The sequence below is a fragment of the Curtobacterium sp. NPDC086286 genome (assembly GCF_044746255.1).
Classification (GTDB): Bacteria; Actinomycetota; Actinomycetes; order Actinomycetales; family Microbacteriaceae; genus Curtobacterium.
The window spans coordinates 272964-319337 of record NZ_JBIVBW010000006.1; the positions used below are offsets into that span (position 1 = coordinate 272964).

Below are 46374 nucleotides of genomic sequence, written 5' to 3' on the forward strand. Positions count from 1 at the left end.
ACCGCCCCCCCGGAGGGGCCCTGCCCGGGGGGCGCGCGGCCCCGGCACCGCCCGGGGGGGCGCCGGGGGGGGGGGCGCCGGGCCCGGGGGGGGGGGGGGGGGCCCCCGGGGCCCCCGCGCCTCCCGTCCGTCGTGTGCGCGCGTCCCGCGCGTGCCGGGTCAGCCGGCGTCGAGCGGCAGGCCCTCCGGGTTGAGCTCGGACTGCTTCACGGCCTCGTTCGACAGGTTGTAGGCCGTGAGCCACTTGGCGTACGTGCCGTCGTCGATGAGCTCGTCGATGGCCTCCTGGACCGGCTTCGCGAGCCCGTCGCCCTTCTTGGTGGTCGCCGCGATGAGCCCCTGCAGGTCGGCGCCGGCACCCGAGTACGTGCCCGCGGTCGTCGTCGCCTTCGCCGTCCCCGCGTTCTGCTTGTTCTGGTAGGCGATCGTCGGGTTCGGGCCGAGGTAGCCGTCGACCTTGCCGGACTGCACGGCGAGGAGCTTCGCGTTCGCGTCCGGGTAGTACTTCACCGTGATGGTCTTGCCCTGCTTCGCGAGGTCGGCCTTCCACCCGAGCAGGATCTTCTCCTGGTTCGTGCCGGAGTCGGTGGCGATCGTCTTGCCGGCGAGCACGGAGGGATCACCGTCGAACCGCAGGGAGCTGCCCTCCTTCACCTGCAGCGCGAGGTTGTCCTGGCGGTACGAGGCGAAGTCGTACTTCTCCTTGCGCTGCTCCGTCACGGTGATGTTCGACAGGCCGACGTCGACCGACCCGCCGTCGATGCCGACGAACAGGTTGTCCCACGTGGCGTTCTTCACCTGGGGCTCGAGGCCGAGCTTCGCCGCGACGAGACGGCCGAGGTCGGGCTCGGAACCGGTCAGCGTCTTCTGGTCGTCGCCGGTGAAGGCGAGGGGCGGGTACCCGGACGGCAGGGCCCCGATGCCGATGACGAGCTTGCCGGACTGCTTGACGTCGGCGGGGAGCTCGTCGTGGAGCTTCGAGTCTTCCTGCACGGAGACCTTCGTCTCGGTCGCGGCGCCGTTCGAGGCGGCGCCGATCGTGACGGTGCCGTCGTCCGAGCCGGTGCCGGCGCTGGCGTTCGCGGCGCAGCCGGCGAGGGCGACGACGACGCCGGTGGCGAGGACGAGGGCGCCGGCGCGGTGCCGCCAGCGGGAGGGGGTGATCGGGGACATGGTTCTCCAGGGGTCGGGTCGGAACGGGTGGGGAGTTCAGCGGACGCGGGACAGGAAGTCGCGCGTGCGGGGGTGCTGCGGGTCGTCGATGAGCTGCGCCGGTGGGCCCTGCTCGACGATGCGGCCGTGGTCGAGGAAGACGACGTGGTCGGCGACCTCGCGGGCGAAGGCGACCTCGTGCGTGACGATGACGAGCGTCGTGCCGGACTCGGCGAGGTCCGTGATCACGCCGAGCACCTCGCCGACCAGTTCCGGGTCGAGCGCCGAGGTCGGTTCGTCCAGCAGGACCACCGAGGGCTCGAGCGCCAGCGCCCGGGCGATCGCCACGCGCTGCTGCTGCCCGCCGGAGAGCTGGCGCGGGCGGGTGGCTCCGCGGTCGCCGAGGCCGACGCGTTCGAGCAGCGTCTGGGCCCGGGCCTTCGCGGTGGCGGCGGGGACACCGGAGGCGATCGGGCCCTCGGCCACGTTCTCGAGCGCGGTGAGGTGCGGGAACAGGTTGAAGTGCTGGAACACGAACCCGATCCGGGAGCGCTGCCGCAGGATCAGGCGCTCGGGCAGCTCCTTGTAGCGCGGGACCCCGTCGCGGCCGGTCCGCACCCGGACGCCGATGGTCTCGCCGCCGACGGTGACGACACCGCGGTCGAGGGGTTCGAGGTGGTTGATCGCCCGCAGCAGCGTGGACTTGCCGGACCCGGACGGGCCGAGGATCACGGTGACGCTCCCGGACGGCAGCGACAGGTCGACGCCGTCGATGACGACGTTCTCGCCGAAGGCCTTCCCGGCGCCGTGGATGCCGATGGTGGCGCTCATCAGATGGCCTTCCCGTCGTTCTGGCCGGACGCGACCACGCGGTCGGCGGCGACCGCCTGTGCAGCGCGTGCCGACGAGGAGGGGCGATCCGCGCCTCCTGGGCCTCCCCGGCCGCGCCCGGGACCGCGGCGCACCGCGGACCGGAGCCGCTGGAACGGCGTCGGCGGGAGCGCGCGGACCGAGCCGCGCGCCGTCCATCGCTCGACGTAGTACTGGACGATCGACACCGCACTCGTGAGCGCGAGGTACCAGATCGTCGCCACGACGAGCAGCGGGATGATGTCCGTCGGGTACGTGCTCGACAGGTTCTGCACCACGCCGAACAGGTCGAGGAGCGACACGTAGAACAGCAGCGAGGACGCCTTGAGCAGGCCGACGATCTGGTTGACGAAGGCCGGCACGATCGAGCGGAGCGCCTGCGGCAGGATGACCCGCACGAACTGGCGGCGGCGGGGGAGCCCGAGGGCCTGCGCGGCCTCGTGCTGGCCGTGGTCGACGGCGAGCACGCCGGCGCGGACGATCTCCGACGCGTAGGCGATCTCGCTGAGGCTCAGCCCGATGACGCCGATCGCCAGGTCGCCGAGGACGTTCGCGGTCGGGACCTCGAACTGCGGTCCGAACGGGACGCCGATGCCGATGGTCGGGTACAGCGACCCGAGGTTGTAGAGGAAGACGAGCACCAGGATGAGCGGCACCGAACGGAACAGCCACACGTAGCCCCAGGCGAGCCCGGACAGCACCGGGTTGCGCGAGAGCCGGCCGATCGCCACGACGATGCCGCCGGCGAAGCTGATCACCGCGCTCAGTGCCGTCGCGACGAGGGTGAGCTGCAGGCCGGTCAGGATCGCCGGGCTGAACAGCCACCTGCCGACCGCCGGCCAGCCCCACTGCTCGTTGGTGAAGAGCGTCTCGACGAAGTTCAGGAGGACCACGAGGACGACCGCCGCGGCGATCCACCGCAGCGGGTGGCGCAGCGGGACGACGGGGCGGTCGAGCGCTGCGCGGCCGGCGGCGTCGATGGTCGCGTCGGCCGTGCTTCCGGCCGTGCTTCCGGTCGGAGTTCCGGCGGGGCTTCCGGTCGGGCGCTCCGTGTCGGTGGTCTGGGTCATGTCGCGACCGTAGGAGGTGCTCCGAGGCGCGACAACGCCGCGCGAAACACATCGGCACGGGAGGGAACCCGGCGTCACACGCGGGGATCGGATGACGCTCTGTGACGCGGGACGGCGGCTATCGTGACCCCCATGACCGCACACCGCGTGACCGCACCGGAGCCCCCGGCCGACGGCAGCAAGCCGAAGGGACCGGCGTCGTACTTCCCGAGCATCGAGAAGACCTACGGGCGTCCGGTGCAGGAGTGGCTCGACCTCGTCGCGGACCGGCTCGACGGCCAGAAACACATGGAGGTCGTCGCCTGGCTCAAGACCGAGCACGGCATGGGACACGGGCACGCGAACGCCCTCGTCGGCTACGTGCGGAACGCCCTCGCGGACTGATCCCCGTCGCCGTGGCGGTTGTCGGTGGTGCTGCCTAGCGTGGCAGCGTGGCCGAACCCGTCGACGCGTGGTGGCGCCGCCGACAGTGGTCGCGCGGCGTGGCGGTGCCGTACGCCGTGGGGGAGTTCCGTGCCGAGTGGTCCTCGTACCCGGTGCTCGTCCGGCAGTACCACCCGGAGTGGAACCACGGCGTCGTCCTCAGCCAGGTACCACCCGCTGCCGAGGTCCTGCTGACGTGGGAGTGCGACGTCGGGCACGTGTTCGTCGCGACCCCGGGTGAGCAGCGCTCCCGTCCGGGGCGGGAACGACGCCGGTCGGTGTGGTGCCCCGAGTGCGCCGTCCAGGCCCAGCCGCAGCGCTGGCCCGTGCTGCCGTCCGACTGGCCGGCCGCGGTGCCGGTCCCGCAGCGGGTCGTGCGCGTCACCGGTCGGCAGACGCTGCCCGCGGCTCCTGCTCGAGGGACTCCGGCCGGTGCTGTGGCATCGACGCGGTCCCGTCCTCGTCGCCCGGAACCCGGTGCACCCCGCCGGCCCCGGCCCCCGGCCGTCCCGCGGTCGATCTGCCCGAAGACGCCGCGGCTGCCCTCGGGGGAGTCGTTCACGAGCGTGTGCGCCCCGGCGACGGCCTCCGCGGTCGAGGCCGAGCTCCGTGCCGCCCTCGCCGAGCGGTTCGCCTTCACGTTCGACCATTCCGCGATCCGCCTCGACCGACCGTTCTTCGACCACGTCGAGGTCTGGCCGGACATCATCCTGCCGGAGCTCCGCGTCGCGATCGAGTACGACTCCACCGGACGTCACGGCCTCGAGCACGTCGGACCCCGGCAGGAGACGGACCGCCGGAAGGACCGTGCCGTGCGCGGTGTCGGGTGGGAGGTCGTCCGCATCCGGACCGGGCGGCTGCAGGCGCTGGGGCCGTACGACCTCGAGGTCTCCGGGATCTCCGGCCGGACGATCGCGCGCCTGGCCGACACGCTGCGCGAGGTCCGCGGCGCCCTCTTCGTCGACGCGTACGCGCGCTGACGCCTGGGCGGCCGGGCGTCGGCGCCGCACAACCACAGTGCGCCGGAACCGCGGTTCCCCGCGGTTCGGCGTGACTTGTGTTGTGCGCAGCACCCACCGCCCGCCGGCGGCGCCGCCTCGAACCACAGAAACGACGTCGAACCGCGTGCGACGGCTGGTGCGACGTCGCTTTCGTGGTTCGACGCGCGCGGGCGCCCGCTGGCGGCGTGCGCTCACCCGCCGCGCAACCGAAGTGCGCCTCAACCGCGGTTCCCCGCGGTTCGGCGTGACTTGCGTTGTGCGCAGCACCCACCGCCCGCCGGCGCCGCCGTGTCGAACCACGGAAGCGACATGGAACCGGCCGCGATGGCTGGTGCGACGTCGCTTTCGTGGTTCGACGCGCGCGGGCGCCCGCTGGCGGCGCGCGCCCGCCCGCCGCACAACCACAGTGCGCCGGAACCGCGGTTCCCCGCGGTTCGGCGTGCCTTGCGTTGTGCGCAGCACCCGCCGCCGGCCGCGGGCGCCCGCTGGCGGCGTGCACCCGCCGCGCCGCCGCGCCGCCGCGCCGCGCCGCGCCTCACCCGCGCAGCGCCAGCGCCTCGCTCCGCCACCGGGCGTGCAGCTCCCACGGGTCACTCACGCCCGCGGCCACGACCGCGACGTGCTCGAGCAACTCCGGCGTCACCCGGAACCACTCCGTACCGGGGTACCGCGACCCGGCGAACTGCGCGTGCCGCCGCCGCTCGAGCGTCCGGTCGCCGCGCTCGAACCCGAGGAGGTCCTGGTGCGGGATCGCCGCGAGCCGCTGCCGCGGGTTCGCCGTCGTCCCGATCTTGATCCGGTCGCCGAAGTCGTCCCGCATCCGCAGGTAGTACACGACGTCGACCCGCGGGGGAGCGAGGTCCCCGTCCGGCACGTCGCCCCAGCGCCACTCGCACGCCGCACACACCGCACCCGACGGGAAGCGCACCCCGACCCGCGACCCGCACACCGGGCACGGGCCGGGCAGCACGTCCTCGACGCCGACGTGCTCGGCGGCGGCGTCGACCACGAGGGCGACGTGTCCGGCGCACAGCGGCACCGCGGGCACCGCCGACCCGGCGACCGCACCGGCGTCGCAACCGGGCGCGCAGCACGAGAGGGCGACCATGCCGGGAACGCTAGCCCGACCCACCGACGTCAGCCGCGCCTCCAGGCCCGAGCGCTACTCGGTGAAGATGACGCCGATCGGTTCGCGCTTCTCCTCCTGGAACCGGTCCTCGGCGCGCCCGAGCGCCCAGTACGCGGACAGCGACATCTCGGACTTCTCGAGTCCCCAGTCGTCCTGCAGCAGTCGACGGATCGCCTTCATCGCGGTCCGCTCGCCGTGCGCGAACACCTGCACGGGCCTGGAGGCGCGCTCCAGCGAGCGAGCCGCCTCCAGCAGCAGCGTGCCCGGCTCGGCGCCGGTGGCGTCGCGGTGCAGCCACCGCAGGTCGACCCCGGCCGGGTGCGCGACGTCCTGCTCGTCGGCCGGACCCGCCACCTCGACGAGGGCGACGCCCGTGGCGGTGTCGGCCATGCCCTCGAGGGCGGCGGAGATCGCGGGGAGCGCGCTGTCGTCGCCGAGCAGCACGTGGGTGACGGCGGGGTCGGTGGACGGGGCGTACCCGCCGCCGGGACCGGAGAGCGCGAGGAGGTCGCCGGGCTGCGCCGAGGCCGCCCAGGGACCCGCGAGGCCGTCGTCGCCGTGCACGACGAAGTCGACGGCGATGGTCTTCGCCTCGTGGTCGACGGCGCGCACGGTGTAGGTGCGGCGCGCCGGCCGGTCGTGCTTCGGGAGCGACTCGCGCAGCGACTCGAGGTCGTACGGCGGCGTGAGCCCGAGCGACGGCTTCGCGAGCAGGAGCTTGACGTACTTGTCCGTGGCGGCGAGCCGCTCCGGGTCCGCTGCCGCGACGAACTCGTCGAAGGCGGGACCGCCGAGGTGGACGCGGACCATGTGCGGCGAGAGACGCTCCGTGCGGTCGACGACGAAGACGTGCTGGGGGCGTTTGGGTTTCGAGCTCATCGGTGCGAGCTTCCTCTCTCGACTTCTGGGTGCGCTGTGCTTGACGTACCGCTCAGTAAGGTTAGCCTTACCTCCATGGACACAGTCATCCCGTTCTCCGAGCTGCTGCGTCGGCGCACGCGTCGCTCGCAGGGGTCGGGCGGCGACGGGTTCATGCAGGACCTGCTCGCCGGGCGGTGCGACGTCGGCGAGTACGCGGCCCTGCTCGGACAGTACGCGTTCGTGTACGCCGCCCTCGAGCGCGCGGCCGAGCGGATGGCGGACCACCCCGTGGCTTCCCCCTTCGTCACGTCGCAGTTGACGCGGATGCCGGCGATCCGGGCGGACCTCGAGTACCTCATCGGTCCGGACTGGTCCGAGCTCGTGTGCCCGCTGCCCGAGACCACCGCGTACGTCCGACGACTGAACGAGGTCGCGGCGACGTGGCCCGGCGGGTTCGTCGCCCACCACTACACGCGGTCCCTCGGCGACCTGTCCGGCGGGCGTCTCATCGGACGACTGCTCGCGGAGCAGTTCGGCTTCGAGACGAACGGCGTCCTGTTCTACATCTTCGACCAGGTCGCCGATCCGAGTGCGTTCGAGCAGACCTACCGGGCGCAGCTCGACGCGGCTCCGTGGTCGGCCGAGGAACGCGAACGGGTGATCGCCGAGGTCGAGCTGGCGCACCGGCTCGACAGCGGGCTGCTCGCGGGGCTCGACGCGACACGGGGACCGGTGCTCGGCCGTGCCGCGGCGTGGTCCGACGATGACGGGCCGCACGGCGCGGGCGACGACGTGGCCGTGATCGCGTGACCGAGCCGAGTTGACCCGAGCGGCCACGTGCCGCCCACCAGACCCGCCGGGATCGCGGAGCGCGTCGCTTCGCAGGGGTGCTTCCGCCACGCGCCGCGATCCCGGCGCTCCCTCGTTCGTGCCGCGCCGCGGGGCCCGCGCGCCGTGCCGCCCGTGCCGCCCGCGCCGCGCCGAGCGGCGGGCGCTTGGTGAGCAGAAACTGTCGGGTGCGGGCAGCCCAGGCGACCATTTCTGCTCACGAAGCGCGCCCGCCGCCCCGCCCCCGCCTCAGTGCCGCATGCGGCGCGCGAGCTTCTGGATCGGGCCGGTCTTCGGCGCGCGCTCCGCGGGTTCGACGACCTCCTGCTGGTAGAAGTCCGCGAGGTCCGCCATCAACGCCCGACGCTCCGCCCGCGCGTACGCCCGACGCTCCCGCGTGAAGGCGATCACCGTCGACCAGCACATCAGCACCATCACGACGCTGAACGGGAGCGCCGTCGTGATCGCCGCGGTCTTCAGCGCGTTCAGCCCGCCCGCGAGCAGGAGCGCCACCGCGACGAGTGCCGTGACCCCGGCGAAGAACACCCGGATCCAGTTCTTCGGCTCGATCTGCCCGCCGGTCGCGATCATGCCCATCACGAGCGCACCCGAGTCCGCCGAGGTCACGAAGAACACCCCGATCAGGATGATCGCCCCGATCACGAGCACCGATCCGGCGGGCATCCCGCCGAGCAGCTGGAACAGGACCTGCTCGACGGACACGCTGCCGTCCGCCCCGACGAGGTCGCCGGTGCCGTGCAGCTGGTCGTACAGCGCGGTCCCGCCCATGATCGCGAACCAGAGGAAGGTCAGCAGCGTCGGGACGAACAGCACGCCGAGCACGAACTGCCGGACGGTCCGTCCGCGGGAGATCCGCGCGATGAAGATGCCGACGAACGGCGCCCACGACATCCACCAGCCCCAGTAGAACGTCGTCCACGCGCCCTGCCACTCCTGCCCGGCCTGACCCGCGAAGGCGCTCGTGTCGAACGCCAGCCCGACGAACCCCTGCACGTACTGCCCGATCGACTGCACGAACTCGCCGAGCAGGAACTGCGTCGGCCCGACGAGCAGGACGAAGACGAGCAGCACGGCCGCCAGCACGAGGTTGATGTTCGACAGGATCTTCATGCCCTTGCCGACACCGCTCAGCAGCGACCCGACGGCGATCAGCGTGACGACGACGATCAGTCCGATCTGCAGGCCCCGGGTGTTCTCCGCCGCCCCGGTGTACTCGAGCCCCGACCCGATCTGGAGCACGCCGAGCCCGAGCGACGTCGCGACGCCGAACAGTGTGCCGATCAGCGCGAGGACGTCGATGAGGTTGCCCCACCCGCCCACCACGCGCTTGCCCAGCAGCGGTTCGAGCGCCCAGCGGATCGACACCGGTCGCGACCGTCGGTGGATCGCGTACGCCAGGGCGAGCCCGACCACGACGTAGATCGCCCACGCGTGCAGGCCCCAGTGCAGGAACGTCTGCGTGAGCGCCTGCTGCGCGAGGGCGTCGTCGTCGCCCGTCACCCCCGGCCGTGGTGAGGCGAAGTGACTGAGGGGCTCGGCAACGCCGTAGAACACGAGCCCGATGCCCATGCCCGCGGCGAACAGCAGCGAGAGCCACGAGAGCGTCGAGAACTCGGGCGCCTCGTCGTCCTGGCCGAGCACGATGTCGCCGAACCGGCTGAACCCGATCCAGATCGCGAAGACGACGAACGCGGCCGCGGCGATCACGTAGTACCAGCCGAAGTCCCGCACGATCCACCCCTGGACGGCCGAGAAGACGTCCTCGGTGGCACGAGGCGCGGCGAGCGCGACGGCGACGAACGCGAGCACGATCCCCGCGGCCGGCCAGAAGACCCAGCGCTCGACGGGCGGCTTCCGGACCGCCGTGTCGGCCGGCGGGCCAGGAGCCGCGGATCCCGTCCCCACGTCGTCCTGCGTCCGCCCCGTGGCGGGTTCGCGGTCTGCCGGCTCGGCCGTCTCGTCCATGGCGTCCCTCCACCCACGGATGCGGAGCATCCCTGGCCGGATTCTACGAACGCTCGCCGTGGTCCGTCCGGGTGCGATGGGAACGGGCGCCGCGCCCGAGGCACTTCGTGAGCAGGAACGGTCGGGTCCCCTTGGCCGCGACGACCTCTTCTGCTCACGAAGCGAGGCCGCGCACCCGCCCGCCGCGGTCCGTCCGGACGGTTGTCGTCACCGGTCCCGACGGGCCGATACGCTGCTGGGATACCGGGACGACCTTCCCGGCTGAGACCCGGAGAGGACCACATGACGATCGACGGTCAGACGCGCCACGGACGCGCGCGGGACGACGTCAGTGGCGCGGTCGACAGCGACCTGCGCTCCGACGTGCGGTACCTCGGCAAGCTGCTCGGACGCGTCCTGCGGGAGACCGGCGGCGAGGACCTCCTGCACGACGTGGAGAGCCTCCGCGCCGCGGTCATCGACGCGTACGAGGGCGGCGAGGCCGAGGGGGCCGCGCGTGCCGAGGCCATCGTCGCGGACCTGTCCGCCGAGCGTGCCGAAGCCGTGGCACAGGCGTTCACCACGTACTTCCACCTCACGAACCTCGCCGAGGAGCACCACCGCGTGCGCGTGCTCCGGCACCGCGGCGACGACGGCGGACTCGCGGGGGACTCCTTCCCGGCGACGTACGCCTCGCTCGTCGAGCAGGTCGGCGACGAGGCCGCTGCGGCCCGGCTGCGCGAACTCCGGTTCCACCCGGTCCTCACGGCGCACCCGACCGAGGCCCGCCGACGCGCGGTGACCACGGCCGTGCGGCGCATCACCGACCTCATCGACGAGCGCGACCGGACGACGAACACCACGGCCCTCGCCGAGAACGAGCGCCGGCTGCTCGAGGAGATCACGACCCTCCTGCGCACCTCGCCGCTCCGCACGACCCGCCCGACCCCGCTCGACGAGGTCCGCACGGCGATGAGCGTGTTCGACCAGACGCTGTTCGAGATCGTCCCGCAGGTCTACCGCCTGCTCGACGACCGGCTGCTCGGTGACGACGCCGGCCGCGTGCCGGTCACCGCACCGGCGTTCGTGCGCTTCGGCACCTGGATCGGCGGCGACCGCGACGGCAACCCGCACGTCACGGCGGACGTCACCCGCCAGGCGGCGGAGATCGCGGCCGAGCACATCCTGCTCGGGCTCTCCCGCGCCGCCACCCGCATCGGCAGCACCCTCACCCTCGACGCGAGCGAGACCCCGGCGGACGCCGGTCTCACCGCGCTCGTCGCCGCGCAGGAGTCCCTCGACCCCGGGATCGCCGAGCGCATCGGGGTCCGTGCGCCGAACGAGACGCACCGTCGGGCGCTCCTGTTCGTCGCCGCCCGCATCGACGCCACGCGCCGGGGCGAGGCCGAGCTCGCCTACCCCGGGCCGGACGCGCTCCTGGCCGACCTCCGCACGATCCAGACCTCGCTCGTCGCGGCCGGGGCCACCCGTCCCGCGAACGGCGAGCTGCAGAACCTCGTCTGGCAGGTCGAGACCTTCGGGTTCCACCTCGCCGAGCTCGAGGTCCGGCAGCACTCGCAGGTGCACCGGAACGCCCTCGCCGAGATCCGCGCCGGTGGAGAGCTGAGCGAGACCACGGAAGAGGTCCTCGCCGTGTTCCGTACGATCGCCGCGCTGCAGGCCCGCTACGGCGTCCGCGCCGCCAGCCGCTACATCGTGTCGTTCACGCAGTCGGCAGCCGACCTCGCGAACGTCCACGAGCTCGCGGTCGCCGCACTCGGGTCGCCCGAGGCCGCCCCGGTGCTCGACGTCATCCCGCTGTTCGAGACCTTCGCGGACCTGCACGCCAGTGTCGACATCCTCGACGAGGCCGTCCGCACCGAGCCGTTCCAGCGTCGCCTCGCAGCGACCGGTCGCCGCCTCGAGGTCATGCTCGGCTACTCCGACTCCTCCAAGGACGTCGGTCCGGTGTCGGCGAACCTCGCGCTCTACGACGCACAGGCCCGGATCGCCGACTGGGCGAAGCACAACGACGTCGAGCTCACGCTGTTCCACGGCCGCGGCGGCTCGCTCGGCCGCGGTGGTGGCCCGGCGAACGAGGCCGTCCTGGCCCAGCCCCGCGGTTCCATCGACGGACGCCTCAAGCTCACCGAGCAGGGCGAGGTCATCTTCGCCCAGTACGGCGACAAGGACATCGCCGCGCGGCACCTCGAGCAGATGGCCTCGGCCACGCTGTTCGCGTCCTCGCCGTCGAACGAGGACCGCACGGCCGTCGCCGCCACGCGCTTCGCCGACCTCGCGCAGCAGCTCGACGACGTCTCGCGCGAGGCGTTCTACGGCCTCGTGAAGGCGGACGGCTTCGCGCCGTGGTTCGCGCGCGTGACCCCGATGGAGGAGATCGGTCTGCTCCCGCTCGGCTCCCGTCCGGCCCGCCGCGGTCTGAGCGTCGAGTCGCTCGAGGACCTCCGGGCGATCCCGTGGGTGTTCTCGTGGACGCAGGCGCGCATCAACCTCGCCGGGTGGTACGGCCTCGGTTCCGCGCTCGAGGCCGTCGGCGACGTGGAGCTCCTCCGCACCGCGTACGCCGAGTGGCCCCTCTTCGGCGCGATGATCAAGAACGTCGAGATGTCGCTCGCGAAGACCGACGAGCACATCGCCCGCCGGTACCTCGAGCTCGCGGACCGCGACGACCTCGCCGCGAAGGTCCTCGACGAGATGCTCCGCACGCGCGAGTGGGTGTTGCGCGTCTCGGGCGGGAGCGACGTCCTCGAGGACCGTCCCGTCCTCGCACGCGCCGTCCGGCTCCGCAGCCCGTACGTCGACGCGCTCTCGCACCTGCAGCTCCGGGCGCTCCGCGCGATCCGCACCTCGGGCAGCACGGACCCGACGGACGGTGACCACCGGCTGCTCCTCCTCACCGTGAACGGCATCGCGGCCGGCCTGCAGAACACGGGCTGATCCGCGCGGACCGGCCGTCGGTCGTCGACGCGACCATCTCGGGCCCAGGAGGCGCGGTGCCAGCTGGCACCGTCCCTCCAGGCCGTCTCGGTGTAGGCAACGCGACACCACCGCCCTTGTCGAATCGATTCGGGGGCGCGTAGCGTGGCCGACGTGACGACGGAGCGCACAGGACCGACCAGCCGGACGAGCGCCCTCCCACCGATCCTGCCGCTCGCCCTGATCGTCGGCGTCTCGCCGTTCGCGACCGACATGTACATCCCGGCCCTGCCGGCGATCGCACGCGACCTCGGCACGACGCCCGGTGCCGTGCAGCTGTCCCTGACGGCGTTCCTCGTCGCGTTCGCCGTCGGGCAGCTGCTCGCCGGACCGGTGAGCGACGGCATCGGGCGGCGTCCGCTGATGCTCGTCGGCACGGCGGTCTTCGCCGTCGCCTCCGTCGGGTGCGCGATCGCGCCGGACGTCGTGACGCTCGTCGTGGCGCGGGTGTTCCAGGGGCTGGCGGGTGCGGCCGGGGCGGTCGCCGGGCGGGCGATGGTCTCGGACGTGGTCGACGGGCCGCGGATGGCGAAGGTGTTCGGGACCCTCGCGGCCATCAACGCGATCGGCCCGGTCGTCGCCCCGCTGGCCGGGGGAGCGGTGCTGACGGTCGGCACCTGGCGACTCATGTTCGTCGTCCTCGCGGTGCTCGGTGCGGTGTTCTTCGTCGCCGTGGTCGTCCGGTTCCACGAGACCCTGCCGCGGGCGTTCCGCGGCGGGGTGGGCCTCGGTGCGAACTGGGGGCGCATCCGCGAGCTCATGGGCATCCCGCGGTTCCGTGCGTACGTGCTGACCGGGGTGCTCTCGACCATCGGGTTCTTCGCGTACATCGCCACGAGCTCGTTCGTGTTCCAGACCGGCTTCGGGTTCTCGGAGGGGATGTACACCCTCGTGTTCGCCACGAACGCCTCGATGATGATCGTCACGACGCTCGTGTTCCGCCGCGTGGTCGGTCGGTTCTCGGAGGACGCACTGCTGTCGTTCGGCCTGGCGCTCGGGACCCTCGGCGCGACGGGCGTCCTCGTGTCCGCGTTGCTCGGAGCCGGCGCGGTGCCGGTCTGGGTCTCGCTCGCCGTCGTGACCGCGGCGTGGGGGTTCGTCCTGCCGGCGGCGATGACCCGCACGCAGCACGTCGGTGCCGCGCACCCGGGGACCGCAGCGGCACTGCAGGGCGGGCTGACGTTCGGGCTCGGCGGCCTCGGCACGCCGCTCGCGGGAGCGCTCGGCGGGACGGCCGTCGCGATGGGGTCGGTGATGGCGGTGCTCATGGCGGCCGCCGTGGTCGTGCAGCTGCTGGCGACGCGACGGACCGGACGCGCCTCGACGGGTTCGTGACCCGGACCCGGTAGGTTGCAGGGTGCACCCCGCACCGATCCCAGGAGGCACCGACATGGACATCGTCGTACACGAAGCGGACGCCGGCGCCGCCGTGCTCGAGTGCAGCGGCCGACTCAACATGGTGTCGGCCCCGACGTTCCGCGAGACCGTCGCGAAGGTCGTCGGCGACGGACGGCCCCGCGTGGTCGTCGAGCTGTCCGGGGTGGAGTTCATGGACTCCTCCGGTCTCGGCGCGCTCGTCGGGTCGCTCAAGGCCGCGCGGCAGGCCGGCGGGGACCTCCGCATCGCGGCGCCGTCCGACCAGGTCGAGATGGTGCTGAAGCTCTCCAACATGGACAAGATCCTCCGCACGTACCCGGACGGGGACGCCGCGGTGACCGACTGGGCATGAACGCCGCGGTGGGTGGGCACAGCCTCGACCTGGCGTGCCCGCCGGACGACGTCACGGCGGTGCACGCGTTCCTCGCGACGGTGTGGGACACCGAGCCCACCGTCTCGGCCGAGGACCGGATGGCCCTCGAGCTCGCGCTGGTCGAACTCACCTCGAACGTGATCGAGCACGGGGCGGCCGGTCGCGGCGTCTCGTGCTCGCTCCACCTCGACGTCGGTTCGGACGCGGTCGAGGCGCAGCTGACCGACGACGGTGTGCCGGTGCCGGTCGACCCGTCCGCCGCGCAGCTGCCCGACGCGCTGGCCGAGAGCGGGCGAGGGCTGGCGCTCGTGCAGATGGTGGTCGACGACCTTCGCTACGAACGGGTCGCGGACCGGAACCTGTGGACGGTCCGGCGCGGGCGCCACTGAGTGCCGCTCGTGTCTGACGGACCGGTTCGTCCGCTTCGCGCAGCCCGTGGGCCGGTATCCGCAATGCGTGCGCATACATCCGGTGGGTTCCGTGCCGCCGTGTCACGATCCAGTCGATGAACGTCGAGCCCGACCCCAGGATCAGCTTCGAGACGTCCGGGGCCGACCTCGAGGCGGCGATCCAGATGTACGAGGACGCGTACGAGAGCGTGGGCTTCCAGGCGGAGCGCACGGAACGCCCGTTCGGCTACCGCTTCCGGGTCACGGGCGACGAGACGATGTCCTTCCGCTCCACCCGGTTCGACGCCCGGATGCAGGGCGAGCTCGAGTCCGGCGACGAGTACGTCGTGATGTGGCTCGCCGACGGTGGGGGCACCGTCGACGTCGGGCGGCAGGAGGTCGCCTTCACGCCCGGCACGCCGATGATGTTCCCGACCGGTCGACCGTTCGCCTTCGACCTGCAGGACCTCCGGCAGAGCCTGGTCCAGTTCGATCGCACGTTCCTCGAGGGCGTGGCGGCCGAGGAGCACGGCACGCAGCCGGCCCCGCTCGTGTTCGACCACACCCAGCCGCCGCGGCGCGAGGACCTCCGCGGGTGGAACGCCCAGGTCCGCCGGGCCGCCGAGACCGTGCTCGGCGAGGCACCGGTGTCGCAGCTGGTCCTCGCGGAGACCGCCCGGGACACCGCCCTCGCGCTCCTCCGCACCTTCCCGCACACCGTGCTCGCGCCGGACATCACCCTGCCGCAGGGCGCCACCGGCCGGGTCCGCGAGGCCGTCGAGTACATGCACGCGTTCGCCCACACCCCGATCAGCACGACCGACGTCGCCGAACACGTCGGGCTCAGCGTGCGCGGGCTCCAGCAGGCGTTCCAGCGGCAGGTCGGTACGGCGCCCAACGCGATGCTGCGCGGCATCCGGCTCGACCGCGTCCGCGAGGAACTCCGCCGCTCGTCGCCCGGTGACGTCACGGTCGCCGCGATCGCCGTGCGGTGGGGTTTCGCCCACCTCGGACGGTTCTCCGGGGCGTACGCCGCCCGGTTCGGCGAGTACCCGCGCGACACGCTGCACGGCTGATCCGACCCCCACTACGCTTCGAGGGTGCGCAGACCTCGACCGTGGGTGATCGTCCCCGGGATCTGGAACTCCGACCCCGACCACTGGCAGTCGCTGTGGCAGGACGACCGGTCGGCCGAGGACCCGGGCGCGGTCGTCCGGATCGCACCGGCGTCGTGGAGCGAGCCCGACCCGGACGACTGGTCCCGCGCGATCACCAGCGCCGTGGCCGCCGTCGACGAACCGCCGGTGCTCATCGCGCACAGCCTGGGCGTCCTCGCCGTCGCCGCGTGGCTCGGTCAGCGCGGACACGCCGAGGTCGCGGGTGCCTTCCTCGTGGCGCCGCCGGACCCGCTCGCGCCGGGGTTCCCCGCCGCAGCGGCCGGGTTCGTCGAGCCGGTGGCCCAGGCGGCCCCTGCGGTCCCGACGCGTCTGGTGGTCAGCGACGACGACCCGTACTGCACGCTCGACCGGGCCCTGGGGTTCGCGGACGTCCTCGGTGCCGGAGTCGTCCGGGTCGGCGCGCTCGGCCACGTGAACGTCGCCAGTGGTGTCGGTGCCTGGCCGGACGGCCGTGCACTCGTGGACGACCTCGAGCGCACGCTCTGACACCGTCCGCGACACGCCGTTCACCTTCGAGGCGATATGGCAGGGACTCCGGCGACACACCGGGGATGTCCGCCGAGATGAGCGTTGCGATATTTATCCTTCGATCATGGAAACGCAGTCCGGTGCACGCACCCCCCTCGTCGACCCGTTCGGTCGCGAGCTCGAGGAGTGGCTCCGTGACGCCCCGGCGACGCGCGCCCCGTACCTGTCGGACCTCGTGGTCCCGCCGGTCACCGGGCCCGTGCAGCGTCCGGACGCAGCGTCGGACGCCCCCGTCGAGCCCGCCACGACCAGCGGCGCCGCGGCCGTCGTCGACGCCGGTGTGCCGGTCGACGACTCCGCCTTCCGTCGCCCCCGCGACCGTGCTCGGCACGCCGCGGTCTGCGCGCCGTCCTTCCCCGAACCACCGGAGCGCCTCGCCCTCCGCATCGAGGACCTCGCCGTCGAGGTGTCCTCGGCCAGCGGGCGCACCACGATCGAGCGCATCGTGATCCTCGAGGACGAGGTCCGTCGTCGTGACGAGGACCTCGCTCGCCTCGCCGCGTGGGAGGCCACCGTCGCCGGACAGCGCGACCCCGAGGTCGAAGCCGCTCGGGCGTTCGCCCACGCCGTCTTCGCGGACCTGCTGGCCGATGCCGCGCTCGAGGCCGATCGTCGTGACCGTGCCGCGGCGCGGCGTGCGGCGACGGGCAGCGTGCCGGTCGCCGGCGTGCCTGCGTCGGCCGCCGTCCCGGCGTCCGCCGTCGTCACCGCCGTCGTCACCGCGACGGGCTCCGCACCGGCTCCCGCACTCGTGGACGCGACCGAGGTCGTGGACGCGATCGACGCCCCCGAGGCGACCACGCCGGGACGCGACGAGCCCGCTCGACCGGTGCTGTCCCTCCCGGTCGTCTCACCGGTGTCCGCGAACACGCGACCCACGCCGCTCGTCCAGCCCGCGACCGGGCCGACCGTGATCGACCGTGCCGCGTTCGCCGCCGCGCTGACGGCGCACGCCGGCGCGACGGCCAGCACGCCTGTCGTGCTCCCGGAGGCCGTCGTCCCGACGACCGCCGAGACGGCCGCCCACGCGCCCGCCGCGCACACGCCCGCTGGGCACCCCGCCCACGCAGCCGACGTCGCGTCCGAGGACCGTGCCTCCGCCGGGTGGTGGACGCGCTTCGTCGCCGTCGTCATGCGCGCGTTCGGTCGCCGCTGATCCACCGGGCAGCCGCGCGTCGCCCGTCGTCCACAGTGCTGCTCGGTCCCGTGGTCGTCCACAGGGCGCCCGGACCGACCCGGGCGGCTCGGTAGACTGACGGGATGCCGACGCTCCGCGAACTCCAGGCCGTGATCGAAGACCTGTGGCCCGCCGCCGGCGCCGAGTCCTGGGACTCCGTCGGGCTCGTGGCGGGGGACCCCGACCAGACGGTCGAGCACGTGCACCTCGCGGTCGACGCCGTCCCGGCCACCGCCCGCGAGACGGTCGAGCTCGGCGCTGACCTGCTGCTCACCCACCACCCGTTGCTGCTCCGCGGCGTCACCACGATCGCCGAGTCGACCTACAAGGGCAGCGTGCTCGCCACCCTCGTGCGCGGCGGGGCAGCCCTCGTCGCCGCGCACACCAACGCCGACGTCGTGACGACGGGCACCTCGGCCGTGCTCGCCGACCGGCTCGGCCTGACCGACCAGCGCCCGCTCGAGGCCGGTGCGGACCCGTCGACGGGCATCGGCCGCGTCGGGGTGCTCGCCGAACCGACCACGCTCGGCGCGCTCGCCCGGGCGCTGGTGGACCTCCTGCCCGGCACCGCGACCGGCGTCCGGGTCTCGGGGGAGTTCGACCGGCCCGTCCGTTCCGTCGCGCTCTGCGCCGGCGCCGGTGACGCGTACCTCGGCCACCCCGACGTGCTCGGTGCCGACGTCTACGTCACGAGCGACCTCCGGCACCACCCGGCGTCCGAGTTCCGCGAGCAGGCGATGCTCGTCGGCGGACCCGCCCTCATCGACACCTCGCACTGGGCCACCGAGTGGCTCTGGCTCGACGTCGCCGCCGAGCAACTCCGCCGCGCCGCGGGCGTCCGCGTCACCGTGAGCGACCTCCGCACCGACCCGTGGGACTTCGCCGTCCTGCCGGCCGCCGAACCCACCACCGACACACAAGGAGTCTGACCATGAAGGCAGCACCCGAGGACCAGGTCATCCTCCTCGACGTCCAGCGTCTCGACAACGACGTCACCCGGATCGCGCACCGCATCACGTCGCTGCAGAAGGGCGACCGGCTCACCGAGCTCGGCACCACGGCGGCGGGGCTGCGCGCCCAGCTCGCGGCGGCCACCGGCGAGGTCGAGGACGCCGAGCGCGAACTCGCCCGCCTCGAGTCCGACACCGCCACGGCGCAGGCCCGTGTGGAGCGTGACACCACGATGCTCCAGAACGTGTCCAGCGCGAAGGACGCCGCTGGTCTCCAGAGCGAGCTCGAGTCGCTGCAGCGCCGCATCGGGGACCTCGAGACCGCTGAGCTCGAGGTCATGGAGAACCTGGACGGCTTCCGCGCCCGCGTCGGTGACATCGAAGCGCAGCTCGCCGACGTCGAGGCCGCGCGTGCCGGGCTCGTGGCCGAGCGCGACGCCGAGATCGCCCGGCTCGAGTCCGACCGTGAATCGGCCACGCAGAGCCGTGCCGCCGTCGCCGCGAAGGTGCCGGCGGACCTCCTCGCGCTGTACGACCGGCAGCGGGCACGGTACGGCTTCGGCGCCTCGCTGCTGCAGGGCGGGGTGTCCACGGCGTCCGGCGTGACGCTCACGAACTCCGACCTGCAGACCATCCGGCGGGCAGCGCCCGACGACGTCGTGCTCTGCCCCGACAGCGACGCGATCCTGGTGCGGACCGCGGAGTCCGGGCTCTAGGCGCGACCTGACGACGAACGGGAGGCGCGGTGTCGGCTGGCACCGCGCCTCCCGTCCGTCGCGTGCGTGCGCTGGTCGCGTCACGTCGCACGTGGGCGCAGTGTGCGAGGTCTCGCGCTGCGTGCGAGGGCGCTGGCGTCGCACGCAGCACGGAACCTCGCACAGTGCCGCGGTCGGCGCGCGCGCCGCGCTTGCACGCCGAGCGTGGGGTGCGAATGGGCCGGCCGTACGCCGGGTTCTGTCCCGCCGCTCGCGCGGCGGTGACGGCCATCTCTCTCGGACCGACGTTGCCGTCGGCCTCCAGCGGTCTACCCGAGGACTCGGCGAGCAGCCTCAGCGTCCTCTGTCTGACCTTGCTCCGGGCGAGGTTTACCGAGCGGATCCGGTCACCCGGACCCCTGGTGGTCTCTTACACCACCGTTTCACCCTTACCGACGTCGCCGCCGGCGGTCTGCTTTCTGTGGCACTGTCTCGCGGATTGCTCCGGGTGGGTGTTACCCACCGCCCTGCTCTGTGGAGCCCGGACGTTCCTCGGCACTCCCGGGGGAGTGACGCGACCGTCTCACCGACCCATTCGCGAGCACGAGTCTACCGGGCACGGGGCCACGTCGAACCACGAATCCGACATCGAACCAGCGGCGTGGGCCGGTTCGATGTCGGATTCGTGGTTCGACCCGCGGCGAGGCCGCGACGACGGCGCGTCGACGCGTCAGGCGCTCCGCGCGGCCAGGGTCGCGGCGCCGATGATGCCCGCGTTGTTCCGGAGCGTCGCCGGGATGATGTCCGCCTGCAGGTCGAGCAGCGGCAGGAACTCCTCGTACTGCTTCGAGACCCCGCCACCGACGACGAAGAGCTCCGGGGAGAGCAGGGCCTCGAGCGTGGAGTAGTACTTCTGCAGCCGCTTCGCCCAGTGCTTCCACGACAGGTCGTCGCGCTCCTTCGCGGCGAACGAGGCGCGCGACTCGGCGTCGTGCCCGTCGATCTCGAGGTGCCCGAGCTCCGAGTTCACGATGAGCACGCCGTCGTTGATGAGCGCCGTGCCGATCCCGGTGCCGAGCGTCGTGACGACGACCAGGCCGTCCTTGCCCTTCGCCGCACCGAACTGCTGCTCGGCGAACCCGGCGGCGTCGGCGTCGTTGACGAAGTGGATGGAGCGGCCGAGCTCCTTCTCGAAGAGCGCCTCGGCCTCGAAGCCGATCCACTTCTTCGAGACGTTCGCCGCGGACATGGTCTTGCCGTCGCGGACGATCGCCGGGAAGCAGACCCCGACGGGCACGTCCGACGCCGGAGCGAGCTCGTCGAGGATGGACGCGGCCACGGCGACGATGTCGTGCGGCTTCCCGCCCTCGGGCGTGGCCTTCTTGATCCGGTCGGTGGTGAGTTCGCCGGTGGAGACGTCGACGATCGCGCCCTTGATGCCCGTACCGCCGATGTCGACGCCGACTGCGAGGGAGGTCATGAGGAGCCTTTCGGTGTGGAGGTCAGGAGACCGTGAGGAGTTCCGCGCCGCGCTCGGTGACGACGAGGGTGTGTTCGAACTGTGCGGTCCACGACTTGTCCCGGGTGGAGACGGTCCAGTCGTCGGCCCAGATGTCGGCGTCGATGCCGCCGAGCGTGAGCATCGGCTCGATCGTGAAGACCATGCCGGGTTCCATGACGTCGTCGAAGCGCGGAGCGTCGTAGTGGGGGATGATCAGCCCGGAGTGGAACGCCCGCCCGACGCCGTGGCCGGTGTAGTCGCGGACGACGCCGTAGCCGAAGCGCTTCGCGTACGCCTCGATGGCACGGCCGATGACGTTCACCTGCCGGCCCGGGGCGACGGCCTTGATCCCGCGCTCGAGGGCGAGTCGCGTGCGGGTCACGAGGTCCTCGACCTCCTGCGACGCCTGCCCGACGATGAAGGTGCGGTTCGTGTCGCCGTGCATCCCGTCCTTGTAGGCGGTGATGTCGATGTTGACGAGGTCGCCCTCCTGCAGGACGGTGTCGTCGGGGATGCCGTGGCAGATGACCTCGTTGAGGCTCGAGCAGAGGGACTTCGGGTAGCCGCGGTAGCCGAGCGTCGAGGGGTAGGCGCCGTGCGCGACGACGAACTCGTGGCCGATCCGGTCGAGCTCGTCCGTCGTGACACCGGGGCGGATCGCCGCGCCGACGGCGTCGATGGCCTGGGAGGCGATGCGCCCGGCGGTCCGGATCCGCTCGACCTCGTCCGGGGTGTACGTGTCGCCGAGTCCGTGCTCGTGCGGCTCGGCCTTGCCGACGTACTCCGGACGCTCGATCTCCTTCGGGACGGACCGCAGCGGGGAGATGCGGCCGGCGGTCAGGTGTCCGTGTTCGTCCCGGGGCATGCGGACCACTCTAGCCGGGGCCGCGTGTCGCGCGGACGCGGCCGGTGCGCGGGGAACAGTTCCGTCCTCACGCGCTCAACGACACCTCACGCGTCGTGGGGCCCGTGAACTGTCGCCCAGCGCGAAACCTCGCCGCGGGGCGCGGACGCGACCGCCTGGAGGCGCGGTGCCGGCCCGACGGACGCCAGCCGCGCCTCCAGGCGGTCACCCGGCGCGCGTGGCGCGACCCGCCCGCACCGCCGCCGCCCCACCTGGGTACGGTGGCGGCATGAGTGACGAACGCATCGAGTCCCAGTGGTGGTTCAACGAGAAGACGCACGCCGTCGAGCAGGGCCCGCAGTCGCCGCAGCGCGACCGGATCGGCCCGTTCGCCTCGCGTGAGGAAGCGCAACACGCCCTGGACCGGATCAAGGCGAACAACGAGCGTTGGGACGACGAAGACCAATAGGCTGAGACTCCCAGCTGGACCAGCTGCACCACGGAAAGGGCGTCAATGGACAAGCAGACGGACTTCGTGCTCCGCACCATCGAGGAGCGGGGCATCAAGTTCATCCGACTCTGGTTCACGGACGTCATCGGGACCCTGAAGTCCGTGGCGATCGCCCCGGCCGAGGTCGAGGGCGCGTTCGCCGAGGGCATCGGGTTCGACGGCTCCGCGATCGAGGGCCTCACGCGCTCGTACGAGGCGGACGTCCTGGCCCACCCGGACCCGTCGACGTTCCAGATCCTCCCGTGGCGCGGCGAGATCGACCCGACCGCGCGGATGTTCTGCGACATCACGACGCCGGACGGCCAGCCCGCCGTCGCCGACCCGCGCAACGTGCTCAAGCGCACGCTGGCGAAGGCGAGCGAGCGCGGCTTCACGTTCTACACGCACCCCGAGATCGAGTTCTACCTGCTGAAGAGCCGCGACTGGAAGGACGGCGGCCCGCAGCCCGTCGACCGCGCCGGCTACTTCGACAACGTCCCCGGTGGCAGCGCGCACGACTTCCGTCGCCGGTCCGTCCGGATGCTCGAGGACCTCGGCATCTCGGTGGAGTTCTCCCACCACGAGGCCGGCCCCGGCCAGAACGAGATCGACCTCCGCTACGCCGATGCACTGACGATGGCGGACAACATCATGACGTTCCGCACCGTCGTGAAGGAGGTCGCGATCGAGCAGGGCGTCTACGCGACGTTCATGCCGAAGCCGATCTCCGGCCAGCCGGGCTCGGGCATGCACACGCACGTGTCGCTGTTCGAGGGCGACCAGAACGCCTTCTACGAGGCGGGCGGTCAGTACCAGCTGTCCGACACCGCGAAGCACTTCATCGCCGGCGTCCTCAAGCACGCGCCGGAGATCACCGCCGTCACGAACCAGTTCGTGAACTCGTACAAGCGCCTCTGGGGCGGTGACGAGGCCCCGTCGTTCGTGACCTGGGGCCACAACAACCGCTCGGCCCTCGTGCGCGTCCCGCTGTACAAGCCGAACAAGGGCCAGTCCGCCCGCATCGAGTACCGCGGTATCGACTCGGCGGCGAACCCGTACCTCGCGTACTCGCTGCTGCTGGCCGCGGGGCTCAAGGGCATCGACGAGGGCTACGAGCTGCCACCAGAGGCCGAGGACAACGTCTGGAGCCTGTCCGACTCCGAGCGCCGTGCCCTCGGGTACAGCCAGCTGCCGGCGAGCCTCGACCACGCGCTGAGCCTCATGGAGGACTCGGAACTCGTGGCGGAGACGCTCGGCGAGCAGGTCTTCAACTTCGTGCTGCTGAACAAGCGCCAGGAGTGGAAGGCCTACCGCGACCAGGTCACGCCGTTCGAGCTCGACACGAACCTCGGCGCGCTCTGACGGCACCGGGGGCACGCACCACATGACCGGTCGGACGACGACGTCGCGTTCCGAGTTGGCCCGCCTGGGCTTCGCGGAGCTGTCGGAGAGCCTGGAACGCATCGCCGACCTGGAGGCGCGGTTCGGCCCCGACCTGCAGGTGCCGGTGAGCGGGTCCCCGGCACTGTGGGAGTCCACGGCCGATCCCGACGGCGCACTCCGCGCGCTCGAGCGGCTGCTCGAGCGCGCGCCGGACGAACTGCGTCCGGTCCTCGCGGACGACGCCGCCACCGAACGGCTCGTGCGGCTCCTCGGTGCGTCGGTCGGGCTCGGTGAGTTCCTGCACCGCCGTCCGGCGGAGATCGACCTGCTCCTGGCGCCGGTGACGGCGCCGTGGTCGCAGCAGGAGTACACCGACTCGTTGCTCGCCGCGATCGACGGTGCCACGGGTGAGGACGCCCGACTCCGGCTCCGGGTGCGCTACCGCCGGCACCTGGCCCAGATCGCGCTGTTCGACGTCCTGAACGCCGCGCCGACCGAGGCGTTCCCCGCCGTCGCGGCCGGGCTGGCCGACCTCGCCGGTGCCGCGCTCGAGGCCGCGGTGGACGTCGCCCGGCGCGAGGTCCCGTTCCCCGCGGCCGACGTCGAGGCGACGCCGCTCGCCGTCATCGCGATGGGCAAGGCCGGGGCCCGCGAACTCAACTACGTCAGCGATGTCGACGTCATCTTCGTCACCGAACCCACCCGCGACGACGAAGCGGGCACGGGCGTGGGGACCGACCGCGCCGTGCTCATCGCCACGCGGCTGGCGATCGCGGCCACGCACGCCATCACCGACCTCGCGGCCGAACCGGCGCTGTGGGAGGTCGACGCGAACCTCCGGCCGGAGGGCAAGGACGGCGCGCTCGTCCGGACGCTCGACTCCCACGTGGCGTACTACGAGCGCTGGGCGAAGGAGTGGGAGTTCCAGGCCCTGCTCAAGGCGCGGCCGATCGCCGGGTCGGTCGACCTGGGGGAGCGCTACGCCACCGCGGTCGCCGACTTCGTGTGGACGTCGGCGCAGCGACCGGGGTTCGTCGAGTCCGTGCAGCGCATGCGGCAGCGGGTCACCGACAACATCCCCGACGACGAGGTCGACCGGCAGCTCAAGCTCGGGCCGGGCGGTCTGCGCGACGTCGAGTTCACCGTGCAGCTGCTGCAGCTCGTGCACGGCCGCGACGACGAGACCGTGCGGGTCCGGTCCACGCTCGAGGCGATGGACGCGCTCACCGACGCCGGCTACGTCGGCCGTGCCGAGGCCGCCCGCTTCGGGCCGGACTACGCCCTGCTCCGCCTGCTCGAGCACCGCATCCAGCTCCGCCGCCTGCAGCGCACCCACCTGATGCCCTCCGACGAGGACGAGCTCCGGGTGCTCGCCCGGTCGAGCGGTCTCGCACGGTCCGCTGCGGCGCTCGAGACACGGTGGCGCGCCGTGAAGCTCGAGGTCCGCGGCCTGCACGAGCGCCTGTTCTACCGACCGCTCCTGTCCGCGGTGGCCGCGAGCGACGGCGACATCGTGCTCACCAGCGTCCAGGCGGTCGACCGGCTCGGCGCGATCGGCTTCGCGGACCCCGCCGGGGCACTCGGTCACATCCGGGCCCTGACGCAGGGCACGAGCCGCCGGGCGGCGATCCAGCGGAACCTCCTGCCGGTGCTCCTGCGCTGGATGGCCGAGGGACCGGCACCGGACCGGGCGCTCCTGGCCTTCCGCCGGCTGAGCGACACCCTGGGGGAGTCGAGCTGGTTCCTCCGCATGCTCCGGGACTCCTCCGGCGCGGCGCACTCGCTCACCACCGTGCTCTCGGAGTCGGCGTTCCTGTCCGGGCTGCTCGAACGCTTCCCCGAGGCGGTGGCCTGGCTCGACGAACCGGAGGCGCTGCTGCGCCCCCGGCCGATCGAGTCGCTGCTCGCCGAGGTCACGGCGACGACGGCACGGCACGGGGACGACGTGGACGGCGCGGCCGCCCTGGTCCGGTCCGCCCGCCGGCGTGAGACGCTCCGACTCGGCATGGCCGCCGTCCTCGGACACCTCGACGTCGATGCCCTCGGCCCGGCGTTGAGCGACGTCACCGAGTCGACCCTGGCCGGTGCCCTCACGCTCGCGCGACGGGACGCCCCGGCAGGCCTGGAGTTCGGCGTCATCGCGATGGGGCGGTACGGCGGCCGTGAGCTCGGCTTCGGCTCGGACGCCGACGTCCTCTACGTGTACCGGGCGACCGAGGACGTCCCGTCCGAACAGGCTTCGCGAGCGGCGCAGACCATCGTGCGGGAGCTCGCCCGCTTGACCGACGACGCGATCCACCCTCTCGACCTCGACATCGACCTCCGCCCCGAGGGCAAGAACGGCCCCGTGGTGCGCACGCTCGACTCCTACGGCGCGTACTACGCCCGCTGGTCGCTCACTTGGGAGGCCCAGGCGTTGCTCCGGGCCCGTGGGGCGGTCGGGGACGCGCAGCTCCTGCGTGACTTCGAGCACCTCGCCGACCGCACGCGCTACCCGGAGCACATCGACGACCAGCAGGTGCGCGAGGTCCGACGCATCAAGGCCCGCGTCGAGTCCGAACGCCTCCCGCGCGGTGCGGACCCCGCCCGGCACCTCAAGCTCGGCCGCGGTTCCCTGAGCGACGTGGAGTGGTTCGTCCAGCTCCTCCAGCTGCAGCACGCGCTGACGATCCCCGGCCTCCGGACGACGTCCACGCTCGAGGCGCTCGACGCCGCCCGCGACGCCGGACTCGTCGCCCCCGACGACGCCGAGCGTCTCGGTGCCGCCTGGCGCTTCGCCTCGCGGACCCGGAGCGCGCTCGTGCTCTGGTCGGGCAAGACCACGGACGTGCTGCCCGTCGACCGGGTGCAGCTCGAGGGCATCGCACGCCTGATGGAGTACCCGCCGGGGTCCGCCTCGGAACTCGAGGAGGACTACCTCGGGGTCACCCGCCGGGCACGTCAGGTCTTCGAGCGCGAGTTCTACGGCGCCTGACGCCCGCCGCGACACGCCCGGACCGACGTGTTTCGCAGCGAGTTGACACGTCCTCGGAAGTGAATTCCCCGTAACGTGCAGCGTCCCCCGTTCGACATCTGCCTGTACCCCGGCATGTCGAGGTCGGGCGTCCGTTACCGGGATGTGATCCTGCTGACCACGTCGACGCGAGGCGACGGCCGGAGCTGCTCGCGGCGCGCCCGGCGACCATGACCTGAACAGGGCTTTCGCTGGGGGCCGAGCCGCGCCTCCTGGCCCGTCCACCACCCGCACAGGGTGAGTGGCAGGGTGAACGCGGTCCACCGGAGTGCTGTCAGCACCAGTGCGGACACGATGACCACACGCGGAGGGGGACCGTGGTGTACCCCGTAACGTGCCCGTAACGCCCCCGGTCGGGGGTCGCGTTGCGCACCGGGTCACGGTTCTGCATCAATGGGGTCACCCGAACCGGCCCTGATTCCCCAACGACGCGGAATCTCCACCTCGAACGTTGAAGCAGGGATCGATGTTCACCTTCATTCTGCAGATCAGGCAGATGGTCGAAGGGCACCCCGAGTTCTACCTGTTCGCCGTGTACTCCGCGGTGATCTGGTTGCTCTGGCTGCTCAAGGTCATCCTGTCCGCCCGCTACCGCCCCTACACCGGCACCTACACCGGCACCACGAGCGTCGTCGTCCCCGTCGTGGACGAACCGCTCGACCTCTTCCGCGACGTGATCGGCCGCATGGTCGAGCAGCGTCCCGGCGAGATCATCGTCGTCATCAACGGCGCCCGCAACGAGGCCCTCGAAGCGGTCTGTGACGAGTTCGCCCCACTCGTCCGCTGGACGCACACGCCCATCCCGGGCAAGCGCAACGCCGTCAAGGTCGGCACCGAGATGTCCAACGGCGACATCACCGTGCTCGTCGACTCGGACACGGTGTGGACGCCCGGCACCCTCGACGAGCTGCTCAAGCCGTTCGCGGACGCCTCGGTCGGCGGCGTGACGACGCGCCAGCGCATCCTCGAGCCGACCCGCAGCTGGATCACCCGCTGGGCGGACTGGCTGGAGAACTCCCGCGCGCTGTACTCGATGCCCGCGCAGAGCGTCCTCGGCCAGATCGGCTGCCTGCCCGGGCGCACGATCGCCTTCCGCCGCGACATCCTGGTGCGCGTCATGGATCGCTTCATGCACGAGAAGTTCATGGGCGTGTTCCTCGAGGTGTCCGACGACCGGACGCTGACGAACCTCACGCTCAAGGAGGGGTACCGGACCGTCTACCAGTACACGTCGCTGGTCTACACGGACGCTCCGCTGCAGGTGAAGAAGCTGTTCAAGCAGCAGCTCCGCTGGGCCCGTGGTTCGCAGTACAACACGCTCCGGATGCTGCCGTGGATGCTCGGCCACGCGCCGATCCTCGCGGTGTTCTTCCTCACCGACATCATCCTGCCGTTCATGCTGTTCGGCGTGATCGCCGGCTGGATCTACCGCGCCTTCACCGGCCAGGGCGAGAACCTCTACCAGGGGATCCTGCAGCAGTACGGCTTCTCCACCGGCTTCGTGTACGTCGCGGCCCTCATGGTCGTCTCGTCGGTGCTCAGCATGGCGATCCGGCAGATGCGGCACCTCGCCGAGAAGCCGAGCGACTTCTTCCGCCTGCCGATGTTCATCATCGTGTCGACGTTCTTCCTCATGCCGATCCGGCTCATCGGCTTCTTCCGCCTGGCGCACGCGTCCGGCTGGGGGACCCGTGCCGGTGCGTACGCCGGTGGACCGATGGAGGAGGACCCCGCGGACGCGGTGCAGCCCTCGGCCGTCGCCACCCAGACCCCGGTGAGCCCGATCGACGCGGCTGCCCCGGCCCCGGCCGGTGGAGCCGGCTACGGCGACGACCAGCGCGCCGTGGACCGGGCGTTCGACGACCTGTTCGGCCCGGACGCCACCACCAACTCCACCGCGACGGTGCTCGCGACCCGCCGCTCGGCAGCCACTGCAGCGCAGTCGCAGTCGGCGACCGCGGCGGCCCCCGCCCCGGCACGCGTCCGTCGGTACAACCCGTACGCCGCGATCCCGTACTGCATCGGCTTCGCGATCTTCGCCCTGGAGGCCTTCCTCATTGTCTGACCTCATCCGCTCCTCAGGTGCTTGGTGGGCCCAGTCCAGCAAGCACGCACGACTCACCGCGGTCGGGACCACCGCCATCGTCCTCGTCCTCGGACTCATCACCTGGAACGTCTGGGTGTCCCCGGCGGGCTCGGTGTCCACCGCGGTCCACCAGGCGCTCGGTGTGACGCCGCCGAAGAAGAAGATCTCGGCGGCCGAGCTCCAGACGAAGCTCACGGCCGCCCAGGAGAAGATCTGGGCGCTCGAGGGCAAGCTCGACTCCTCGACCGCGCAGTCCGGCTCGCGTGCCGACCAGATCGCCGAGCTCAAGGCGCAGATCGCGTCGCTGCAGTCGGACCTCGGGGCCGCCAAGGCCGCCGGGGCACGGTCCGGTGACGGCGCGTCCGGTTCGGGAGGGTCGGGCGACGGTTCCGGCGGTTCCGGCGGCTCCGGTTCCGGCAGTGGCTCCGGTGGCTCCGGTTCGGGCAGCGGCTCCGGTGGCTCCGGCGGCTCCGGCAACGGTTCCGGCTCCGGCAACCACGGCGTCACGAACCCGAACGGCGGCCCCTCGAAGGACCCCGGCACGACCCCGATCTCCGTCCCCACCAAGGCGCAGATCATGGCGCAGCCGGCTCGTTGGTACGGCCTCTACACCGCGCAGTCCCCCTTCAACTGGGCGGAGTACGACGAGGTCTCGCAGCAGGTCGGCAAGGCCACGAACATGGTCGGCTTCTTCCAGGGCTTCGACCAGGACTTCAACGCCACCGCCGTCCAGCGCGCGTGGGCGAACGGCCGCCTGCCGCTCATGACCTGGGAGTCCGCACCCGCCAAGACGGGCAACGACGCGAAGTACGTCCCCGGGTACACGAACGAGGACATCGTCTCGGGCAAGTTCGACGCCTACCTCACGAAGTACGCGAAGGCCCTCGCGGCGAACGGGCAGCCGATGGTCATCCGGCTCGACCACGAGATGAACGGCTCTTGGTACAACTGGTCCGAGGGGACGGCACAGCAGAACGCAGCCGGGTCCTACGTCGCGATGTGGCAGCACGTGCACGACGTCTTCCAGGCCAGCGGCGCGAACAAGTACGTCATCTGGAACTGGGCACCGAGCCGCATCGACAAGCTCGGCAACGACAAGTACATGCAGCTCGAGTACCTGCGTGAGTACTACCCGGAGTCGAAGTACGTCGACTGGGTCGGGATGAGCGGGTACTACCGCACCGCCTCCGAGTCGCCGACCTTCGACAACACGTTCGGCAAGACCCTCGCCCAGCTCCGCCAGATCGCACCGGACAAGAAGATCCTCCTCAGTGAGATCGGTGCGACCGAGACCGGGACGAGCGTGACCAACGGGCAGAAGGCGAAGTGGATCACCTCGCTCTTCGACGGCCTCGCGGAACCGGCCAACGGCGACGTCATCGGCTTCTCGTACTTCAGCGAGACCGCGACCACGGTCGTGGACGGCGTCCGCACCACGAACGACTGGCGACTCAACTCCCGCGCCGACAGCCTCCAGGCCTTCGTGGCCGGCATCTCGCGCACCGACACCGACTACGACCTGCAGGAGGTCAAGCAGTGACCGCTCAGAAGAAGACCGCAGACTCCCGTCCGGCACCCGTCATCAGCGTCATCGGCACCGGCTACCTCGGTGCCACCCACGCGGCCGCCATGGCCGAGATGGGCTTCGAGACCATCGGCGTGGACGTCGATCCCGCCAAGCTCGCAGCCCTGTCCGCCGGTGAGGTCCCGTTCTACGAGCCCGGACTGCCGGAGCTCATCACGAAGCACGTCGCCAGCGGCAAGCTCCGCTTCACGGCGTCGCTGCCCGAGGCCGTGGCCGCGGCCGACGTCCACTTCGTCTGCGTCGGGACGCCGCAGCGCGCCGGGTCGCACGCCGCGAACCTCACCTACGTCGAGAACGCCACGCGCGGTGTCGCCGAGAACCTCACGCACCCCGGCCTCATCGTCGGCAAGTCGACGGTCCCGGTGGGCACGGCCGAGCGGCTCCGCGGCATCGTCCGCGAGTTCACCCCGTCGGGCATCGACGCCGAGCTCATCTGGAACCCGGAGTTCCTGCGCGAGGGCAAGGCCGTCGACGACACGCTGCACCCGGACCGGCTCGTCTGGGGCGGTGCCTCCGCGTCGGCCGACGCCGTGATCCGCGAGGTCTACGCCGCACCCATCGCCGAGGGCACCCCGGTCATCACGACCGACCTCGCCACGGCGGAGCTCGTCAAGGTCAGCGCGAACGCGTTCCTCGCCACGAAGATCTCGTTCATCAACGCGATCTCCGAGATGTGCGCGATCACCGGTGCGGACGTGTCCACCCTGGCCGACGCCCTCGGGCACGACGCCCGCATCGGCCGGAAGTTCCTGAACGCCGGCCTCGGCTTCGGCGGGGGCTGCCTGCCGAAGGACATCCGGGCGCTCATGCACCGCGCGAACGAGCTCGGTGCCGGTCGTGTCGTCGGGCTCATGCAGCAGGTCGACGAGATCAACATGGGGCAGCGCGAGCGCGTCATCGACATGACGATCGACGCGCTCGGCGGCTCCGTGCTGAACCGTCGCGTCGCCGTCGTCGGGGCGGCGTTCAAGCCCCTCACCGACGACGTCCGGGACTCGCCGGCGCTCAACGTCGCCGCTGCGCTGCACCTCCGCGGCGCCCAGGTCACCCTGTGGGACCCGGAGGCGATGGAGACCGCCCGCCGCTCCTTCCCGACGCTCACCTACTCGTCGTCGATGGAGGGTGCGATCGAGGACGCCGACGTCGTGCTCGTCCTCACCGAGTGGGACGAGGTCATCGCCGCCGATCCCGCGGCGCTCGCCTCGATCGTGGGGCGTCGCACGGTGATCGACGCCCGCAACTGCCTCCCGGTCGCCGACTGGGTCAAGGCGGGTTGGACCGTCCGTTCCCTGGGACGGCCCACTCCGGTCACGGGTGCACCCGTGAGCGTCGCTGCGGGGACGAACGACGCGGTGGCCACCGCGCGGTAGTCACCCGGACGCGAAGCGGGGTCTGTGCCGGGGCGGCACGGGCCCCGTTCTCGTGTGCCCGGTGGACCTGCGCCTTCGGTGCGGTCTGGCACGTTCCGTCGCTCCGGCAGTGGACGCGACCGCCTGGAGGGGCGGTGCCGGCCCGCCGGGCGTGCGCCGCGCCTCCAGGCAGGCACGTTCCCACCCGGTGGCCGGGCCCGCAGGCGAGACAGCGGAACGCCCCCGCACCGGAGACCGGTGCGGGGGCGTTCGTGGTGCGGTGTGCGTCAGACGCCGAAGTAGAGCTCGTACTCGAACGGGTGCGGGCGCTGCGCGAGCGGGAGGATCTCGTTCTCGCGCTTGTAGTCGATCCAGGTCTGGATGAGGTCCTCGGTGAAGACGTTGCCCTTCGTGAGGAACTCGTGGTCCGCCTCGAGCGCCTCGAGCGCCTCGTCGAGGGAGCCGGGGACCTGGGGGATGCCCTTCGCCTCTTCCGGCGGGAGCTCGTAGAGGTCCTTGTCGACCGGCTCGTGCGGCTCGATGCGGTTCTGGATGCCGTCGAGGCCCGCCATCAGCTGCGCGGCGAACGCGAGGTACGGGTTGCCCGAGGCGTCCGGCGCGCGGAACTCGATGCGCTTGGCCTTGGGGTTCGTGCCCGTGATCGGGATGCGGATCGCGGCGGAGCGGTTGCCGGCCGAGTAGACCAGGTTGACCGGGGCCTCGAAGCCCTTCACCAGACGGTGGTACGAGTTGATCGACGGGTTCGTGAAGGCGAGCAGCGCCGGGGCGTGCTTGAGGATGCCACCGATGTACCAGCGGGCGAGGTCGGACAGGCCGCCGTAGCCGTTCTCGTCGTAGAACAGCGGCTTGCCGTCGCTCCAGAGGGACTGGTGGGTGTGCATGCCCGAACCGTTGTCACCGAAGAGCGGCTTCGGCATGAACGTGGCGACCTTGCCCCACTGGTCGGCGGTGTTCTTGACGATGTACTTGAACTTCAGGATGTCGTCCGCGGCGTGGACCATCGTGTCGAACTTGTAGTTGATCTCCTGCTGGCCGCCGGTGCCCACCTCGTGGTGCGAGCGCTCGAGCTCGAAGCCCGCCTCGATCAGCTTGAGGGTGATGTCGTCGCGGAGGTCGGCCGTCTTGTCGACCGGCGACACGGGGAAGTAGCCGCCCTTGTAGGGGGTCTTGTTGGCGAGGTTGCCGCCCTCTTCCTCGCGACCGGTGTTCCAGGCGCCCTCTTCGGAGTCGACCGAGTAGAACGACTTGTTCTGGGTGACCGAGTAGCGGACGTCGTCGAAGATGTAGAACTCGGCCTCGGGGGCGAAGAACGCGGTGTCCGCGATGCCCGTCGACGCGAGGTACTTCTCCGCCTTCTTGGCGACCTGACGCGGGTCACGGCCGTAGATCTCGCCGTTCCGCGGGTTGTAGATGTCGAAGATCATGATCAGCGTGCGCTCGGCGCGGAACTGGTCGATGTACGCCGTCGTCACGTCGGGGATGAGCTGCATGTCGGACTCGTGGATCGACGCGAAGCCGCGGATCGAGGAGCCGTCGAAGAGCTGGCCGACCGAGAAGAAGTCCTCGTCGACGGTGGAGGCCGGGATGTTGAAGTGCTGCTGCACACCCGGCAGGTCCGTGAACCGGATGTCGAGAAACTTGACGTCGGTGTCCTTGATGAAGGCCAGGACCTCGGAGGAATCGCTGAACATGTGGGCCGATCTCCAATGGGTTGGGTGATGTCGGAGGGTCCATCTCGGCACCCTCCGACGAGGCTATTGACACCGAGTTTCCCGGACATGACTGGATTGTTTCGTGCGTGTTACGTCGACCCGTTCGCCTACGCTGGGACCATGGCCCGCAGCACCAGTTCGTCGTCCGCGTCGTCCTCCGGGGGATCGGGGCATCCCGACGGCTGGCCGGGCAAGGACCTCGGTCTGCCGGAAGAGGGGCCCCGCAGCGTCGGGCGGATCGGCCGCCGGATCGTGGCCCTGCTGATCGACGGCGCGCTGGCCGACCTCGTGGCGTACGTGACCGGCGTGTGGTCGCCCGTGAACGGCTCGGGGGACATCGCGCACTCGTGGATCCAGATCGCGATCTTCGCCGTGCTGCAGATCCTGTTCATCTGCCTGCTGTCGGGGTCGTTCGGGCACGTGTGCGTCGGGCTCCGGGTGGTGCCGATGCGCGGCGGGTACGTCGGGGTCTGGCGGCCGGTGGTGCGGACGGTGCTGCTGTGCCTGGTCGTGCCGGCGCTGATCATCGACCGCGACAGCCGTGGGGCGCACGACCGGATCGCGGGGACGGTGTTGGTGCGGCGCTGAGGGGGCTGCGGCCGGGGCCGCGGCTTCGCGAGGCCGCTCCCGGCGGCTCGGAGCGCGTGGCGCGGGCGGCGCGAGAGCGCGGCGCAGCACGGTGCGAGGTTCCGTCCTGAGTGCGAGCAGGCGTCCGTCCCACGGTGCGCCGAACCTCGCACGGTGCGCGATCGACCCATCGCCGACGTTCGGACCGCCAGCGCACCGGACCCGCGCTGCACGGTGCGAGGTGCTTCGCCGGGCATGGAGTTGCCCACTCGGTGCCGCACGACGAGCCCGCACCGCGTGGTCGACCTCGCACCGACCGGCGAGAGCCGCACCATGCGAGGCCGCTGCCCCCACCGCGCCAGCGCCCGCCCTGCCACGCGCCCTGCGGACGCAGAACGCCCCCGACCTGGCACGGTCGGGGGCGTTCGTCGTCTGTGGGGGAGTCCGTCAGCGCGGACGTCCCGCGCGGGCCCGCATCGGGTCCATCCCCTTCGGGATCGCCGCGGCCGGGCTCTGCGTGAGGGAGTCGAGCCGGTTCGCGACCGCCAGGACCTCGTTGCGGTTGAGCGCCTTCTTGAACTTGTTCATGGCACGGGGGAGCTTGTGCAGCGTCACGGAGTCGTCACCGTCGCCGTCCTTGCCACTGGCCACGTGCACGACGTGCACCGGGACGTTCGGGACGATGCGCTGGACCTTGCGGCGCTCTTCGTCGACCTGGCGGTTGAGGTTGCCACGCTGGCCCTCGGTGATGAGCACGACACCCGGGGTGCCGACGGCCCGGTAGACAGCGGCCTGCGAACGACCGTGCACCGCGACCGGCATCTCGCTCGAGCGCCACTGACGGCGGAGCGAGTTCGACAGCACGGCACCCACGGCACCGGGCTGCCCCTCGATCTGCGAGTAGGCGGCACGTTCGGCCAGCCGACCGAGGACGATCAGGAAGAGCAGCACACCCAGCAGCACGCCGGCCACGATCCAGAGGATGATCGCGAGCCAGTTCTGCCCGGGCAGCAGCAGGGCGAGCAGGACGCCCAGCACCACCGGGACGACGAACGCCAGGGCGAACCACCAGACGGAGCTCGGGTCCGCCCGACGGGTCATCGTGAAGACCTGGTACATCTGCTTGAGACGACCCGGCTCCTTCGCCGTCGTACCTTGAGAACTGCTGCGTGCCATGCGACCAGGATACGGCCTGTCCCGACTTCCGAGGACCGTCGATGCTCTGGCTGTGGGCGAACAGCGTTCTCCACAGGACGGCGTCCCGTCCGCCGGAGGCTGGGCGGGCCCGGCCAGGCTGTCCGGATGCAGACGCTCCCCGATCACGTCCGGTGGCACGCGGTGGACGACGAGCAGCCGTTGCTCGCCTGGGTCGCCGACCGCGCCGCCGTCGCCCCGGATCCCTCGGCACGTCACCTCGTCCCGGTCGTCGACGTCGGCCGACTGGCGGACGGACGGCTCGCCGTCGATGTCCTCCGTCCCGCGGGGACGGTGCTGTCAGCGGCACTCGACACCCTCGGCACGCCGACCACCGGTGTCGCCGTGACGCTCACCGTGCCGATGCTGGAGCTCGCGGTGACCGAACGGTCCGGCGCGGTGCAGATCGGCTCCGCGGGGCTCGACGACGTCCTGGTGGACGATTCCGGTGCGGTCGTGCTGTGCGACCGGCCACCCGGGTCGGACGGCGTCCGTCGGTCCGACCAGAGCGGCGCGAGGGTCCTGGTCCTCGCGGCCCGGCTGGTGTGGGAGCGGACCGACGCACGCGCGCCGGACCGTCCGGCCGTCGATGGTGCCCTCGCCGAGGCCCTCGACGGCGACACGACGGCGGTGCGTGCGGCGTTGGCGGTGGTCCGAGCGGCCGCGGCGCCGCGCCCGATCCGCTGGGAACGGCCGTCGGACGACCTGCTCGTCGGGCTGCCCGAGCGCACGTCGATGCCACCGGGGCCGGCTGGTTCCCTCGAGACGGCGCTGCGCGGGGTCGTCGAGCACGGCCTCCCGATCGGCGGTGGGAGACGGCTGCCGCTCCGACGAGCGCTGGTGGGGGTCGTGGTCGTCGCGGGGCTGACCGCGGCGGTGGTCTTCACGATCGGCTGAACGCGCCAGAAACGGGGAACGGCCCCGATCCACAGTGGGATCGGGGCCGTCCGGAGTACGACGAGCGCTGGGCTCAGTACCCGAGGTTCGGGCCGAAGTTGCCCTCCTCGAGGCGGTTCTTCACCGCGACGAGGTAGCGCGACGCGTCGGCGCCGTCGATGATCCGGTGGTCGTACGACAGCGCGAGGTAGACGAACGAACGGATCGCGATGGCCTCTTGCCCGTCGACCTTCACGACCGCCGGACGCTTCGTCACGATGCCCGTGCCGAGGATCGCCGACTGCGGCAGGAACACCACGGGGGTGTCGAACAGTGCGCCACGCGAACCGGTGTTCGTCAGCGTGAACGTGCCACCCGCGAGCTCGTCCGGCTTGAGCTGGTTGTTGCGGGTGCGCTCGGCGAGGTCCGCGATCGACTGCGAGAACTGCGCCAGGTTCAGCGACGCCGCGTCCTTGATCACCGGGGTGAGCAGGCCGCGCTCGGTGTCCACCGCGATGGAGACGTTCTCGGTCTCCGGGTAGACGATCTCCTCGCCCTCGACGGTCGAGTTGATCTTCGGGTGCGCCTTGAGCGCCTCGGACGCCGCGAGGGCGAAGAACGGCATGAAGGAGAGCTTCGAACCGGTCTTCTCGAGGAACTCGGCCTTGTGCGCGTCACGGAACTGCGCGACCTTCGTCACGTCCACCTCGACGACGCTGGTGAGCTGCGCGGTCGAGGTCATCGACTGCACGGCGCGCTCGGCGACGACCTTGCGGAGGCGGGTCATCTTCTCGCGGGTGCCACGCAGCGGCGACACCTCGGCGACGAACGGACCGGCCGGGGCCGCAGCGGCGGAACCACCGGCGGCCGGGGCCTTCGCAGCGGCTTCGGCAGCGGCGAGGACGTCTTCCTTGCGGATGCGTCCGCCGACGCCGGAGCCGGTGACGGTCGAGAGGTCGACACCCTGCTCGTTCGCGAGCTTGCGCACGAGCGGGGTGACGTAGCCGGAGGCCGAGGCGTCCTGCGTCGGGTTCGGCACCGAGGCGCTGGCGGCCGAGCCACCCGAGGCTGCAGCCGGAGCCGGAGCGGCGGCGGGAGCCGGGACCGCTGCCGGCGGGGCAGCGGCGGGCGGCGGGACCGGAGCGGCCTGCGGCACCGGAGCGGCGGCGGGCGGTGCTGCCGGGGCCTGCGGCGCAGCGGGCTGCGTCTGACCGGCGGGCGCCGGCTCGGGCTCGGTCGGCTCCGGGGCAGGGGTCTCGGACTCCTGCTCGGTGCTCGGTGCCGCCTCGGGCTCCTCGGCGTCGGCGGCGGCCTCGTTCGAGGACTCGTCCGACTCGGTGGAGCCACCGTCGGAGGAACCACCGTCGGACGACCCGTCGCCGATCTTCACCAGCGCGGTGCCGACCTCGACGGTCTCGTCCTCCTGCACGAGGATCTCCTCCACGACGCCGGCGATCGGCGACGGGATCTCGGTGTCGACCTTGTCGGTCGAGACCTCGAGCAGCGGCTCGTCGACCTCGACCCGGTCACCGACGTTCTTCAGCCATCGGGTCACCGTGCCCTCGGTGACGCTCTCGCCGAGCGCCGGGAGGTTGACGGATTCGCTCATCGGGTGGACTCCTCTTCGCAGGGGTGGTTCGTGGTGGTGGTCATGGTGTTCACAGTGCGTGCAGCGGCTTGCCCGCGAGGTGCAGGAACGCCTCGCCGAGTGCCTCGTTCTGCGTCGGGTGCGCGTGGACGAGCGGCGCGACGTCCTCGGGGTAGGCCTCCCAGTTCACGGCGAGCTGTGCCTCGCCGATGAGCTCGCCGACCCGGGCGCCGATCATGCTGACGCCGACGACGGGGCCGTCGACCACACGGACGACCTTGACCGAACCGGACGTGCCGATGATGTGGCTCTTGCCGTTGCCGGCGAGGTTGTACTCGTACGAGTCCACCTTGTCGGCGCCGTACTGCTCTTCGGCCTTGGCCTGCGAGAGACCAACCGATGCGACCTCGGGGTCGGAGTACGTGATCTTCGGGATGTTCTTGTCCTCGATGATGACCGGGTTGAGCCCGGCGATCTCCTCGGCGACGAAGATGCCCTGCTGGAAGCCGCGGTGCGCGAGCTGCAGGCCCGGAACGATGTCGCCGACGGCGTACACGTTCGGGATGTTCGTGGCGAGGCGCTCGTTCGTGGTGACGAACCCGCGGTCCATCGCGACGCCGACCTCGTCGTAGCCGACGTTCTGCGTCACGGGGCCACGGCCGACCGCGACGAGCAGGATGTCGCCGTCGAAGGTCTTGCCGTCCTCGAGCGTGACGACCACGCCGTTCTCGTGCTGCTCGACGCCCTGGAACCGGACACCGAGCGAGAACTCGATGCCGCGCTTGCGGAACGCGCGCTCGAGCTGCTTCGACATCGACTCGTCCTCGGCCGGGACGAGGTGGGGGAGCGCCTCGACGATCGTGACCTCGGCACCGAAGGACTTCCAGACGCTGGCGAACTCGACGCCGATGACGCCACCACCGAGGATGACGACCTTGTTCGGCACGTAGTCCATGCGCAGGGCGGTCTCGGAGGTGATCACGCGACCACCGATCTCGAGGCCGGGGAGCGACTTCGAGTAGGAGCCGGTCGCGAGCACGATGTTCTTGCCGGTCACGGTCTGGTCGCCGACCTGCACGGTGTTCTGCGAGGTGAGGCGGCCCCAGCCCTCGACGACGGTGATCCCGCGCGCCTTGATGAGCCCCTGGAGGCCCTTGTACTTCGACGAGATGACGCCCTGCTGGTACTCGATGACCTTCGGGACCTCGACACCGGCGAACTCGGCGATGACGCCGTACTTCTCGGCGTCGCGCGTCGCGTCGGCGACCTCGGCCGCGTGCAGCAGCGCCTTCGTCGGGATGCAGCCGCGGTGCAGACACGTCCCCCCGAGCTTGTCTCCCTCGATGAGCGCGACGCTCATGCCGAGCTCGGCGGCCCGGAGCGCAGCGGCGTAGCCACCACTGCCGCCACCGAGGACCACGACGTCGTAAGTCTGTTCCGTCACCTGGTGCAACTCCCTCGTGCGTGTCGGGACCGATCGGGCCCCACTGGACACCGCGGCGGCGGCGTCCGACGGTCGGACCGCATGGTTCCGGTCCCGTCCCGTTGGTTTCCGGCGGGGGCGCGTCGAGCGCGCCGTCCCGCCGGAGTCAAACCTACTACTTGGCCTGGAGCTCTTCTGCGAGCGAGATGAGCGTCCGGACCATGGCAGCGGTCGCGCCCTTGCCGAGCCACCCGTAGCCGCCGCCCTTGTTCTCCGACGGACCGGCGATGTCGAGGTGCGCCCACGGGATGCCCTCGCCGACGAAGCGCTCGAGGAACTTGCCCGCGAGCAGCATGCCGCCCGCCGGGTTGCCGACGGTGGCGTTGACCATGTCGGCGACCTCGCTCGCGAGTCGGGCGTCGAGCTCCTCGGGGAGCGGCATCGGCCAGATCGGCTCCGCCACGGCCCCGGCGACCGCGCGGACCTGCGCGACGAGGTCGTCGCTGCCCATGAGCCCGGTGGTGCGGTCGCCGAGCGCGACGACCTGCGCCCCGGTCAGCGTCGCGACGTCGACGATGGCGTCGGGCTGCTCGAGCGACGCGGCGGCCATGCCGTCACCCAGCACGAGTCGGCCCTCGGCGTCGGTGTTCGTGACCTCGACGGTCTTGCCGTTCTTCAGCGTGAGGACGTCGCCGGGGCGCGTCGCCGAGCCGGAGGGCATGTTCTCCGCCAGGCACAGCCACGCGGTGACGCGGACGTCGAGTCCGAGACGCGCGGCGGCGACGGTCGCGGCGAGGACGGTGGCGGCACCCGTCATGTCGGTCTTCATGCCGAGCATGGAGGCGGCCGGCTTGAGCGAGAGACCACCCGAGTCGAACGTGATGCCCTTGCCGACGAGTGCGAGGTGCTTCGTCGCGGACTCCGGCGCGTACCGGACGACGACGAGCCGCGGCGGGCGCTCCGAGCCGCGACCGACACCGAGGATGCCGCCGAAGCCCTGCTCCTCGAGCGCGGTCTCGTCGAGGACCTCGACGGTGAGGGGGAGCCCCTCGGCCTGCGCACGTGCGACGTCGGCGACGTCCGCCGGGCCGAGGTCACCGGCAGCGGTGTTGACGAGGTCGCGCACGAGCGTGGCGGCGTCGCCGACGATCGCCGGGCGGACGGTGGCGTCGGCCGCGGCGGAGGGTGCCAGCACGGTCACCTGCTGGTCCCCGCGGCCGGGACCGGTCGTGCCGGCGCCCTTGTGCCGGGTGAACGAGTAGGCACCGAGCGCGGCACCCTCGAGCGCGGCGTCGACGAGCTCGGTCGTGTCGGTCGGCAGCGCGAGGACGATCGACGACGCGAGGGGGAGCTGGCGGACCGCGCTGCCGGCGGCCGAGCGGAGTGCCGCTGCGTCGGTGCCGGAGCCGAGCCCGATGAGCGCGATGCCCTGCGCGTCGACACCGACGGCGGGGATGCGCACGAGCTGGTCCTTCGCACCGGTCGCACCGATCGCGGCGAGGTCGATGCCGTCGAGCGCGGAGAACGGCGTCGTGGCGGGCGTCGCGATGGTCGCGGGAGCGCCGTCGGAACCGGGCCGGACACCGAGCACGAGGACGTCGGCGGAGATCGAGGCGGGAGCGGAGGAGTCAGTGGAGAGCGTCGGTCGGACCATGCCCCAACCCTATCCAGCAGGTGTTCGCTGTCGGCGTGGTCGCCCGGCACCGGGGGACACCGGCTCCCCGCCTAGCATGGGGACGGTGAACCACCCCGAGGAGCTCTACACCTTCGCCGAGGACGCGCCGTCCGTCCCCGAGGGGCTGCACCTGGTCGCCGGACTCACCGGGTTCGCCGACGCCGGCTCGGCCGTGGCGCAGGTGACGACCGCCGTCCTGGACGACCTCGAGACGGAGCTCGTCGCCGAGTTCGACCCGGACGTCCTGCTCGACTGGCGTGCACGCCGCCCGGTGATCACCTTCGAGCACGACCACATCGCCGCCGTCGAGCCCCCACGGCTCCGGCTGCACCTCGTGCGCGACGAGATCGGCCAGCCGTTCCTCTTCCTCTCCGGGTACGAGCCGGACTTCCAGTGGAACCGGTTCGTCCGCGCGGTCACCGACCTCGCCGCCCAGCTCCGGGTCGCCGACACCACCTGGGTCCAGTCGATCCCGATGCCCGTCCCGCACACGCGCCCGATCAGCCTCACCGTCTCCGGCACGCGCGCCGACCTCGTCGAGCAGATGAGCGTCTGGAAGCCCGAGACCCAGGCGCCCGCGAACGTCCTGCACCTCGTCGAGCACCGGCTGTCCGAGCTCGGCGAACAGGTCACCGGACTCGTCCTGCTCGTCCCGCACTACCTGTCCGACACCGAGTTCCCCGACGCTGCCGTCGCCGCGCTCTCCGGCATCTCCGCCGCCACCGGCCTCATCTTCCCCTCCGACGAGCTGCGCGAAGAGGGACGCGAGTTCCGCACCCGCGTCGACGAGCAGGTCGCCGGCAACGAGGAGCTGCAGCGTCTGGTCGGGGTGCTCGAGGAACGGCACGACACCTACATGGAGGGCAACCCGATCGCGTCGCCACTCACCGGCGTCGACGGGCAGGTCCCCACTGCAGACGCGATCGCCGCGGAGCTGGAACGCTTCCTGGCGGACCGCCGCACCGACGGCGACGCGAGCGGCGACTAGCCGTACCGATCAGCAGCACCCACGGCGACGCGAGCGGCGAGCGGCCGCACCGACGTGGCGGAGGCGGGTCGCGCCTCCTGGACCGTCGGACGGGAGGCGCGACACCCGTCCGCCGCGCTCGTCACGTTCTCCACAGCCCGTCCTGGCGGCGGTGCCGCCCCCGCTAGCCTGGTCACGTGAACTCCCGCCGCGCCTTCCTCGTGTGGGGCGTCGCGGTGCTGGCGTACGTCCTCGCGGTCGTGCAGCGGTCCTCGCTCGGGGTCTCCGGCGTCGACGCGCAGGACCGCTTCGCGGTGTCGGCGGCGGTGCTGTCGACGCTCGCGGTGGTGCAGATCGCCGTCTACGCCGGACTCCAGATCCCGGTGGGGATCGCCCTCGACCGCGTCGGGCCGCGCCGACTCGTGCTGCTGGGGGCCGCGCTGCTCGTCGCCGGCCAGGCCGTGGTGGCGGTGTCGCCCACCATCGGGCCGGCGATCGCGGGGCGTGTCCTCGTCGGCGCCGGGGACGCGATGACCTTCATCTCCGTGATCCGCCTCGTGCCGATGTGGTTCAGCGGGCCGATCCTGCCGCAGATCTCGCAGTGGACCGGCAACCTCGGCCAGGTCGGGCAGATCCTGTCGGCGTTCCCGTTCGCCGTGCTGCTGCACACCGCGGGGTGGTCGCCGGCGTTCGGCGTCGCCGCGGCCGCGAGTGCCGTCGGGCTCGTGCTGGCGTTCGTCTTCGTCCGGAACGGCCCCGTGCCGGTGCGCACCGACACGATCCCGCTGCCGCACACCTGGCGGGGCGCGTTCCACACCTTCGGGCACGCGCTGCGGCGGCCCGGTACCCAGCTCGGCTTCTGGTCCCACTACGTCACGCAGTCCTCCGGAACGGTCTTCTCACTGCTCTGGGGCGTCCCCATGCTGCGCGGGCTGGGGTACTCCCCGTCCGAGGCGGCCGGCTTCCTCACCGTGATCGTCGTCACCGGGTTCGTCGTCGGGCCGGTGCTCGGCGTGCTCTGCGCCCGGTTCCCGCTGCGACGGTCGAACCTCGTGCTCGGGATCGTCGTCGCCCTCGCCGTGGTGTGGACCGCCGTGCTCGTGTGGCCCGGGCAGCCGCCCACGTGGTTGCTGATCGTGCTCGTCGTCGTGATGGGGATCGGCGGGCCGGGGTCGCTCATCGGGTTCGACTTCGCGCGGTCCTTCAACCCCGTCGGCTCCCTCGGGTCGGCGAACGGCGTGGTCAACGTCGGCGGGTTCCTCGCCGCGTTCGTGATGATGTTCCTGATCGGCACGATCCTCGATGTCGCGTCGTCGGCGTCGGGGCAGACCGTGTTCGCGTGGACGAACTTCCGGCTGGCCCTCACCGTGCAGTACGTCGTGGTCGGGATCGGCGTCGTGATGCTGCTGCACGCCCGTCGCCGCACGCGCCGGGTGCTGCACGCCCAGGACGGAATACGGGTGGGGCCGCTCTGGGTTGCACTCGTTGCGCGCCTGCGGAAGCGGAGCGTGCAATAATGAACGCGGACCCGTTCGGGCCTCCTGTGTCTCGGAGCACTCCAGTGCGCCGCAGAAACCGGGGGACTTGACATGGGTCCTAGTGCTGCCCGGAACGGTAGGACCTGATGACGCGGGAGACCGCGGCGCAGGCCCTGGGCGGCGAGGGAGGCCACGACCCCACGAACGTGGCACGACGAGAGAGGTGATCGCATGGCTGCCCGGAGCACGACGATCGATCCCACGAAGGACACCGAGCCCGAGGGCACCGCAGCAGAGAGCGCTGCGGAAGCCGAGGGGACGGCCGCGCCGAAGAAGCGCGCCACCAAGACCACCGCCAAGAAGGCCGCCCCGAAGAAGGCCGCCCCGAAGGCGAAGAAGAAGGCCGACGACGACGAGGACATCGACGAGGAGACCCCGGTCGCCGAGGCCGACGCGACCGACGACGCCGACACCGAGACCGACGAGAAGGACACCAAGCCGGACGCCGCAGCAGCGGTCGCCGCGGGTGCGCTCGTCATCTCGCAGTCCGACGACGACGAGGCGCCGGTCTACTCCACGACGATCACCGGTGCCACCGCCGACCCGGTGAAGGACTACCTCAAGCAGATCGGCAAGGTTGCCCTCCTCAACGCCGAGCAGGAGGTCGAGCTCGCGATGCGCATCGAGGCCGGCCTGTTCGCCGAGGACAAGCTGCAGCACTCGACCGGGCTCTCGAAGCCGGAAGAGCGCGAGCTGCGCTGGGTCGCCCGTGACGGTCAGCGCGCGAAGTCGCACCTGCTCGGCGCGAACCTCCGCCTGGTCGTGTCGCTCGCCAAGCGCTACACCGGCCGCGGCATGCAGTTCCTCGACCTCATCCAGGAAGGCAACCTGGGCCTGATCCGTGCGGTCGAGAAGTTCGACTACACCAAGGGGTTCAAGTTCTCGACCTACGCCACCTGGTGGATCCGTCAGGCGATCACCCGTGCCATGGCCGACCAGGCCCGCACGATCCGCATCCCGGTCCACATGGTCGAGGTCATCAACAAGCTGGCCCGCGTCCAGCGCCAGATGCTGCAGGACCTCGGTCGCGAACCCACTCCGGAAGAGCTCGCCCGCGAGCTCGACATGACGCCGGAGAAGGTCGTCGAGGTGCAGAAGTACGGCCGCGAGCCCATCTCGCTCCACACCCCGCTGGGTGAGGACGGCGACTCGGAGTTCGGCGACCTGATCGAGGACACCGAGGCGGTCGTCCCGGCCGACGCCGTCGGGTTCACGATGCTGCAGAAGCAGCTCGAGAGCCTGCTCGACTCCCTCTCCGAGCGTGAGGCGGGCGTCATCCGCATGCGCTTCGGTCTCGGGGACGGCCAGCCGAAGACCCTCGACCAGATCGGTGACACGTTCGGCGTGACGCGTGAGCGCATCCGTCAGATCGAGTCCAAGACGATGGCGAAGCTCCGCCACCCGTCGCGGTCGCAGTCGCTGCGCGACTACCTCGAGTAGGCCGATGCGCTTCGTCATCCCGATCCTCGTCGGGCGGATCCTCCGCGCCCTCGCACGTGCGCGGGGCGGGGGGTCCGCCTACCCCGGGTACATCGTGCTCAAGCTGGTGCCGAACTTCCTCCAGCACGTCACCGCGCAGTTCCCGAACGGCGTCGTCTTCGTGCTCGGTTCGAACGGCAAGTCGACGACGACCCACATGATCTCCGACATCGTGCGGGCGCACGGGCTGCGGGTCTTCACGAACCCGTCCGGGGCGAACCTGCCGCAGGGCATCGCCTCGGCGCTGCTGTCCGAGGTGTCGCTGAGCGGCAAGCTCAAGGCGGACATCGGGATCCTCGAGGTGGACGAGGCCTTCGCTGTCGAGCTCGCCGGGATCCTGTCGCCGTCCACCGTGACGATGCTCAACGTCCAGGTCGACCAGCTCTACCGGTTCTTCGAGACCGAACGCGTCGCCACGATGATGCTCGACACCGCGGCCCTGTCGACCGCGAACGTCATCACCAACCGTGACGACCAGTTCCTCGACGCGTACGTCGGCACGGACGGCCAGCGCGTGCTGCGCTTCGGCGCCAGCGCCGAGGTCGTCGCCGCCGCACCGAACGGCCTGCAGAACGCCGACGACTTCGACCGGCAGGACGCCGTGCCGAACGTCGCCGACGCCGAGGTCGTGGTGAACACCGGCGACGGTGCGACCATCCGCTTCGACGGTGCCGAGATCCCCGTCCGCCTGCCGGCTCGCGGGCTGCACTACGCCGTCGACGCGGCAGCGGCCACCGCGACGGCGAGTGCCGCACTCGGTGCGCAGTTCCGCGCCGACGCCGTGACGACGGCCTTCGGCACGATGAAGCCTGCGTACGGACGCGGTGAGCGACTCCCCATCGCGGGCGAGTCCGCCGAGTTCACGATGTTCAAGAACGCCGCGAGCCTCCAGCTCAACCTCGACGCCCTGCCGGACCACCCGGAACAGGTGCTCATGGCGATCGACGAGGGCACGCCGGACATCTCCTGGATCTACGACATCGACTTCTCGAAGCTCGACCACGTCGACGTCGTCTCCGGCGACAAGGCCTGGCAGATCGCGATCGCCCTCGAGCACGCCGGTGTCCGCATCGGCCGGGTCGAGCCCGACGTCGAGGCCGCGATCAAGCAGATGGAGCAGCTCGGTTCGACGACCTCCGGGACGAAGAACTTCATCGTCAACTACGAGATCATGATGATCGCCCGCAAGGCCCTCGGCCACCCGGACATGGAGAAGACCGCATGACGGCCGACCGGCTGACCATCCTGCACGTCTACCCCCGCCAGATGGGCGTCTCGGGCGACCGTGGCAACGTGGCGGCCCTGGTCCGTCGTGCCGCAGCCGCGGACATCGCCACCGAGGTGCTCGAGTACGCGCCGGGTGACGAGCTCCCCGCCGCGGCGGACGTCGTCGTGATCGGCAACGGACCGCTCAGCGCGATGCGGTCGCTCGGTGACGACATCGCACGCATCGGTGCTCCGCTCCGCGACTTCGCCGCTGCCGGGGTGCCCGTGGTGGCCGTCGGCGGCGGGTTCGACCTCGCCACGACCGAGGTCGTGCCGACGGACGGTGCTCCCGTGACCGGCTTCGGGGTCTTCGACGCGCGTGCCGTCCGCGGCGCCGAGCGTCGGGTGAACTACTTCGTGCTCGAGACCGCGTACCCGCTGCTCCCCGGAGCCCCGTCGCGCCTCGCCGGCTTCGAGGACCACGCGACGCGCATCGAGCTCGGTGCCGGTGTCCGTCCGTTCGCCGACGTCGTCTCCGGCGGCGGCAACCAGGCGGGCGCCCCGGTCGAGGGCGCGATCGTCGGCAACTCCTTCGGCACGCACACGCAGGGGCCGATCCTGCCGCTCAACCCGCAGCTGACCGACGGCGTCCTCGCCGCGGCCACCGCTCGGCTCGGCCGCGAGTACGCACCGGACCCGGAGCGCACCGCGTCGATCGACCGCTACGCGCGCGAAGCGCGGGCAACCGTCGACCGCTACGTCGACAAGGCGTTCAAGCGGATCGCTTGACCCGACCCGCAGACAGACAGGAGGCGGGGGGGGCCCGGGCCCCCCCCCCCCCGGGGGGGGGGGGGGGGGGGGGGGGGGCGCGCCCGCGAGACGGAGGGGGGGCGGGGCGCGGCGGGGCCCCCCAC

Annotated in this window: 38 protein-coding genes and 1 other RNA gene; 25 read left to right on the forward strand and 14 right to left on the reverse strand. The window is 71.7% G+C overall.

Annotated elements, in window-relative coordinates:
* Window positions 1-159: 159 nt before the first annotated feature.
* From ACIPKM_RS13065 to ACIPKM_RS13075, 3 genes are read right to left on the reverse strand one after another with little or no spacing between them, the layout of a single operon-like run.
* On the reverse strand, window positions 160-1173 hold the full coding sequence (locus tag ACIPKM_RS13065; protein ID WP_402736877.1) for a transporter substrate-binding domain-containing protein: 1014 nt from the start codon (window positions 1171-1173) through the stop codon (window positions 160-162).
* A gap of 36 nt (window positions 1174-1209) precedes the next feature.
* On the reverse strand, window positions 1210-1983 hold the full coding sequence (locus ACIPKM_RS13070; RefSeq protein WP_402736878.1) for an amino acid ABC transporter ATP-binding protein: 774 nt from the start codon (window positions 1981-1983) through the stop codon (window positions 1210-1212).
* Complete coding sequence (locus ACIPKM_RS13075; protein ID WP_402736879.1) at window positions 1983-3092, reverse strand: amino acid ABC transporter permease; 1110 nt, start codon at window positions 3090-3092, stop codon at window positions 1983-1985. The genes ACIPKM_RS13070 and ACIPKM_RS13075 overlap by 1 nt, the downstream gene beginning before the upstream one ends.
* Window positions 3093-3224: 132 nt before the next feature.
* On the opposite strand from ACIPKM_RS13075, the gene ACIPKM_RS13080 reads away from it, so the two are divergent.
* Both ACIPKM_RS13080 and ACIPKM_RS13085 read left to right on the forward strand, forming a co-directional pair.
* On the forward strand, window positions 3225-3476 hold the full coding sequence (locus ACIPKM_RS13080; protein ID WP_071295979.1) for a DUF4287 domain-containing protein: 252 nt from the start codon (window positions 3225-3227) through the stop codon (window positions 3474-3476).
* 47 nt (window positions 3477-3523) lie between these two features.
* Entirely contained in the window at window positions 3524-4495 is a 972-nt protein-coding gene (locus tag ACIPKM_RS13085) for a hypothetical protein (RefSeq protein WP_071295978.1), read from the forward strand.
* A 556-nt stretch (window positions 4496-5051) separates the two neighbouring features.
* On the opposite strand, the gene ACIPKM_RS13090 is transcribed toward ACIPKM_RS13085, so the two are convergent.
* Together ACIPKM_RS13090 and ACIPKM_RS13095 are read right to left on the reverse strand one after the other, a co-directional pair.
* The gene (locus tag ACIPKM_RS13090) at window positions 5052-5624 is read right to left on the reverse strand and encodes a GIY-YIG nuclease family protein (RefSeq protein ID WP_071295977.1); all 573 of its coding nucleotides are present in this window, start codon (window positions 5622-5624) and stop codon (window positions 5052-5054) included.
* A gap of 54 nt (window positions 5625-5678) precedes the next feature.
* On the reverse strand, window positions 5679-6524 hold the full coding sequence (locus ACIPKM_RS13095) for a siderophore-interacting protein (protein WP_071295976.1): 846 nt from the start codon (window positions 6522-6524) through the stop codon (window positions 5679-5681).
* A 75-nt stretch (window positions 6525-6599) separates the two neighbouring features.
* Here ACIPKM_RS13095 and ACIPKM_RS13100 point away from each other — a divergent pair, with 75 nt between their 5' ends.
* On the forward strand, window positions 6600-7316 hold the full coding sequence (locus ACIPKM_RS13100; protein ID WP_071295975.1) for a heme oxygenase (biliverdin-producing): 717 nt from the start codon (window positions 6600-6602) through the stop codon (window positions 7314-7316).
* 267 nt (window positions 7317-7583) lie between these two features.
* Here ACIPKM_RS13100 and ACIPKM_RS13105 read toward each other — a convergent pair whose 3' ends face one another.
* Window positions 7584-9350 carry a BCCT family transporter gene (locus ACIPKM_RS13105; RefSeq protein ID WP_402736880.1) on the reverse strand — a complete coding sequence of 589 codons (1767 nt, stop codon included), beginning with the start codon at window positions 9348-9350 and terminating at the stop codon, window positions 7584-7586.
* 252 nt (window positions 9351-9602) lie between these two features.
* On the opposite strand from ACIPKM_RS13105, the gene ACIPKM_RS13110 reads away from it, so the two are divergent.
* The 9 genes from ACIPKM_RS13110 (at window position 9603) to ACIPKM_RS13150 (ending at window position 18984) form a co-directional block, all read left to right on the forward strand.
* On the forward strand, window positions 9603-12257 hold the full coding sequence (locus ACIPKM_RS13110; protein WP_402736881.1) for a phosphoenolpyruvate carboxylase: 2655 nt from the start codon (window positions 9603-9605) through the stop codon (window positions 12255-12257).
* Window positions 12258-12410: 153 nt separating this feature from the next.
* Entirely contained in the window at window positions 12411-13631 is a 1221-nt protein-coding gene (locus tag ACIPKM_RS13115; protein ID WP_402736882.1) for a multidrug effflux MFS transporter, read from the forward strand.
* 55 nt (window positions 13632-13686) lie between these two features.
* A complete protein-coding gene (locus ACIPKM_RS13120) occupies window positions 13687-14025 on the forward strand; it encodes an STAS domain-containing protein (RefSeq protein WP_070418772.1) in 339 nt (112 codons plus the stop codon).
* Window positions 14022-14435 (forward strand): ATP-binding protein, encoded by a 414-nt coding sequence (locus ACIPKM_RS13125; RefSeq protein ID WP_070418773.1) that lies wholly within the window; start codon window positions 14022-14024, stop codon window positions 14433-14435. The genes ACIPKM_RS13120 and ACIPKM_RS13125 overlap by 4 nt, the downstream gene beginning before the upstream one ends.
* A gap of 116 nt (window positions 14436-14551) precedes the next feature.
* The gene (locus tag ACIPKM_RS13130) at window positions 14552-15511 is read left to right on the forward strand and encodes a helix-turn-helix domain-containing protein (protein WP_092387455.1); all 960 of its coding nucleotides are present in this window, start codon (window positions 14552-14554) and stop codon (window positions 15509-15511) included.
* Window positions 15512-15535: 24 nt separating this feature from the next.
* Window positions 15536-16099, forward strand: coding sequence for an RBBP9/YdeN family alpha/beta hydrolase (locus tag ACIPKM_RS13135; RefSeq protein ID WP_402736883.1), 564 nt, complete (start codon window positions 15536-15538; stop codon window positions 16097-16099).
* 106 nt (window positions 16100-16205) lie between these two features.
* Window positions 16206-17297 (forward strand): hypothetical protein, encoded by a 1092-nt coding sequence (locus ACIPKM_RS13140; RefSeq protein WP_402736884.1) that lies wholly within the window; start codon window positions 16206-16208, stop codon window positions 17295-17297.
* 104 nt (window positions 17298-17401) lie between these two features.
* On the forward strand, window positions 17402-18247 hold the full coding sequence (locus ACIPKM_RS13145; RefSeq protein WP_402736885.1) for a Nif3-like dinuclear metal center hexameric protein: 846 nt from the start codon (window positions 17402-17404) through the stop codon (window positions 18245-18247).
* A gap of 2 nt (window positions 18248-18249) precedes the next feature.
* A complete protein-coding gene (locus ACIPKM_RS13150; protein WP_071301951.1) occupies window positions 18250-18984 on the forward strand; it encodes a zinc ribbon domain-containing protein in 735 nt (244 codons plus the stop codon).
* Window positions 18985-19196: 212 nt separating this feature from the next.
* Here ACIPKM_RS13150 and rnpB read toward each other — a convergent pair.
* The 3 genes from rnpB to map all read right to left on the reverse strand — a co-directional run bounded on the left by rnpB (window position 19197) and on the right by map (window position 21329).
* An RNA gene (gene rnpB, locus ACIPKM_RS13155) (RNase P RNA component class A) lies at window positions 19197-19557 on the reverse strand.
* 136 nt (window positions 19558-19693) lie between these two features.
* Complete coding sequence (ppgK, locus tag ACIPKM_RS13160; protein ID WP_070418779.1) at window positions 19694-20443, reverse strand: polyphosphate--glucose phosphotransferase; 750 nt, start codon at window positions 20441-20443, stop codon at window positions 19694-19696.
* Between the two features lie 22 nt (window positions 20444-20465).
* Complete coding sequence (gene map / locus ACIPKM_RS13165; protein ID WP_261646026.1) at window positions 20466-21329, reverse strand: type I methionyl aminopeptidase; 864 nt, start codon at window positions 21327-21329, stop codon at window positions 20466-20468.
* Window positions 21330-21597: 268 nt separating this feature from the next.
* Between map and ACIPKM_RS13170 the strand changes: the two genes are divergently transcribed.
* The 6 genes from ACIPKM_RS13170 (at window position 21598) to ACIPKM_RS13195 (ending at window position 31235) form a co-directional block, all read left to right on the forward strand.
* Window positions 21598-21777 carry an SPOR domain-containing protein gene (locus tag ACIPKM_RS13170; protein ID WP_070418781.1) on the forward strand — a complete coding sequence of 60 codons (180 nt, stop codon included), beginning with the start codon at window positions 21598-21600 and terminating at the stop codon, window positions 21775-21777.
* Window positions 21778-21822: 45 nt separating this feature from the next.
* Complete coding sequence (glnA, locus tag ACIPKM_RS13175; protein ID WP_070418782.1) at window positions 21823-23160, forward strand: type I glutamate--ammonia ligase; 1338 nt, start codon at window positions 21823-21825, stop codon at window positions 23158-23160.
* A gap of 22 nt (window positions 23161-23182) precedes the next feature.
* A complete protein-coding gene (locus ACIPKM_RS13180) occupies window positions 23183-26155 on the forward strand; it encodes a bifunctional [glutamine synthetase] adenylyltransferase/[glutamine synthetase]-adenylyl-L-tyrosine phosphorylase (protein WP_402736886.1) in 2973 nt (990 codons plus the stop codon).
* A 505-nt stretch (window positions 26156-26660) separates the two neighbouring features.
* Window positions 26661-28259, forward strand: coding sequence for a glycosyltransferase family 2 protein (locus ACIPKM_RS13185; RefSeq protein ID WP_070418784.1), 1599 nt, complete (start codon window positions 26661-26663; stop codon window positions 28257-28259).
* Window positions 28252-29820, forward strand: coding sequence for a glycosyl hydrolase (locus ACIPKM_RS13190; RefSeq protein ID WP_402736887.1), 1569 nt, complete (start codon window positions 28252-28254; stop codon window positions 29818-29820). Before ACIPKM_RS13185 ends, ACIPKM_RS13190 begins: the two co-directional genes overlap by 8 nt.
* The gene (locus tag ACIPKM_RS13195; RefSeq protein WP_070418786.1) at window positions 29817-31235 is read left to right on the forward strand and encodes a UDP-glucose/GDP-mannose dehydrogenase family protein; all 1419 of its coding nucleotides are present in this window, start codon (window positions 29817-29819) and stop codon (window positions 31233-31235) included. Before ACIPKM_RS13190 ends, ACIPKM_RS13195 begins: the two co-directional genes overlap by 4 nt.
* Window positions 31236-31501: 266 nt before the next feature.
* On the opposite strand, the gene glnA (ACIPKM_RS13200) is transcribed toward ACIPKM_RS13195, so the two are convergent.
* Complete coding sequence (gene glnA / locus ACIPKM_RS13200) at window positions 31502-32926, reverse strand: type I glutamate--ammonia ligase (protein WP_070418787.1); 1425 nt, start codon at window positions 32924-32926, stop codon at window positions 31502-31504.
* A 141-nt stretch (window positions 32927-33067) separates the two neighbouring features.
* Here glnA (ACIPKM_RS13200) and ACIPKM_RS13205 point away from each other — a divergent pair, with 141 nt between their 5' ends.
* Window positions 33068-33535: an RDD family protein gene (locus tag ACIPKM_RS13205; RefSeq protein ID WP_070418788.1), complete on the forward strand. Its 468-nt coding sequence runs from the start codon at window positions 33068-33070 to the stop codon at window positions 33533-33535.
* Between the two features lie 426 nt (window positions 33536-33961).
* Here the strand turns inward: ACIPKM_RS13205 and ACIPKM_RS13210 are convergent, their stop codons facing one another.
* Window positions 33962-34690, reverse strand: coding sequence for a DUF4191 family protein (locus ACIPKM_RS13210; RefSeq protein ID WP_071295244.1), 729 nt, complete (start codon window positions 34688-34690; stop codon window positions 33962-33964).
* A 126-nt stretch (window positions 34691-34816) separates the two neighbouring features.
* Between ACIPKM_RS13210 and ACIPKM_RS13215 the strand changes: the two genes are divergently transcribed.
* Entirely contained in the window at window positions 34817-35605 is a 789-nt protein-coding gene (locus ACIPKM_RS13215) for a hypothetical protein (RefSeq protein WP_402736888.1), read from the forward strand.
* 73 nt (window positions 35606-35678) lie between these two features.
* On the opposite strand, the gene sucB is transcribed toward ACIPKM_RS13215, so the two are convergent.
* From sucB to ACIPKM_RS13230, 3 genes are all read right to left on the reverse strand, one after another.
* Window positions 35679-37193: a 2-oxoglutarate dehydrogenase, E2 component, dihydrolipoamide succinyltransferase gene (gene sucB, locus ACIPKM_RS13220; RefSeq protein WP_092387436.1), complete on the reverse strand. Its 1515-nt coding sequence runs from the start codon at window positions 37191-37193 to the stop codon at window positions 35679-35681.
* A 49-nt stretch (window positions 37194-37242) separates the two neighbouring features.
* Window positions 37243-38616, reverse strand: coding sequence for a dihydrolipoyl dehydrogenase (gene lpdA, locus ACIPKM_RS13225; RefSeq protein WP_070418792.1), 1374 nt, complete (start codon window positions 38614-38616; stop codon window positions 37243-37245).
* Window positions 38617-38770: 154 nt separating this feature from the next.
* Complete coding sequence (locus ACIPKM_RS13230) at window positions 38771-40249, reverse strand: leucyl aminopeptidase (protein ID WP_402736889.1); 1479 nt, start codon at window positions 40247-40249, stop codon at window positions 38771-38773.
* A gap of 76 nt (window positions 40250-40325) precedes the next feature.
* Here ACIPKM_RS13230 and ACIPKM_RS13235 point away from each other — a divergent pair, with 76 nt between their 5' ends.
* The 5 genes from ACIPKM_RS13235 to ACIPKM_RS13255 all read left to right on the forward strand — a co-directional run bounded on the left by ACIPKM_RS13235 (window position 40326) and on the right by ACIPKM_RS13255 (window position 46249).
* Window positions 40326-41258: a proteasome assembly chaperone family protein gene (locus ACIPKM_RS13235; protein WP_070418794.1), complete on the forward strand. Its 933-nt coding sequence runs from the start codon at window positions 40326-40328 to the stop codon at window positions 41256-41258.
* Window positions 41259-41434: 176 nt separating this feature from the next.
* Window positions 41435-42754, forward strand: coding sequence for a nitrate/nitrite transporter (locus ACIPKM_RS13240; RefSeq protein WP_402716120.1), 1320 nt, complete (start codon window positions 41435-41437; stop codon window positions 42752-42754).
* Between the two features lie 192 nt (window positions 42755-42946).
* Window positions 42947-44215, forward strand: a complete 1269-nt coding sequence (locus tag ACIPKM_RS13245; RefSeq protein ID WP_070418796.1) for an RNA polymerase sigma factor — start codon at window positions 42947-42949, stop codon at window positions 44213-44215.
* A gap of 4 nt (window positions 44216-44219) precedes the next feature.
* Complete coding sequence (locus ACIPKM_RS13250; RefSeq protein ID WP_402736890.1) at window positions 44220-45479, forward strand: MurT ligase domain-containing protein; 1260 nt, start codon at window positions 44220-44222, stop codon at window positions 45477-45479.
* A complete protein-coding gene (locus tag ACIPKM_RS13255) occupies window positions 45476-46249 on the forward strand; it encodes a type 1 glutamine amidotransferase (protein WP_071295249.1) in 774 nt (257 codons plus the stop codon). Before ACIPKM_RS13250 ends, ACIPKM_RS13255 begins: the two co-directional genes overlap by 4 nt.
* The last annotated feature ends 125 nt before the right edge of the window (window positions 46250-46374 follow it).

Coding starts and splice junctions, on each gene's coding strand:
- ACIPKM_RS13065 (WP_402736877.1), bottom strand. CDS start 1,173: ATGTCCCCGATCACCCCCTCCCGCTGGCGGCACCGCGCCGGCGCCCTC.
- ACIPKM_RS13070 (WP_402736878.1), bottom strand. CDS start 1,983: ATGAGCGCCACCATCGGCATCCACGGCGCCGGGAAGGCCTTCGGCGAG.
- ACIPKM_RS13075 (WP_402736879.1), bottom strand. CDS start 3,092: ATGACCCAGACCACCGACACGGAGCGCCCGACCGGAAGCCCCGCCGGA.
- ACIPKM_RS13080 (WP_071295979.1), top strand. CDS start 3,225: ATGACCGCACACCGCGTGACCGCACCGGAGCCCCCGGCCGACGGCAGC.
- ACIPKM_RS13090 (WP_071295977.1), bottom strand. CDS start 5,624: ATGGTCGCCCTCTCGTGCTGCGCGCCCGGTTGCGACGCCGGTGCGGTC.
- ACIPKM_RS13095 (WP_071295976.1), bottom strand. CDS start 6,524: ATGAGCTCGAAACCCAAACGCCCCCAGCACGTCTTCGTCGTCGACCGC.
- ACIPKM_RS13100 (WP_071295975.1), top strand. CDS start 6,600: ATGGACACAGTCATCCCGTTCTCCGAGCTGCTGCGTCGGCGCACGCGT.
- ACIPKM_RS13105 (WP_402736880.1), bottom strand. CDS start 9,350: ATGCTCCGCATCCGTGGGTGGAGGGACGCCATGGACGAGACGGCCGAG.
- ACIPKM_RS13110 (WP_402736881.1), top strand. CDS start 9,603: ATGACGATCGACGGTCAGACGCGCCACGGACGCGCGCGGGACGACGTC.
- ACIPKM_RS13120 (WP_070418772.1), top strand. CDS start 13,687: ATGGACATCGTCGTACACGAAGCGGACGCCGGCGCCGCCGTGCTCGAG.
- ACIPKM_RS13125 (WP_070418773.1), top strand. CDS start 14,022: ATGAACGCCGCGGTGGGTGGGCACAGCCTCGACCTGGCGTGCCCGCCG.
- ACIPKM_RS13130 (WP_092387455.1), top strand. CDS start 14,552: ATGAACGTCGAGCCCGACCCCAGGATCAGCTTCGAGACGTCCGGGGCC.
- ACIPKM_RS13140 (WP_402736884.1), top strand. CDS start 16,206: ATGGAAACGCAGTCCGGTGCACGCACCCCCCTCGTCGACCCGTTCGGT.
- ACIPKM_RS13145 (WP_402736885.1), top strand. CDS start 17,402: ATGCCGACGCTCCGCGAACTCCAGGCCGTGATCGAAGACCTGTGGCCC.
- ACIPKM_RS13150 (WP_071301951.1), top strand. CDS start 18,250: ATGAAGGCAGCACCCGAGGACCAGGTCATCCTCCTCGACGTCCAGCGT.
- ppgK (WP_070418779.1), bottom strand. CDS start 20,443: ATGACCTCCCTCGCAGTCGGCGTCGACATCGGCGGTACGGGCATCAAG.
- map (WP_261646026.1), bottom strand. CDS start 21,329: ATGCCCCGGGACGAACACGGACACCTGACCGCCGGCCGCATCTCCCCG.
- ACIPKM_RS13170 (WP_070418781.1), top strand. CDS start 21,598: ATGAGTGACGAACGCATCGAGTCCCAGTGGTGGTTCAACGAGAAGACG.
- glnA (WP_070418782.1), top strand. CDS start 21,823: ATGGACAAGCAGACGGACTTCGTGCTCCGCACCATCGAGGAGCGGGGC.
- ACIPKM_RS13180 (WP_402736886.1), top strand. CDS start 23,183: ATGACCGGTCGGACGACGACGTCGCGTTCCGAGTTGGCCCGCCTGGGC.
- ACIPKM_RS13185 (WP_070418784.1), top strand. CDS start 26,661: ATGTTCACCTTCATTCTGCAGATCAGGCAGATGGTCGAAGGGCACCCC.
- glnA (WP_070418787.1), bottom strand. CDS start 32,926: ATGTTCAGCGATTCCTCCGAGGTCCTGGCCTTCATCAAGGACACCGAC.
- ACIPKM_RS13205 (WP_070418788.1), top strand. CDS start 33,068: ATGGCCCGCAGCACCAGTTCGTCGTCCGCGTCGTCCTCCGGGGGATCG.
- ACIPKM_RS13210 (WP_071295244.1), bottom strand. CDS start 34,690: ATGGCACGCAGCAGTTCTCAAGGTACGACGGCGAAGGAGCCGGGTCGT.
- ACIPKM_RS13215 (WP_402736888.1), top strand. CDS start 34,817: ATGCAGACGCTCCCCGATCACGTCCGGTGGCACGCGGTGGACGACGAG.
- sucB (WP_092387436.1), bottom strand. CDS start 37,193: ATGAGCGAATCCGTCAACCTCCCGGCGCTCGGCGAGAGCGTCACCGAG.
- ACIPKM_RS13230 (WP_402736889.1), bottom strand. CDS start 40,249: ATGGTCCGACCGACGCTCTCCACTGACTCCTCCGCTCCCGCCTCGATC.
- ACIPKM_RS13235 (WP_070418794.1), top strand. CDS start 40,326: ATGGGGACGGTGAACCACCCCGAGGAGCTCTACACCTTCGCCGAGGAC.
- ACIPKM_RS13245 (WP_070418796.1), top strand. CDS start 42,947: ATGGCTGCCCGGAGCACGACGATCGATCCCACGAAGGACACCGAGCCC.
- ACIPKM_RS13250 (WP_402736890.1), top strand. CDS start 44,220: ATGCGCTTCGTCATCCCGATCCTCGTCGGGCGGATCCTCCGCGCCCTC.
- ACIPKM_RS13255 (WP_071295249.1), top strand. CDS start 45,476: ATGACGGCCGACCGGCTGACCATCCTGCACGTCTACCCCCGCCAGATG.